61 protein-coding genes and 1 pseudogene (2 of these 62 cut by a window edge) are annotated in these 57,671 nt (G+C 38.0%); 46 read left to right on the top strand and 16 right to left on the bottom strand.

What is annotated here, in order from left to right; genetic code table 11:
- The 10 genes from LOS73_RS04880 to LOS73_RS04925 form a co-directional block, all read left to right on the top strand.
- On the top strand, positions 1-367 hold the end of the coding sequence (locus LOS73_RS04880) for a hypothetical protein (protein ID WP_096794297.1). 662 nt of this gene lie to the left of the window's left edge; only the last 367 of its 1,029 coding nucleotides appear in the window; the start codon falls outside the window, past its left edge; the stop codon is at positions 365-367.
- Positions 364-1,215 carry a hypothetical protein gene (locus tag LOS73_RS04885; RefSeq protein ID WP_457934578.1) on the top strand — a complete coding sequence of 284 codons (852 nt, stop codon included), beginning with the start codon at positions 364-366 and terminating at the stop codon, positions 1,213-1,215. Before LOS73_RS04880 ends, LOS73_RS04885 begins: the two co-directional genes overlap by 4 nt.
- Entirely contained in the window at positions 1,215-6,062 is a 4,848-nt protein-coding gene (locus tag LOS73_RS04890; protein WP_457934579.1) for an RHS repeat-associated core domain-containing protein, read from the top strand. The genes LOS73_RS04885 and LOS73_RS04890 overlap by 1 nt, the downstream gene beginning before the upstream one ends.
- A gap of 3 nt (positions 6,063-6,065) precedes the next feature.
- Positions 6,066-6,542, top strand: a complete 477-nt coding sequence (locus tag LOS73_RS04895) for a hypothetical protein (protein WP_457934580.1) — start codon at positions 6,066-6,068, stop codon at positions 6,540-6,542.
- Positions 6,543-6,573: 31 nt separating this feature from the next.
- Positions 6,574-6,930, top strand: coding sequence for a hypothetical protein (locus LOS73_RS04900; RefSeq protein WP_457934581.1), 357 nt, complete (start codon positions 6,574-6,576; stop codon positions 6,928-6,930).
- Positions 6,931-7,068: 138 nt separating this feature from the next.
- On the top strand, positions 7,069-7,842 hold the full coding sequence (locus tag LOS73_RS04905) for a ChaN family lipoprotein (RefSeq protein WP_033028465.1): 774 nt from the start codon (positions 7,069-7,071) through the stop codon (positions 7,840-7,842).
- Positions 7,836-8,432, top strand: a complete 597-nt coding sequence (locus LOS73_RS04910; RefSeq protein WP_033028466.1) for a tetratricopeptide repeat protein — start codon at positions 7,836-7,838, stop codon at positions 8,430-8,432. The genes LOS73_RS04905 and LOS73_RS04910 overlap by 7 nt, the downstream gene beginning before the upstream one ends.
- A gap of 49 nt (positions 8,433-8,481) precedes the next feature.
- Positions 8,482-8,748, top strand: coding sequence for a hypothetical protein (locus tag LOS73_RS04915; RefSeq protein WP_008134121.1), 267 nt, complete (start codon positions 8,482-8,484; stop codon positions 8,746-8,748).
- A gap of 321 nt (positions 8,749-9,069) precedes the next feature.
- Positions 9,070-9,588 (top strand): DUF6795 domain-containing protein, encoded by a 519-nt coding sequence (locus tag LOS73_RS04920; RefSeq protein WP_008134122.1) that lies wholly within the window; start codon positions 9,070-9,072, stop codon positions 9,586-9,588.
- Positions 9,589-9,615: 27 nt separating this feature from the next.
- Positions 9,616-10,782: a lipase family protein gene (locus LOS73_RS04925; protein WP_008134123.1), complete on the top strand. Its 1,167-nt coding sequence runs from the start codon at positions 9,616-9,618 to the stop codon at positions 10,780-10,782.
- 544 nt (positions 10,783-11,326) lie between these two features.
- Here LOS73_RS04925 and soxR read toward each other — a convergent pair.
- The gene (gene soxR / locus LOS73_RS04930; RefSeq protein WP_007377070.1) at positions 11,327-11,809 is read right to left on the bottom strand and encodes a redox-sensitive transcriptional activator SoxR; all 483 of its coding nucleotides are present in this window, start codon (positions 11,807-11,809) and stop codon (positions 11,327-11,329) included.
- A gap of 74 nt (positions 11,810-11,883) precedes the next feature.
- On the opposite strand from soxR, the gene LOS73_RS04935 reads away from it, so the two are divergent.
- The 5 genes from LOS73_RS04935 (at position 11,884) to LOS73_RS04955 (ending at position 15,983) form a co-directional block, all read left to right on the top strand.
- Positions 11,884-12,357 (top strand): flavodoxin family protein, encoded by a 474-nt coding sequence (locus LOS73_RS04935; RefSeq protein ID WP_149605988.1) that lies wholly within the window; start codon positions 11,884-11,886, stop codon positions 12,355-12,357.
- Positions 12,358-12,629: 272 nt separating this feature from the next.
- Positions 12,630-13,139, top strand: coding sequence for a DsrE family protein (locus tag LOS73_RS04940; RefSeq protein ID WP_149605987.1), 510 nt, complete (start codon positions 12,630-12,632; stop codon positions 13,137-13,139).
- Entirely contained in the window at positions 13,139-13,762 is a 624-nt protein-coding gene (locus LOS73_RS04945) for a GDSL-type esterase/lipase family protein (protein WP_033028468.1), read from the top strand. The genes LOS73_RS04940 and LOS73_RS04945 overlap by 1 nt, the downstream gene beginning before the upstream one ends.
- A gap of 88 nt (positions 13,763-13,850) precedes the next feature.
- Positions 13,851-15,389 (top strand): EAL domain-containing protein, encoded by a 1,539-nt coding sequence (locus LOS73_RS04950; protein ID WP_457934582.1) that lies wholly within the window; start codon positions 13,851-13,853, stop codon positions 15,387-15,389.
- 75 nt (positions 15,390-15,464) lie between these two features.
- Entirely contained in the window at positions 15,465-15,983 is a 519-nt protein-coding gene (locus LOS73_RS04955) for a hypothetical protein (protein WP_033028470.1), read from the top strand.
- An 80-nt stretch (positions 15,984-16,063) separates the two neighbouring features.
- On the opposite strand, the gene LOS73_RS04960 is transcribed toward LOS73_RS04955, so the two are convergent.
- Positions 16,064-18,316: a TonB-dependent receptor gene (locus tag LOS73_RS04960; protein WP_149605984.1), complete on the bottom strand. Its 2,253-nt coding sequence runs from the start codon at positions 18,314-18,316 to the stop codon at positions 16,064-16,066.
- A 285-nt stretch (positions 18,317-18,601) separates the two neighbouring features.
- Between LOS73_RS04960 and LOS73_RS04965 the strand changes: the two genes are divergently transcribed.
- The 4 genes from LOS73_RS04965 to LOS73_RS04980 all read left to right on the top strand — a co-directional run bounded on the left by LOS73_RS04965 (position 18,602) and on the right by LOS73_RS04980 (position 23,335).
- Complete coding sequence (locus tag LOS73_RS04965) at positions 18,602-19,609, top strand: LacI family DNA-binding transcriptional regulator (RefSeq protein WP_457934583.1); 1,008 nt, start codon at positions 18,602-18,604, stop codon at positions 19,607-19,609.
- Positions 19,610-19,784: 175 nt separating this feature from the next.
- On the top strand, positions 19,785-21,023 hold the full coding sequence (locus LOS73_RS04970) for an MFS transporter (RefSeq protein ID WP_457934584.1): 1,239 nt from the start codon (positions 19,785-19,787) through the stop codon (positions 21,021-21,023).
- A gap of 14 nt (positions 21,024-21,037) precedes the next feature.
- On the top strand, positions 21,038-22,549 hold the full coding sequence (locus LOS73_RS04975; RefSeq protein WP_007378430.1) for a trehalase family glycosidase: 1,512 nt from the start codon (positions 21,038-21,040) through the stop codon (positions 22,547-22,549).
- Between the two features lie 96 nt (positions 22,550-22,645).
- The gene (locus tag LOS73_RS04980) at positions 22,646-23,335 is read left to right on the top strand and encodes a helix-turn-helix transcriptional regulator (protein ID WP_008134135.1); all 690 of its coding nucleotides are present in this window, start codon (positions 22,646-22,648) and stop codon (positions 23,333-23,335) included.
- A 65-nt stretch (positions 23,336-23,400) separates the two neighbouring features.
- Here LOS73_RS04980 and LOS73_RS04985 read toward each other — a convergent pair whose 3' ends face one another.
- The 4 genes from LOS73_RS04985 to LOS73_RS05000 are packed head-to-tail and all read right to left on the bottom strand — an operon-like array spanning position 23,401 to position 26,528.
- Positions 23,401-24,174: a CsgG/HfaB family protein gene (locus LOS73_RS04985; protein WP_007378428.1), complete on the bottom strand. Its 774-nt coding sequence runs from the start codon at positions 24,172-24,174 to the stop codon at positions 23,401-23,403.
- Complete coding sequence (locus LOS73_RS04990; RefSeq protein WP_033015061.1) at positions 24,174-24,596, bottom strand: curli assembly protein CsgF; 423 nt, start codon at positions 24,594-24,596, stop codon at positions 24,174-24,176. The genes LOS73_RS04985 and LOS73_RS04990 overlap by 1 nt, the downstream gene beginning before the upstream one ends.
- Positions 24,586-24,987, bottom strand: coding sequence for a curli production assembly/transport protein CsgE (locus LOS73_RS04995; RefSeq protein ID WP_149605981.1), 402 nt, complete (start codon positions 24,985-24,987; stop codon positions 24,586-24,588). Before LOS73_RS04995 ends, LOS73_RS04990 begins: the two co-directional genes overlap by 11 nt.
- 38 nt (positions 24,988-25,025) lie before the next feature.
- Entirely contained in the window at positions 25,026-26,528 is a 1,503-nt protein-coding gene (locus LOS73_RS05000; RefSeq protein ID WP_149605980.1) for a curlin, read from the bottom strand.
- A gap of 582 nt (positions 26,529-27,110) precedes the next feature.
- Between LOS73_RS05000 and LOS73_RS05005 the strand changes: the two genes are divergently transcribed.
- The gene (locus LOS73_RS05005) at positions 27,111-29,615 is read left to right on the top strand and encodes a S8 family serine peptidase (RefSeq protein ID WP_007378423.1); all 2,505 of its coding nucleotides are present in this window, start codon (positions 27,111-27,113) and stop codon (positions 29,613-29,615) included.
- A 102-nt stretch (positions 29,616-29,717) separates the two neighbouring features.
- On the opposite strand, the gene puuE is transcribed toward LOS73_RS05005, so the two are convergent.
- The 8 genes from puuE to xdhA are packed head-to-tail and all read right to left on the bottom strand — an operon-like array spanning position 29,718 to position 38,776.
- Positions 29,718-30,650, bottom strand: a complete 933-nt coding sequence (puuE, locus tag LOS73_RS05010; RefSeq protein ID WP_457934585.1) for an allantoinase PuuE — start codon at positions 30,648-30,650, stop codon at positions 29,718-29,720.
- 1 nt (position 30,651) lies between these two features.
- Positions 30,652-31,863 (bottom strand): urate hydroxylase PuuD, encoded by a 1,212-nt coding sequence (locus tag LOS73_RS05015; RefSeq protein WP_457934586.1) that lies wholly within the window; start codon positions 31,861-31,863, stop codon positions 30,652-30,654.
- Positions 31,864-31,868: 5 nt separating this feature from the next.
- Positions 31,869-33,233 carry a guanine deaminase gene (gene guaD / locus LOS73_RS05020; protein ID WP_457934587.1) on the bottom strand — a complete coding sequence of 455 codons (1,365 nt, stop codon included), beginning with the start codon at positions 33,231-33,233 and terminating at the stop codon, positions 31,869-31,871.
- Between the two features lie 2 nt (positions 33,234-33,235).
- Positions 33,236-33,574: a hydroxyisourate hydrolase gene (gene uraH / locus LOS73_RS05025; RefSeq protein WP_024595278.1), complete on the bottom strand. Its 339-nt coding sequence runs from the start codon at positions 33,572-33,574 to the stop codon at positions 33,236-33,238.
- Positions 33,571-34,071 (bottom strand): 2-oxo-4-hydroxy-4-carboxy-5-ureidoimidazoline decarboxylase, encoded by a 501-nt coding sequence (gene uraD / locus LOS73_RS05030; RefSeq protein ID WP_457934588.1) that lies wholly within the window; start codon positions 34,069-34,071, stop codon positions 33,571-33,573. Before uraD ends, uraH begins: the two co-directional genes overlap by 4 nt.
- A complete protein-coding gene (gene xdhC / locus LOS73_RS05035) occupies positions 34,068-34,958 on the bottom strand; it encodes a xanthine dehydrogenase accessory protein XdhC (protein ID WP_457934589.1) in 891 nt (296 codons plus the stop codon). The genes uraD and xdhC overlap by 4 nt, the downstream gene beginning before the upstream one ends.
- Positions 34,951-37,290, bottom strand: coding sequence for a xanthine dehydrogenase molybdopterin binding subunit (xdhB, locus tag LOS73_RS05040; RefSeq protein WP_457934590.1), 2,340 nt, complete (start codon positions 37,288-37,290; stop codon positions 34,951-34,953). The genes xdhC and xdhB overlap by 8 nt, the downstream gene beginning before the upstream one ends.
- Complete coding sequence (gene xdhA, locus LOS73_RS05045) at positions 37,277-38,776, bottom strand: xanthine dehydrogenase small subunit (protein ID WP_457934591.1); 1,500 nt, start codon at positions 38,774-38,776, stop codon at positions 37,277-37,279. The genes xdhB and xdhA overlap by 14 nt, the downstream gene beginning before the upstream one ends.
- Before the next feature lie 225 nt (positions 38,777-39,001).
- On the opposite strand from xdhA, the gene LOS73_RS05050 reads away from it, so the two are divergent.
- From LOS73_RS05050 to LOS73_RS05080, 7 genes are all read left to right on the top strand, one after another.
- The gene (locus LOS73_RS05050; protein WP_007378414.1) at positions 39,002-39,172 is read left to right on the top strand and encodes an ATP-binding cassette domain-containing protein; all 171 of its coding nucleotides are present in this window, start codon (positions 39,002-39,004) and stop codon (positions 39,170-39,172) included.
- Between the two features lie 105 nt (positions 39,173-39,277).
- On the top strand, positions 39,278-39,874 hold the full coding sequence (locus tag LOS73_RS05055) for an RDD family protein (RefSeq protein WP_457934592.1): 597 nt from the start codon (positions 39,278-39,280) through the stop codon (positions 39,872-39,874).
- Between the two features lie 14 nt (positions 39,875-39,888).
- Positions 39,889-40,353 (top strand): hypothetical protein, encoded by a 465-nt coding sequence (locus tag LOS73_RS05060; RefSeq protein WP_007584380.1) that lies wholly within the window; start codon positions 39,889-39,891, stop codon positions 40,351-40,353.
- 21 nt (positions 40,354-40,374) lie between these two features.
- The gene (locus LOS73_RS05065; RefSeq protein ID WP_033020880.1) at positions 40,375-40,860 is read left to right on the top strand and encodes a hypothetical protein; all 486 of its coding nucleotides are present in this window, start codon (positions 40,375-40,377) and stop codon (positions 40,858-40,860) included.
- 75 nt (positions 40,861-40,935) lie between these two features.
- A complete protein-coding gene (locus tag LOS73_RS05070) occupies positions 40,936-41,250 on the top strand; it encodes a hypothetical protein (protein ID WP_457934593.1) in 315 nt (104 codons plus the stop codon).
- A 310-nt stretch (positions 41,251-41,560) separates the two neighbouring features.
- Positions 41,561-41,962, top strand: a complete 402-nt coding sequence (locus tag LOS73_RS05075) for a hypothetical protein (protein ID WP_024595034.1) — start codon at positions 41,561-41,563, stop codon at positions 41,960-41,962.
- A 578-nt stretch (positions 41,963-42,540) separates the two neighbouring features.
- Complete coding sequence (locus LOS73_RS05080) at positions 42,541-43,176, top strand: trimeric intracellular cation channel family protein (RefSeq protein WP_004334621.1); 636 nt, start codon at positions 42,541-42,543, stop codon at positions 43,174-43,176.
- 2 nt (positions 43,177-43,178) lie between these two features.
- On the opposite strand, the gene LOS73_RS05085 is transcribed toward LOS73_RS05080, so the two are convergent.
- Both LOS73_RS05085 and LOS73_RS05090 read right to left on the bottom strand, forming a co-directional pair.
- On the bottom strand, positions 43,179-43,523 hold the full coding sequence (locus LOS73_RS05085) for a GNAT family N-acetyltransferase (RefSeq protein ID WP_033038249.1): 345 nt from the start codon (positions 43,521-43,523) through the stop codon (positions 43,179-43,181).
- Positions 43,524-43,890: 367 nt separating this feature from the next.
- Positions 43,891-45,356 (bottom strand): annotated as a pseudogene (locus LOS73_RS05090) (DASS family sodium-coupled anion symporter).
- Positions 45,357-45,642: 286 nt separating this feature from the next.
- Between LOS73_RS05090 and LOS73_RS05095 the strand changes: the two are divergent.
- The 19 genes from LOS73_RS05095 to LOS73_RS05185 form a co-directional block, all read left to right on the top strand.
- On the top strand, positions 45,643-46,482 hold the full coding sequence (locus tag LOS73_RS05095; RefSeq protein ID WP_457934594.1) for a DUF417 family protein: 840 nt from the start codon (positions 45,643-45,645) through the stop codon (positions 46,480-46,482).
- Between the two features lie 10 nt (positions 46,483-46,492).
- The gene (locus tag LOS73_RS05100) at positions 46,493-46,744 is read left to right on the top strand and encodes a Rho-binding antiterminator (protein WP_457934595.1); all 252 of its coding nucleotides are present in this window, start codon (positions 46,493-46,495) and stop codon (positions 46,742-46,744) included.
- 535 nt (positions 46,745-47,279) lie between these two features.
- Positions 47,280-48,257 carry a hypothetical protein gene (locus tag LOS73_RS05105; protein ID WP_457934596.1) on the top strand — a complete coding sequence of 326 codons (978 nt, stop codon included), beginning with the start codon at positions 47,280-47,282 and terminating at the stop codon, positions 48,255-48,257.
- Positions 48,258-48,369: 112 nt separating this feature from the next.
- Complete coding sequence (locus tag LOS73_RS05110; protein WP_457934597.1) at positions 48,370-48,999, top strand: hypothetical protein; 630 nt, start codon at positions 48,370-48,372, stop codon at positions 48,997-48,999.
- Between the two features lie 164 nt (positions 49,000-49,163).
- Positions 49,164-49,337 (top strand): hypothetical protein, encoded by a 174-nt coding sequence (locus LOS73_RS05115; protein WP_457934598.1) that lies wholly within the window; start codon positions 49,164-49,166, stop codon positions 49,335-49,337.
- Positions 49,338-49,408: 71 nt separating this feature from the next.
- Positions 49,409-49,810, top strand: coding sequence for a hypothetical protein (locus LOS73_RS05120; protein ID WP_457934599.1), 402 nt, complete (start codon positions 49,409-49,411; stop codon positions 49,808-49,810).
- A gap of 78 nt (positions 49,811-49,888) precedes the next feature.
- Entirely contained in the window at positions 49,889-50,080 is a 192-nt protein-coding gene (locus tag LOS73_RS05125) for a hypothetical protein (RefSeq protein WP_457934600.1), read from the top strand.
- A gap of 642 nt (positions 50,081-50,722) precedes the next feature.
- The gene (locus tag LOS73_RS05130; RefSeq protein WP_033038259.1) at positions 50,723-51,070 is read left to right on the top strand and encodes a hypothetical protein; all 348 of its coding nucleotides are present in this window, start codon (positions 50,723-50,725) and stop codon (positions 51,068-51,070) included.
- 105 nt (positions 51,071-51,175) lie between these two features.
- The gene (locus tag LOS73_RS05135) at positions 51,176-51,688 is read left to right on the top strand and encodes a hypothetical protein (RefSeq protein ID WP_033038241.1); all 513 of its coding nucleotides are present in this window, start codon (positions 51,176-51,178) and stop codon (positions 51,686-51,688) included.
- Between the two features lie 163 nt (positions 51,689-51,851).
- Complete coding sequence (locus LOS73_RS05140) at positions 51,852-52,217, top strand: hypothetical protein (protein WP_033038240.1); 366 nt, start codon at positions 51,852-51,854, stop codon at positions 52,215-52,217.
- Between the two features lie 272 nt (positions 52,218-52,489).
- Entirely contained in the window at positions 52,490-52,891 is a 402-nt protein-coding gene (locus tag LOS73_RS05145; RefSeq protein ID WP_457934601.1) for a hypothetical protein, read from the top strand.
- Between the two features lie 79 nt (positions 52,892-52,970).
- Positions 52,971-53,393 (top strand): hypothetical protein, encoded by a 423-nt coding sequence (locus tag LOS73_RS05150; RefSeq protein WP_024593235.1) that lies wholly within the window; start codon positions 52,971-52,973, stop codon positions 53,391-53,393.
- A 327-nt stretch (positions 53,394-53,720) separates the two neighbouring features.
- Positions 53,721-54,125, top strand: coding sequence for a GNAT family N-acetyltransferase (locus LOS73_RS05155; protein WP_024599991.1), 405 nt, complete (start codon positions 53,721-53,723; stop codon positions 54,123-54,125).
- A gap of 552 nt (positions 54,126-54,677) precedes the next feature.
- On the top strand, positions 54,678-55,025 hold the full coding sequence (locus tag LOS73_RS05160) for a hypothetical protein (protein ID WP_024593237.1): 348 nt from the start codon (positions 54,678-54,680) through the stop codon (positions 55,023-55,025).
- A gap of 129 nt (positions 55,026-55,154) precedes the next feature.
- On the top strand, positions 55,155-55,457 hold the full coding sequence (locus tag LOS73_RS05165) for a hypothetical protein (protein ID WP_457934602.1): 303 nt from the start codon (positions 55,155-55,157) through the stop codon (positions 55,455-55,457).
- A gap of 115 nt (positions 55,458-55,572) precedes the next feature.
- On the top strand, positions 55,573-55,890 hold the full coding sequence (locus tag LOS73_RS05170) for a hypothetical protein (protein WP_010553581.1): 318 nt from the start codon (positions 55,573-55,575) through the stop codon (positions 55,888-55,890).
- On the top strand, positions 55,891-56,160 hold the full coding sequence (locus tag LOS73_RS05175; protein ID WP_165725082.1) for a hypothetical protein: 270 nt from the start codon (positions 55,891-55,893) through the stop codon (positions 56,158-56,160).
- A gap of 162 nt (positions 56,161-56,322) precedes the next feature.
- Positions 56,323-56,841: a hypothetical protein gene (locus LOS73_RS05180; protein WP_165725081.1), complete on the top strand. Its 519-nt coding sequence runs from the start codon at positions 56,323-56,325 to the stop codon at positions 56,839-56,841.
- A 528-nt stretch (positions 56,842-57,369) separates the two neighbouring features.
- Positions 57,370-57,671, top strand: partial view of a glucan biosynthesis protein gene (locus LOS73_RS05185; protein WP_457934603.1) — the 5' end (the start) only. 1,237 nt of this gene lie beyond the right edge of the window; the window shows 302 of its 1,539 coding nt (coding positions 1-302); the start codon lies at positions 57,370-57,372; the stop codon falls past the right edge of the window.

Consider the following 57,671-nt stretch of genomic DNA (forward strand, 5'->3'; position numbering starts at 1 on the left):
TGTAAAGCTTATCCCGCTTGCTAATACTGTGCTGCATCAAGTAAAAAAGCCAGAGCAAATAGTTGCCTTGATTAAACGTATTCTTGGTGAAAAATTAGATGTACTCGTAAACTTTGAAACACAAATGCAAGCGAGAAATGGTAATGAACAAGCCTGTTTAGATTTTCAGCGGCAGTTACAGGCTAACTGGCCAAGCTATGAAAGCCAGATGTCTTCGCTGAGGTTACTTGCAGGCAGAACATTAAATGAGCCATTAAATGCGATAGAGATGTCAGCAATGGATTGTCAAAGCCAAGCGGTATTTAATCTATATACTTATTATCAGTCTGTTGCCGCTAGAAAAGAAAACTCAGGAACATTGTTATGAGTGCTTTTAGCGTATCAATAGATTATTTATCAATGCCTGCGACGACAAGTGTAGATGAATTACTATATGGTGATGTGACTGCCGCCCTAGAAGGGAAAAAATGGCAGTCGTGGGATGTATGTATTTACGATTGCATCGTAAAATCGAAAGAGCTAATTAATAAAGTAGAAGACTTTAATACGCCGCTTGTTTGGCTTTTGCCTGCATTATCTTATCAAAGTGAGCTTAAGCAATTACTTGAAAGCAGTTTAAAGCAGTTATACCCAGATCATGTTGAACACTTATTATTTTATGGTGTAACGAGTGCACATATCGCAGTTGCTTTAACTAAAAAAAATCATTGGAAAAAAGTAAATATAATTGCGCTTGATGCAACTTTTAAAGCTGATGCATCAGGGCAATACAGCTACCAAGGTGTTGGCGGAGTATTTGCAACACTTGAGGCAAAAAAAATTGGGTGGTCGCAAGTAAACTACGAAATAACACCCTCAATTGATTTTGTTAAACATAATCAATTAAACGGTATGTTTACTCGAGTGGCTGAGCAAGCTCAGCAGTCTATTGATATTATTTTTGCGCCAGGAAATGGCATTTACCACGACAGTGAAGTGTGGTTAAACGATTTACAGCTGCTCAGTGCGTTAATTAATGAGCAGACACATTATGAGCTGCCTAATTATAAGTTAGGCCAAATTGGTGCGCTGGAAGGCGTTGTTAATTTATATCAATTAGCAACGAGTCCCGTTATTGAAAATCATTGCAAACACGCTCTTATGATTTCGCAAGAACAAGCAAAGCACCAAGCAGTAGCATCATACTTATGGATAAGTGAGGAAGCACACAACTAATGCAAAGTAATACAGTTGTTTTACAAGGAAAAAGTTACCCTATTTGCCTCGTTGCTGGTAAAGGTCAAACGCCATCTGGTTATGCTCCTGTAGTAGCTAACACGCCTGAAAGTGCTAAAAAGCAAATTGCTCAAGTTGGCAGTACATTAACAAGCGATGCAACTAAACGTCTCGACGTAATTAACTTGCTCAACACTGCCGGTGTGAAATGTCCTCGTAGTGCCACAGCACGTGAAACTGCCAGTGTACTTTCGCAAGCGTTAGTTGCAGGTACTGTGAGTTGCTATCACCAAAAGGCAAAGTCGGCTATTCAAGTCAGCGATAATACAAATGCTGGCTCAGCAGGTAAAAAATCAGCTAAAAAGGGCGAGTCACCCGCGTCAGGAAAAAGTGCCGCGCAAGCACCGGTAACAAATACGGGGGGGGCAAGCGATTCGACGCCAAGTGAAACACCCATTACTGAGCAAGAATGCCGTTCAGATCCGGTTTCAATGCTATCGGGTGAAGAAATACTGCCGCTAATTGATTTTACTTTAGCAGGCAGTCGCCAATTAATATGGCGACGTTTGTACCGCTCATCCCATGCCGATGTGTGCAGTGTTATGGGAAATGGTTGGCGCCACGATTTTATGGCAAGCCTTACTGAGCATTACCTGCCGCCACCAAAAGTAGGCCCTAAGCAAAAAGGGACTTACTGGTTAGAGTACCAAGATGAGCACGGCGCTAAACACCGCTTTGAAAAAGTAAAGCCTGGGCAATCGAGCTATCAGTTAAGCAGTAACCTTGCACTGCATTATCAAACTAATGGTAAGCAAGTCCTCGTTACGCCAGACGATCAACACTTGACCTTTAAAGCCGGTGAAAATTCATGGTTACTTGAAAAAATAATCAATGAAAAAGGCCAAAGTATTGGTTTTTATTACGATGCTAAAGAGCGCATAAATCGTATAGAAGTAAACAAAGCACGTGGCTGTATTATTAGTTACAACCAACTGGGTTTACTAAGTAAAATTGCGGCTTACCACACAGATAAAAATAATAAACAGCAGCTTATATACCCTGTACTTGCAAACTATGAATATGACGAAAACAACAACCTTATTCAAGCAACTAATCAGCAAAACGAAACTGAGCGTTACGCCTACAACGCCGCTAATTTATTAACAAAGCGTACCCGAGCCAGTGGCTTTAGCCACCATTTTGAGTGGGATAGCTACTCACCCAGCGCTAAATGTATAAAGCAGTGGGGCGATAATAATACCTATACTTACCAGTTTGAATATAACTTAGAGGCTGGTGAAACAACCTGTATAGATTCTCGCGGCCACAAAGAGCACTTTGTACATAACGCACAAGGTAAACTGGTAAAACATACCGATCCTAACGGCAATGTTTGGCAATATACATACAATGCACAAGGCCAAAAGCTCAGTGAAATAAAGCCCGATAGCAGCACAACGCGCTATAACTACACACCTTTCGGCCAATTAGAAACAATAACACAGCCAGATGGTAACCAAACGCATTTTGCCTACAACCAGCTTGGGCAACGTGTATTAACTACCTTACCTGATGGCCAAACCATTACGCGCAAGTACAGTGTGGCTGGCTTATTACAAAGCGAAACCTTTGGCGATGGCCGTACCACGTTATACAGCTACGATAAGCTCGGCCAGTTAACTCAGCATATAAATAAAAATGGCCAAATCACCAAGTTTATTTGGAACGAACAAGGTGAGCTTTTAGCAAAGCATCTTAACGATGAGTTAATACGTTACAGCTACGACAATTTAGGCCGCGTAAATGCCACACTTAATAACGCAGGCTTACTCACTCAATATAAATACAATGAGCACGGCCAGCTTATACAAACAATTGCCTTTGATGAAAACGAGCCTGAAAATAAGCAGCATCAATATTTTAGCTACGACGAAGCAGGGCGATTAATTAGCTCGCAAAACAGCAAAGGCGATACCACAGAGCAACACTTTGAAGGACTAAGCCAGCCGCATTGTGTCATTCAGCCCGATGGTAGCGCACTGCATTTAACGTACGACAAAGAGCGAAACTTAACAGCCATCGAGCGAAGCGACGGCCACGTATACCGCATAAGTTACGACGCGAACGAAAACCCAACGCAAGTAACTGGGTTTGATGGCACGCTACAGCAGTATAAATATGATGCCTGTAACCGCCTAGCCTCAGTAACGCAAAGCAACAAACGCCACGTGAAAATAGAGCGCGACAGCCTAGGCCGTGTAACTGCGCAGCATGCAAGCCTTGCAAGCGACGCTCATATTGTTAATAACGCCAATTATTACAGCTACACAAAGCAAGGTAAAATAGCGCGTGCACATAATGCGCAATCAACACTTAAACAAACGTTTGATAAAGGCGGGCGATTACTGCGCGCCGAGCAAGTACATAATCAGCAACAAGCGCATACCTTAAAGTACAGCTACGACGAATACGGCAGAAGGCAAACCCTGACCCTGCCAGACTCAACCACGCTTAAATACAGCTACAACCAGTTTGGTCAGCTAAGTACTATTCACTTACAGCAAGCCAACAGTACTGCTGTTGAACTTGCACAGCTCAGCTACGACAGCCAAGGTAATATTAAAACCCAGCAGTTTGGTAACAGCATAACCCTTACTCAGCAGTTTGATGTATTCAACCGTTTAACGCAGCAGCAGCTTACACACCCAGCGCAAGCATTATTTGATACCTGTACGTACAATTACGACAGCGTAAACCAGCTGATTGCCCGTAAAAACGAAGGTGTAAGCAACCAAAACATTAATTTTGAATACAACAGCTTGGGGCAGTTAATACAACAAACACTGGCAAGAACAGGTGCTGATACAACCACACACTACCAGTGGGATAGCTTTGGTAACCCGCAAAGCCAGACTGTTCAATCAAACACAAAGGATGCGGGCATTAGCGGTACAGACACTAGTGATACAGGCGAGCAGGGTATAGAACATGATGCAGCCAGTAGCGAGTATACAGCCAGCTCTTCTATTGATTTAACGCGCGCCACCCATAACGAATACAGCGATTTAGCGCCAAATAGTAGTAAAAATAGTAGCAACGCTGACTCAGTAGTAAGCAATGAAAGCACTAACAACACTATGATAAACAGTGCCACCGACGCCGACCGTTTAACACACTTTGGCGACAGCGACTTTTACTACGACGAGTTCGGTAACCAAATACGCGAAACCGGCAAAGGCATTAAAACCCGCCGCGAATACAACGCGTTTAATCAGTTAAGCTGTTTTAACAACAACGGCACGCTCACCCAATACGACTACGACCCATTAGGGCGCCGTATTGCCAAGCACACTGAGCACGGTAAAATTGACTACATTTGGGATAACGACCAGTTAATTGGTGAATGCCAGCACGGTGAATATATTTGGTATATTAACCTGCCAAATCAATTTCACCCAGTAGCACTAATTAAACAAGGTGAGGTGTATTACTACCACCTAGACCAACTGAATACTCCACGTTTTGTGACAAACAACAAAGCAGAAGTCGTATGGGAAAACCAAGCCGATGTGTATGGTTATGAAGAACCAGAAAGCGAGCCTAAAGCCAATGCAGAAAATAGCTTCACTCAGCCAATTCGTTTTCAGGGGCAATATCTAGATGAAGAGAGCGGCCTGCATTACAACCGCTACCGCTATTACAGCCCAAAACAACAACGCTTTATAAATCAAGATCCAATAGGGTTAGTGGGTGGCTTAAACCATTATCAATATGCGCCAAATCCGGTTAATTGGGTAGATCCGTTTGGGTTGACATGTAAAGACGGTCAGAAGAAAAATGTATTTGCAGGACACGGTTCGATAGATGTTACAAAGCCTGCGACCGTTCCGATGGGAACTAGCTTAACAGTTTACTCATGGGACGGGGCTACAATTACCGATGACTTAGGTAGTAAAATTGAAGATGGTACTGTTTCAAGTGGTGTTTTCAAAAAAGTATACACTGAAGGCGATGTAATTCCAGGGTATATGCTGCATCCAAATTGTGGAAGTTTAAATATATCATCTAATTCAATCCAGGTTACTGAAAGTAAACATATATCTGAACTGCTCGCTGAGAATATGGGGGAATACCACTGGGCTGCTTGTACTTACATTGATGGGCATGAAAATTCGAATATTATTCATGATGAAGAAGGCATATTTAAAGAAGAGTCAGGACAGTATTCACAGTTGAAGAGCGGGAAATGGGAAGGCTTAGATGAAAACGCTAGTGATGATCCTAAAAGAAGTAAAAAAAATAAAAAAATAAAATTAAATACTTTGGAAAAAGATCAAGTTAAAGCTCTGTTAAAAGAAGGGGTACCTATACGAGCAGCCATTAAGCACATTAAAGGTCAAAAAATAACCCCTCGAGATTTTGGTACGAAATCTATTTCAGAAAACCCTCAGTTAAATCAAATGTGGAATGAGTGTATACTAGAATTGACTGAACGTTCCAAAGCAAAAGCGAAAAAGTTCTTTCAAAGCTATCAAAATTTAATTGATGGAACAGCTAGTAAAAAAGAAGCTAGGTATGTGTTCGATGAAGTGAATTCTTTATTTAAGGTGAAAGTGAATAATGCGAAAGAAAAAGGTGTTATTTTTGAAGGTTATATTTTTGAACAGGTGCACCATTGGAATTGGCCTATTGAAAAATATAGTAAACAAGCTATCAGTGCAGAAAACCTATTCCCAACCACAGCTAAGTTGCATGCCATTATTCATAATATGACAACATCTAGTTCAAAGAAATTTGTTCCTTTTTCTTATTTTCATCCAATTAGTAAGATACATGAGAGGGTTTAAGATATGGTTAAAGATAAAAAAGAGCTATTTAAGGCTATTAATGATGAGTCTATACTTATTAATCCCGAATTAATTTGGAGTGGGGAATTAATTCAGGATACTTGCCATACATGTGAAAATCCTGAGTTTCTTTTTAATATTTTTCTTACAACACCGGAAATGTTTCCGAAGCCGGAGCAGCTATTAATATTATGGTCTACAAATAGCAACTCTATAGTCGCATTTTTAAGAGAAGATAAGGTTTATATAAAATACTATCTAGAAGATGGTCCAAGTGAGTATGAAGTTTTAGGAAAAACATACCAGCAAATGATAAGCAATCTATTTGCTTCTTTAATATTTCGAGAAGTAAGAGAGAAAGATTTGAAAGTTTTAGCTAATACCTTTAATTTTAAATATTTAGACGAATTAGCAAGTTTTATTTCAAGAAACGATGACTGGGAAGACAATACATCAAAGTTTATTTCTGAAATAGAATGATTGAACAATTTACTGAATCATGGTGTTAGTAATGATAGATTTTAAAAAAAATGATGTTCACATTGATTTGACTAAAATGGAAAAAACATTTAGTGGACTGCAAAATAAGAAAATATTCTTAAACTGGTTTTTGTCGGCACTAACGAAGTCCACAATCATCAATAAGAGAAGGCATATAGCTATTTGCCCTATATGTAATGAAAAAAACTTTTTATTGCATGAGGGAAATAAAGTCATATCCAAGTATGAGTACAGAGTACCCGATGGAGAAATAAATTTTATTGTGGACTCATCCATCCTGCATCTAGTTTCGGTACATTCCTTAGTGCCGGATCGGTCGCTGATTGCAGCCCTAGAAAATTTGTATTGCAAGTCACCTGAAAATTAGCTGTTCATTATGGTATGTATAAATATCACAAATTTAACACTCCAAGACGTTGCTTCTTTTACGCTAAAAAACAACCCCAGCAAGCAATTTAAAGATAAATGGTGTTTTGGAAATTTAAATGAAAAACAAGGATAGGTAATGAATAAAATAAACACGGATGTAAATTATAAAACAATGGCCGGTAATGCGCGCTTAGTGATGCTTGGTGAATCAAGTCATAGCACTGCTGGATACAAATATGAGGCTATAAAGGCAATCAAACAGCTAAAAGCGGCTGGTTTCACGCATTTTGCAATCGAAATGTTACCAAGAGCTATGCAGGAAAAAATAGACTTTTATCAGCGCACAGGTAAAGGCTTTAATGTTATACAGCAGTATTTTAATAAGTATTGGACCCATGGCTATTTAACACCTCATGCTTATGGTGAACTTGTTAAGGCTGCGCGCGATATTGGAATGAAAATAGTCGCGCTCGACGTGTTAGTTGAAACAATGGATATAATGGATAGTGTATGCTCTTCAGAGAAGGGTATAGGAGGCGATTGCTTTGATACTCATACTTATAGAAACGCACTTTGGGCAGTTAATTTAGCTACTATATTAAACCGTTCAAGTCAGAATAGGGTTGTTGCTTTTATGCATCGCTTTCATGCTGTACTAAATGCAGCAGACCAGCCTGGTGTTGATGTATTTCTTAAAGATCACAATATTTTCAATGTACGCTTTATCGACTTTATCGGAGGGTTAAGTTGCATAAGTGATAGACGCTGCTCAGGTGACTCTAATCAGGATAAATTCTTAAAAGAACGCTATTTTTATCGAGAAGGCTACCCGTACGAATCATCTGTTAAATCTTTTCAAGTGCATATACCTGAAAAGCGTGTGAATAGTGATGGTTCACTACAATGGTAAAAATAATATCAATAATTATCTTTACTTGGTGTTTTGTATTTTCTTCGGTTTTGAGAGCATCACTTTTTCCTAGTATAGATATTAACTCCTCTAACCTAACTGTAGAGAAAGCCGCTAAGCAATGCGAAAAGAGCTTAATGCATGCACCTGATCAATTAGAAGCATGGTGTGAAAAAGCATATAGTCTTGGTGATTGGGAGGCTTTGTATTACATAGGCGTGCACACTGGAGATGGGTCTCGTTATTTAGAGGAAATTAATTCTCGTATTGCAAATAACGAGTATAGTGCTTTAAAAAAACTTGCTTGGATATACCGAAGTGGCCACTTTGTAAAAAAGGATTTAAAAGAATCTGCACGATTATATGAATTATATTTACTCCATGATAATGAAATGAATTTTCAAACTGTTTCGGCACATTTTGAACTATCAACTATTTACCAAAAGCTTGGTATGTGGAATAAAGTGATTTCTCATACAGATTATGTAATAAATTATGCAAATAGGACCGATTGGGAGCATCGCGCTCAATATATACAAAAGCAAGCCAAAGCATCATTAGCTGAAAATGAATCATTAAATGAAAACTGAAATATAAAGGAGCTATTAACGCTTTAATTTAAAGCGCTATAGAAATTACATGGAACAAAAAAAACAGAACACACTAACCAACCTCGTTTACGATATATACGAGACCCCCACTTTAATAGAAGGGCATCGACCGCTTATTCAGCCTTTACTTCTTGATTTAGTGGCTACAGCGCCAGATGGCTTTGAAGGTATGGCGACGATGATTAATACTCATATTTCAAACGGCTTTAAGTTTAAAAATCCTAAAATACAAAAGTTTGAACTTGAGTCTGGGTTATTAAAACTTAAAACTTACTTTCAAAAAATAAACCGTTAACGACTTATTTTTTAACGTTGAGTACTTAAATCAATGGTTGTTATAGGTCGGTATATTCATTCATTAAACAGTATAAGAACATACTTTTAAATCAGAGTTAAATCTACGATTTTGCCCTGATGTATAGCGCAGTACGGATAAAAAACAAACTGGTTGTTTTTTGTTCCAAATGCATGCAGTATAATTGTATTTTATTAGAGTTTTTAGTTTTAATAAGTTTGATTATCGCTTTTTATTTAAAATAAAAAGCACTTAAAGAGTGTAATTAAATAGAAATATATATTACGTAATGTATAGCTAAAACTTGGGAGATAGTTTGCTTTGTTATTATCACGTTTAAAGATTTCTTTACTGGTAGTAGTGTCTATTACCGTTATTTTTTTTACTACAACACAGGCTTTTGCAGATATGTTTGGCTTTTCAAAAAAGCAGGATTTTACTTTATCAGTTCCGATTAGTGGTCAACTGCTAAATGATGGTAAACCACTTGCGAATATTACCATATTTAAGTCATTCACTTTTGGTGATGAGTATTTAGATGAAACGACGTCAGACGATAATGGTAATTTTTCTTTTCCTGAGCGAGTTATTAAAACCTCTAAGCCAGCGAATATGTTCGATAATGGGTCTCTAATTCAGCACATCTACATAAAAAAAGATAACTCGAAAGATATTGTTTTATGGTTTGCCAGAATTGGTTTACATAAGCAAAGTAAAACTTTGAATGAGTATTTAAATAATCTAGTGTGCGACATTGCAAAAGAGCCTCAAACTTACGATATACCGGTTGTTGAAGATAAAGAACACGTTTTTACAGTTTATACAGCCTGTAAAATTTAGTTTATAAACAATTTAAAAGGATTTAGCATGAATACATTAACACCTGCACAAGCGGTACAACTCGCGTTACTTGCTTATGATGCCAAAGATATCAAAAGTACGGATCTAATTAATAACTCTTTATCTCCGGCTTTACGTGGAAAGTTTGACTTTTCTGTAAGTCCTAGTTCAGTACAAGGTGTATCAGGCGGCTTTATTTCGCACCTATTTGGATTAAGTTCTGGTTTTGGCCTAGTTGGTCACGGAACGGGGGCTTTTAAAGGGGAGTCTGTAATTGCTATTAGAGGGACCGATACAATACGTGATGGCTTAACTGATGCTCATTTTGGTTTAAGTGGTGGTTCAAACGGTAGTATGGTGCATGCGGGGTTTAATAAAACATTTTATACTATGAAGCCTAAGCTACAAGAGTTTGTCACTGCTAATATTAAGAATAAAATGACGGGTGGTGTTCATGTTGTTGGTCATAGTTTAGGTGGTGCTTTAGCTACGTTATCCGCTGATTGGATCAAAGCGGAATATTCATTACCAGTAAAGCTGTATACATTTGGCTCACCGCGAGTAGGGCTTGAAGGTTTTTCAAGGGCAGCGACATCGAGAATTGATAAAATTTACCGTTGTACCCATGGCGCTGATCCAGTTGCTAAAGTCCCTTTATGGCCATTTTCACATGCACCGTATAATGGGCAAGAAATCCGTTTAGATAATGGGCAAGGCCTTAAAGGTGCTGCTCATAAGTTGGACGGAACGCCTGGTTATATTAATACGGCAAACAGCAGTGATTGGAATAACTTAACCGTAAAAGCTAATCATTTTCTAAGCACACCAGTGCGTTTAAAGTTTGAAGATAGAAACCAAGCTTCATTTAATGCGCATTGGTCTGATAAATTAAGTGCGGCATTAATCACCTTGTTAAAAGATGCGGGCTATTACAGCGCTGTCGCTGCACAAGCAGCTATTGGAACCGGATTAACGTTTTACGATATGCTTGCTCGTACTATCGATAAAATAGCAAAGGCGTCTGCATCATTTGCAGTACAAACGCTAGGCTTATTAGGGCATATGTTAGTGTTTGCCGGTAAAGTTATTAATAAAGCTGTAGAGCTTACTTACAGCTTTATTAAATGGGTGTTTGATTCTACGTTAGGTGCTTTATACCGAGCTGCTAGAGATGGCTTAAATGGTTTAGGTTAAAAGAGATAATTTAGTTAACGCTGAAAATAGCTGCTCGAGATTGATTTATTATCCAGAGTTCAGGTTAGTTACTACTTTCAGGGCTTGTTTATCTTTTGGAGTTCAATTTACACCAGTATGTTTTATTTTTAGACAAGGCAGAGCCTATGCAATGTGGTTATTTCCCACAAATAGGTGATAAAGTAATATAAATGCCAAGCATGCGTTTCTCCTTGGGTTCGTCCTAGGGGGTATTTGCTTACATAAATGCAGGTAAGGGCGTGAACAGGACGCGGAAACTTTGCTCTATTTTTACTTATTCTTTCATCGATGTAAGAATAAGTACGCATGAGCAGTTACCGAGCTCACTCGGTTACAAGCCTCGCGGTGCGATTAAATAGCCCTAGTGGTTTAAAGCACTGACAAATAATTTCAAACGTTCTTACTTTTGCTATACCAACCCGCAAAAATACTTAATCAATTTGAGGGATTAAATCTGACGCTAACTGCGTTAAAAATTTCTGTCTTGTTATCGACACGATTTTTTTACCTCAAAATAGATCACTTAATTAGGAGAATTGGTATTATCAACTTTATCTAACAATACAGCACCACTTTGTTGCTCTCCTAAATGATCATCCTTATTGTAAATAGGGCAGTTTTTAAGTGATAAACAGCCACAACCAATACAGCCATCTACTTTGTCACGTAAACGCTGCATATAAGCAATGCGATCGTCGAGCTGTGCTTGCCAATGCTTAGAAAGCGCTGACCAGTCTTGCTTGGTCGGGGTTCTGTTGTCTGGTAGTGTGGCTAGCGTGTTTTTAATTTCCTCTAGCGTAATTCCCATTGTTTGCGCTGCTTTTATAACCGCTACACGGCGAAGTACATCGGGTTTATATCGACGCTGATTACCACTATTTCGCCAGCTTCTTATTAAATACTTAGTTTCGTAAAAATGTAGGGTTGATACTTTTACACCACTTCTTTTTGCCACATAGCCGACGGTTAGGTTAGCTTCTGTTAATTTTTTTTGTTCTGTGCTCATTTTAAATCCATATATTGACCTCAATAATGGTTGAGGTTTTAAGCTGCTCCCAACATAAAAAAGGAGCGAGTTAAATGCAATATAAAATTAAAAAAAATTCAGTAATAATTTATTCAAGTGCACGTAGAGAAGGAAATACATCAGCGCATGCTAATAGTTATGCAGAGCAAAATGATATTCGCGTTATTTGTCTTGATGACTATAAAATACCGCCATACTGCTATAGTAAGAACTATAAAAATGATGATTTTTATACTGTTTTTGAGTCGTTACTCGATTATGAACATTGGATTTTTGCATCCCCCGTGTATTGGTATAACACCACGGTACAAATGAAATCGTTTATCGATCGGATCACAGATTACATGGACGACGAAAACTTAAAGCCTAAGTTACGCGCGTTACGTACAAAAGAGTTTTCGTTGCTATCAAATGCCTCTTCTTTTGAAGCCCCTGATGCCTTTGTACAGATGTTTAAGCAAACCTTTGGTTATTTAGGTATGCGCTTTGTAAATCATAGCCATAAAAATACGCAATCGGTAGCATAATAAACAACCTATTCCTCGACGGGGTGTTTATTTTTAGATGTTAACACGCAGGCAATATAGCGGCTGCGTGTTATTACTCCTTTATAGAAATAACATCCCATAAACGCTGTTCGAGCAGAGCGAAGGTGTTGCACTTCTTTCATTTATTGATTACAAGTTTTGCATCGTAATTAAACAGTCTTTAATTTGAACGAACTTCATCCAAAAAGATCAACACGCCCTGCTTTTGGTAGTATATTAAATAGGCTTGATTACTTAAAAACACAGGATTTATGAAATATTTACTATTACTTTTACTTATTAGTCCGCTTTCACAAGCTAATGAACTCCCGATCAAAGGGTTTGGCAGCTTCTATAATGTACCAAAACACGAGCCAATTAGTGCTTCTACCTCGTTTAGAATAGCTTTTGATGTTAGCGAGGGAGCCAAAGAAGGCGCGCAAAATAATTCAATAAATTCGTTAGCGCGTTTTATTAACATGCATGTAGCGCATGGTGTAAAGCCTGAAAATATACAACTCGCTTTAGTTGTGCACGGTAGCGCAAGTGTTGACGTGTTAGCTAATAGCGAATATAAAAAGCGGTTTAATATTGATAATAAAAACCGGTACTTAATTGAACAATTACTCGTAAATAATACACAGGTTTTTGTGTGTGGTCAGTCAGCTACACATTTTAAAGTTACTCCTGAACAGCTTATTCCAGGCGTTAAAATGTCACTTTCTGCGATGACTGCTCATGCCCAACTACAACAGCAAGGCTATACGTTGAATCCATTTTAATGATAAAAAACATTTTATGCTTTGGCGACTCTAATACTTGGGGTTTAAACCCCGTTACAGGAGGGCGTTTTGACGAAAGTATTCGTTGGACATCACAATTAGCCACAAAATTAGGGTCAGGCTTTAATATTATTGAAGCAGGGCAACCCAATCGTACCTTAGTAAACCATCCGCCGTATAACGGTTCACTTTCGGGTGTTAGTTATTTAAAACCTTATTTGGAAGAGTATGCGCTCGATGTAATTATTATTGCACTTGGGACAAACGATCTGAAAAAGCGTTTTAATTTAGCTCCAGAATGCATTGCTCTGGGGCTAAATAATTTAATTAATGATATTTGTGATTTTTATAGTTTAAATAATCAACATGATGAAAAGCCAAAAATAATTATTTTGAGCCCGGCCTTTGTACGTTGTAGAGGCCCTTACAAGCATGTTTATGAAGGTGCGGAGTGCAAAAACGTTGCGCTAAAAGAGCAATTCAAAAATATTGCACAAAATAAAAAAATTATATTTATTGATCTTCAATCTTTAGTGCACGTATCACTAGAAGATGGAATTCATATTTGTGAGAGTCAGCATCAAGTAATAGCCAAAACGCTTTACGACGTTGTGAAAAAGTAAACTTGGTTAAGCCATTTATTTATTTTTTAAGTCATTATGTATTTATAAAATGTGTATTTAAAGCACACACTATATTAGTAAGGATACGATGAAAAAAGGCCATAAGAAATCAATAATAGCACTGCTAACTGGCATCTTGGTTTTTGTGACAGGGAGCTTGATACTACTTTATTTTGCAGGCCAAAAGCTAGCAGCTACAATAAGTGAAGACGCTACACACCTAGTTAAGCATATCGATACCGCAGTACAAGAACGGCGCAGAATTCTTACTCCATTAAATAACCTCGGTTTTAAACAATGTGACCAAGCAACGTTGCTTGAGATGCGTCGTGCTTTATTTGATGCAAAATATGTAATAGATATAGGTTTTTTCAAGAACGATCAGCTTGTATGTACTACAGGAGCTGGGTTGTTAGATAAAGTTATTAATGATAAAAGCCCAGATTATATTATTGTAGATGAAAATATTCGAGTACGCTTTGAACCTCAATTGTATTTATTGTTGTTTAGTGACCGCCCAATGGAAGTTATTATAGTGCGTCAAGGTGACTACAATCTAATAATAGATACTAAAGTATTCAATGATGACGTAATTAGCTCACCCATGTGGGAAGTTGTTTATAAACATAAGCGTTCTATTAATCATTTGGCAGGGCAAAGTGGTGTTTACGATACGTTAGTCAATAATGTTTATCTTCCTTATGAAAGGCAGCTGATATGCAGTGAACAAAATAGCAATTACTGCGTTGCACTTCATATGCCTTGGAATAATTTTTTTGCTAAAAATCACTTTTTACTAATTATATCCCTCATTTTAACCTGCTTGGCTGGAGTATCGAGTGCATTACTTGTTGATAATCTGATTGCCGATCGTCGTTCTACATTTAATCGTATTCGTTTAGGCTTAAATAAAAACTCTTTTTATTGGACCTACCAACCTATTATTTGTTTGCAAACAGGCACAGTAATAGGTTGTGAAGTACTTGCTCGTTTTAAAGATAAATATGGAACACTCTACCCAGATCAGTTTATTCCGTTACTCAGAAAAAATAATTTAACTTGGAAATTCACTGAAGCAATGATTGCAAAGGTGCTCAAGGAACTTACAGCTATTGATATTTTACCTGAGGGTTTTAAAGTATCGCTTAATATATTTCCATGTGATGTAGAGCAAGGAAATGTATCATCTTTAACGCAAGTTTCTGAACTTACTAATTCTCGATTTATTATTTGTCTTGAAATTACCGAAGATGAATACCTTGATACCAGTATTGCTCATGCACATTTTAGAACGTTGGTTAAATCGGGTTTTAACTTGTCATTAGACGATTTTGGTACGGGTTATTCTAATTTAAAAAATTTACAAAATTTGAGCTTTCATCAGTTAAAAATAGACCGTACATTTGTGCAAGATATAGCAACTGAGGGTTTAAAGGCTTCTATGATCCCGAACATTATGGAGCTTGTGAAAAAGTTTAATTATACCTGTGTTGCAGAGGGCATCGAAACTAGTGAGCAAGAAGCTATTTTAAAAACTGCGGGAGTGCATTACGGGCAAGGTTGGAAGTACGGCCGACCAATGAAGGTTGATAAGTTTCATGAATATATGGCAAAACAGAGTGTTTGAATTTAGATATTTGTAATTTTTAAAACATATAAACAAACGTTATTATAAAACCAAAATGTTAGGAACTTAATCATAATGAAATCAATACTAAGTGTTTTTATTTTTATATTACTGAGCGCATGTACATCGCAGTACCCAAATCAGCACGTTACAGGTAAGCAGTTTCCCAATATTAGCGGTGAAAGCTTAGAGCAAAACATAGTGACTATACCCCGCGACTTTAACGCAGATAAAACACTGCTGCTTATTGGTTACAAGCAAGACAGCCAGTTTGATATAGACCGTTGGTTAATTGGTTTAGATATGGCGGGTGTAACGCTTCCAACTTACGAACTACCAACCATTGCAGGTATGGCACCACGTATGTTTAGCACATTTATAGACAGCGGTATGCGCAAAGGCATACCTAAAGAATTATGGGGCGGGGTAATTACTATTTATAAAGATGGTGAAGCGGTACAAAAGTTTACAGGTAATCAAAGCCCAAATAACTCACGTGTGGTACTTATAAATAACAGCGGCGAAATTTTATATTTTTATGACCGAGGTTTTTCGGTTGATGCGTTAAATAAATTAAAAGCGAGTATTGAGTAATTCACTTTATCCTTTAAATTTATTTTCTTAGGTTAATTAAAGTGAAAGGGAGCGAATGCTCCCTTTATATTGTATTTTATTTAAAACGCGTAACTTACACTAAAGCGCGTTGTACGAGGCATAATGTAACGACCATTTGGTGCATCAGCATTACGTGGATCACCTTCTGTAATGCCTTGCTCATCCGTTAAGTTATCTATTGCTACTTGAAGCTTAATGCCTTCCATTGGTTCTAGTATTAAACCTAAATCAACTTTTTCGTAGCCATCGAGTGTTACAGTGTTTTCGTTATTGCCAAAGCGATCATCAACCGCTGAAAGTGTACCGTATAAAGTTGCATACATACCTTGTAGCTCAAAGTCGTAACTTGGCGTTACACGTACTTGCCATTTTGGTTGGCGCTGGGATTGGTTGCCATCGTTTGTTGGACTTTGAGTAATTTCAGCATCTTGTAATGTGGTGTTTAAATTAACAGAAAAACCAGACTCATGGTTAAAGTTATAATCGAGCTCTATACCGTACGCTTCATTTGTTAAAATTTCTGCTGGTACACCTGGGCGACGTACAAAGGTGTCGCCTTTTACTTCGTTTACAAATACGGTTGCATAAAAGTCGGTTGATTCAGTAATTAATTTATAACCTAGTTCACCTTGAGTAATTTCTTTAATAAGCTTTTCGCCACCTTGGTAAGCATCAAAATTATCTCTAAAATCATCAAAATACGGCATTTTATAACCACGGTTAACACGGGCAAACACACCCATATCATTGTTAATTGAGTAGTTTAAACCTGTAGTCCAAGAGGTTTTACTTTCATCGTAGCTAACGGCTTTAGTAATAATGCCGTCAAGGCCTTCATCTACACTGTAATGTACTTCGTGGTTTTCTTGACGTACGCCAACATCCAGTGTGAACGCATCAGCAAATTTGTATTCACCAGTAACATAAAACGCGTGAGTTCGGGCATCACCTGTTGAGCTAATATCGTAGTTAAAATCACAGCCATCGGTGCTTTGGTTACATTCAATACCGGTTAATGCTTCGCCACCTGATTCAAGTACATGGTATGCAGTGTTACCTAAGCTCCACCAATCTTTTGCCGAAGTGCTTGCGGTGTAGTAACCAAATGTTGTTGATAAATCACCAAACTTTTTTGAAAAAGCTAAATCATTAGTAAATGAGCTAATTTCTTTAAGCACCACCCATCGTCCAAGCTGTTGAATAGGTGTAGCGCTTGCATATTCAGTATTTGTTACTGACCCAAACGCCGTTTGACCGTTATCAGCGACTGCGCCAATGGTTGTTGCTGAGCCACTTGGTACTAAACCGTAGGTGTTTGCATCGCCTTTAGTAATGTTAAAACGGTCTGAAAAGTGCCAACCATTTTTAAGTTCGAGCTTAATACTACCGCCTGAAACATGACCGTCCCAGCCTCGGCCATCACCTAAGTCAATATCGTGTGCTTGCGAATCTGGCCCTGTAAATATTGTTGCTTGGCGATTTAGCGTGCCTAGTTGTGTGTATTGTGCGTCAATACCATCAACATTGAGTGGCGTTGGTAAGTACCACGCGCCGTGGTCGTCAGTTTGGCGGGTATAAAAGTTAAGCTCGCCTTTATCTAAGTTTTTAGTGATGTTAATTGTAAATTGGCTGCCTTTTTCTGACGTAAAGCCCGCATCACGAATACCTGGTGAACTTTTTACATACCCGCCAACCATAAAGTATAAATCGTCAGTAATTTCACCACTCATTACAGCATCAATGCGCTGTAAGTCGTAATCAGAAGTTGTGTATTTAAATAAGCCTTCTGTTTCTTCGCCACCACGTTTTAACCTAAAGTTGGTTGTTAGCCCTGGTTGTCCGTTAGATAAAACAGGGTTTGGGCCACCACGTAGTGCTTCTACAGTTTCAATGGTTTCATCAACACGAAACATTGATGAATTTTCTAAAAACGATAAGGTTGACGCTGGGTAAATTGGTGAACCTTCAATACTTAGCGTTAAAAATGGGGCATCTCCACCGCCAGGAAAACCACGAACAAATACATTCGCACCTGACTCACCACCTGAGCTTTCTACCCAAACTCCAGGTATTGCTTTAAATAAGTCAGCGGTGCTTTTTGGGGACAATTTAATAATTTGTTCACTATCGATATTAGTTACCGCATAGCTGGCATCTATTTTTCTTATTCCAACACCTGTGGGTGTTCCCGATACTACAATACGCTCAACTTTTTGTTTTTCTTGTGTTTGCTCTGCAGAAAATGCGCATTGAGTGCTAAGCGCTAAAGTAATGGCACACGCTAGTGTACTTTTTGCTTTACTGATTTTCATGTGTGTGATCCCGTTTTTAGTGTATTAAACAGTGTATTTCTGCAGTCTTTTTACTAAAAATCATTGTAAATAGACTGTGTATATTGAAACCTTAGAGATAAATGCAAACGTTTGCAATATTTATTTGTAAATTATTTATGAATTTATATAGTTTATTTATTGAGCTTATTTATATGTTAAACACTTTTTGGGTCGTTGTTCGCGCCAGCAAAAAATAATAATGCTATATTGTCAGCGAGTTAGATAATTGTATTGATCAGTGGTAAGCGACTATTTAGGAAGATCATGAATAACAAAAAAATTAAATTAACTGATTTAGCGAAACTAGCAGGCGTGTCTACCTCTACAGTTTCGCGTGCGCTTAATGATAACCCGCTAATTAAACAAGAAACGCGCGATAAACTTCAGCGCTTAGCTAAAGAGCATAATTTTAGTCTTAATACGGCTGCAAGTCGGTTGCGGACACAAAAAACCAATGTAGTTGCGGTTATAATTAACCTTGACGAACAAACAGAGCAGTCGATTAGCGATCCGTTTTTACTTAAAGTAGTGAGCGAAATTAATCTTGCACTTAATCAGCAAGGATTAGAGCTTTTACTATCTAATTCAATCATGGCGCAAGACGATTGGGCTAATTATTTTATTAATAGCCGCCGTGCAGACGGTATTATTGTTGTAGGTCAAGGTAAAAACCAAACCAATATAGAAAATGCAGCTAACGCAGGTATTCCACTGGTGGTATGGGGAGATCCTAAAACACCTAGCAACTACCCCATTGTAGGAAGTGACAATTACTTGGGAGGCTTGCAAGCAACCACGCATTTAATAGAGCACGGAGCTAAAAACATTGTATTTTTAGGCGATCCAGAACATGGTGAAATTAGTGAGCGTCACAGAGGGTACTCTGTCGCATTAGCATCCCATAAATTAGAGCAACATGTTGTATCTATTGATATTACAAGTAGCTCAGCGTATCAGTCAATTAACCAATTACTGCGTGAAAAAGGCCTTTATTTTGATGCTATAGTTGCATGTAGTGATATGGTTGCCTTAGGTGCCATGAAAGCCTTAAAAGAGCGTTATGTAAGCATTCCTAATGATGTCGCTCTAGTAGGTTTTGATGATATTGCTATGGCCGACATTAGCCACCCTTCATTATCAACTATCCGACAAAACACACAGTACGCAGCCACGCTATTAGTTCAAAAGTTGATGCAGCAACTAGCTGGTGAAAAAGTTGAATCACAAGTAATTGATATTGAACTGATTACCCGCCAATCAAGTAAACGATAGTTTATAAATCATGTTGAGTTAATGTTAAATTTAAAATGCAAACGATTGCATTGGGGGCTGTTCTAAACTAAACTCAAACCTCACTGATATAAACACACACTGTGTATGCACTTGTTATGGGCATACAATAAAGGTCGTTATAGCGTTTAAATAACGCTTTAAAGCGAGGGTAATTATGAGTAAAACAAAAGTCACACTGGCAATTGCAGCAAGTTACTTTATTTTCGCTATTTTGTTAAATAGCGTGGGCACCGTTATTTTGCAGGCAATAAATACCCTTGGGGTAAGTAAAACAGAAGCTTCAGTGCTTGAGGGGTTTAAAGATTTATCCATTGCGATAATGTCATTTGTAGTGGCTTCGTTTATTCCTCGCCTAGGCTATAAACTGGCCATGCTTGGGGCACTTACTGTTGTTGCCCTTGCTTGTGTAAGTACGGCTTTAATTAGTGACTTTTATGCGTTTAAAATTTTATTTGCCGCCATTGGTTGTGGCTTTGCTGTGGTTAAAGTGTCGGTTTACTCTATTATCGGCCAAGTGACAGATGATGCAAATAGCCACTCTTCATTGTTAAACACCATTGAAGGCATTTTCATGGTTGGTGTGTTAAGTGGCTATTGGATTTTTACTGCTTTTATAGATCCAAACGATTCAACCGCGTGGCTCAACGTTTATTACTTACTGGCAGCGCTAACCCTAATTGTTATAGCGAGCGTAATTGCTGCGCCTATAAAGCCCGCCATTATAAGTAAAACTAAACGCTCCGGTTGGTTCGATTTTATCGCCATGCTTAAGCTAACATATCAACCGTTGGTACTCATATTTATAATTAGCGCTTTTTTATACGTATTAATTGAGCAGGGCGTAGGTACTTGGCTACCCACATTCAATAATGAAGTTTTAAAACTCCCTGTGGCTATTAGTATCCAGCTGGCCAGTATTTTTGCTGCGGCACTTGCATTTGGGCGCTTAGTGGCAGGGCAAGTACTTAAACACATTCACTGGTTTGTTGTATTGAGCAGTTGTTTAATTGCGATGGCTGGCCTCATACTTATTACCCTACCGCTTACTGAGAATGTTACTGAAAATACAGTAATTAGTTTATTTGATGCACCACTTGCTGCATTTATTTTACCGTTAATTGGTTTTTTCATGGCGCCTATTTATCCGGTACTTAACTCAGTTATGCTCAGCGCTCTTGAAAAACATCGCCATGCAGCTATGACTGGTTTAATTGTGGTTTTTTCAGCACTTGGAGGAACAACCGGTTCAATAATAACTGGTTATGTGTTTGAGAATTTTAGTGGGCAGCATGCATTTTACCTTTCTTTGGTACCCATTAGTTTGATTTTTATCAGCGTGATTTTTTTCAAAAAGCGAACCGACGCTATTTCGCAACATGCAACGACAGCTTAACAGTAAGGAAAGTTATGAGTTTTTTTGACAGCCAATTATTTAAAGATGTTCAAACGCAGCATGTATTTAGCGACTGTAAAACATTCGCAGATGCAATTGCGCGTGTTAATTGGCAAAGTGCATGTAAAAGTTATGAGCAATTAGCGCCTTTAACTAATACGCAGCTTAGTGAGTTTGTAAACGCACACTTTATTACTTCCCCAGTGCTAGCAATGAGCACTGAGGCTGATACGACATCGGTTAAACATTATATAAACTCGTTGTGGAGTGGCCTTAGAAGAGAGGCGGATACCCCAAAGCAAGATTCATTACTAGCACTAAAGCACAGCTATATTGTGCCTGGCGGGCGCTTTCAAGAGATTTACTATTGGGATAGTTATTTTACAGCATTGGGTTTAATCGATGCAGATAAAGGTGATGTAGTTGAAGATATGCTACTTAACTTTGTCGATTTAATTAACGATTATGGTTGTATTCCAAATGGTAACCGTCGCTATTATTTATCACGCTCGCAGCCACCTATTTTAGCACTCATGGTCGAATTATTATGGGAACATACGCATAGTAAATCACTCAATACGCAATGGCTTGCTATGTGTGTTGCAGCACTTGAAAAAGAATATATATTTTGGATGCAAGGCGCTCAGTTGCTTTCGACTAATGTATTGAGCTCAAAGCGGGTAGTAAGAATGCCTTGTGGTGGTATTTTAAATCGTTATTGGGACGATGTAAGTGAGCCAAGGGCAGAGTCATTGCGTGAAGATTTAGCGCTAGCGGAAGGGTTGGCGAAGGAGAAAAAATCTGATTTTTATCGTAATATTCGCGCCGCATGTGAGTCGGGTTGGGACTTTAGTTCTCGTTGGCTTGGTGAATCTAATTTACTAAGCTCTATTCAAACAACTGATATTGTTCCTATAGATTTAAACTGCCTTATGTATAACTTAGAGAATCAGTTAAGCAAATTCTTTCAATTGCTCGGCAATAGTGAACAAGCAGAGCATTACCAATTACTTGCTAGCAATCGCAAGGCGCTTATTAATGCTTACCTTTGGAATGAACCAACCGGTTTTTTTGTTGATTATAACTGCCGTACAACGACTCAATCTCCAATACTTAGTGCAGCGGCAACTACTGCTTTATTTGTTAATTTAGCCAGTAATGAGCAAGCAACTAAGGTAGCTACAAGATTAGCCAATGAATTTTTAAAAGAGGGTGGCATTGTTACAACTATTACTCAAACGGCTCAGCAGTGGGATAGTCCAAATGGTTGGGCTCCACTACAATGGTTTGCGGTAAAAGGGCTTAATAACTACGGTATAACACAATTGAGTACACATATAATGCAAAATTGGGTAAATATGGTTGAGCAAAACTTTGCAGCAAATAAGTGTTTACTCGAAAAATACAATGTGTGCACACCAGCGGTTTTAGCCAGTGGTGGTGAATATCAAGTACAGCAGGGTTTTGGTTGGACTAATGGTGTAACGGCAAGATTTTATACGTTATTAAATAATCCAGAGTTTTAAATAATTGGGTTACTTATAATTTTTTAATACCATTATCGGATTGTATGTTACCTATAACTTAGGTAATGTTGCATAAACGTTTCATGGATGAAATTTATGTCACATAAAAATCACGTGTTTGTAAGAACAACTTTTCAGTCATCTTTCCACTCTCATAGTTACACCGCTATATTAAGAACACTACAAGCGCTGTTTACCGATATAAAAATGGATGACACAGTACCTCAGCTAGAAGAACGATCGCATTATGATTTGTTTTTGATTGATGGCACTAAAAATAATTGGCAAGACCTTATTCCCACCGATTTAATTTGCTTAGCGAAGCACTGTAACGTTGTTGTCTTTAATGTTGAGCGAGAAACGGTATGTGAAAAGAACTTACTTCTCAATCATTTCAATGGCGTATTTTATAAATCGGATCCTCCAGAAGTTATTTTTAAAGGATTAGTTAAAATAAATGCTGGTGAACTCTGGTTTGCACGAAAAATTATTTCAATCGCATTCAATGATATTTTGGCTGTAGCATCATCATTTAACAGTTTGTACGATGGTATAGAAATAAAAAAAGATGATTATGATCATTTAACTAAACGAGAAAAATCGGTTATTTATCTCATAGCGCAAGGTGCCAGTAATAATGCTATTGCCGATAAACTTAATATAAGTGACCACACAGTAAAAACCCATTTATACAGTGCGTTTAAAAAAACTAGTTCGCGTAATCGAGTAGAACTAGCTAATTGGGCACAACGTTATATTTCTGTTTTACTGCCAATGGCTAAATAACCTTTTCAGGATCAAATTTTTGTATAAATAAGGCGACTTAAAAGTAGCCTTATTTATCTTAATTATTAACTTACTTTTTTGGCCCATAACCCTTTATCAATGCCCTTTGTTATTAGGTCTGTAAGTGCTTTTTCTATTGCTTGGGTAACACAAATACTCATAGGTTCGTTATCACTAAAGCCAGCTTCTGCTTCAGCTAATCGTTTGTAACTTACGTACCTAAAAAATCCGGCACGCATTTCTTGGCTCAGTACTTTTTTGCTGGTTGCTACCGATAGTAATACTTGCCCTGTTCGTACATCAACAGCACGTAAGTATATTGAAATAGCATCTTCACGGTAAAGCTCTGATGCGCCTATTCCAAAGTATTCCATACCTAAACCACCTGTTTTTACATTGGTGTCGTAGCTAATAATACCGCCTTCTAAAATTATTTTGGCGGTTGTTAATGGGGGTAAATCTGGTTGATTTGGATTATCTGATTGAGCCGCTCGAATGATTTTTCGCTCTGTTAGTATATTTTGCAGACCCTCACGTTCAACCGGTGTAAACCAATCCGACTCATGTAAGGCTTGTATTAGTATTGAATTAGCCCCCTGAGTTACAGCGGTAGAAAATGAGCTCACATTTGTTTGCGGTTTATATTGACCTGTTTGATCTCTAAATGAATAAACTGAAACAGGAATACTACCCATGGGTTTGGGTAGGTTTTTTAAATCAGAAAAAATTTCTGTTGGTTCTAAGCTCATTGCTTGCTGCTGCTGTGGTGGTATTAAATTTCCCAAACTTGCGCAGCCCGTTAAGCTAAGAACTACAATTGTTATAAGTAGTTTATACATTATCCAAACCTCGGTACTTCAATGATCACCACGGTGTCATCAATTATATTTGTTATTCTTACGGTAATGCTATCTGTGGTACTGGTTATAACTTCTATTTGGTAATCGCCACTCATAAATATGGAATCTTGATTGAAAATACTGTCGTCTATGTTTTCACCAAACGCCATATCTGTTATTTCTCTTACCATTCGATTTAAGTAAGTGCGTTCTAAAGAATCTTGAAATTGCTCGGTGTAACTTTTTTCTATTACTGGCGCTTTATGTTTATTTTGAGCTTGTGCTTTGCTAAGTAGCATATTCGCATTGAGAGGATTACCGCCAAAGCTTGGGTTAATTGGGGTATAAATTATTTCAGTCGCGGCGGCTGAAAAGCTTAATGTTGTTATTATAAATATTATTATTCTCATTTTACCATCCATTTATGGCCATATCGGGAGACGACACTGCCATATTTTCACGAGCCATTGCATCAATTACGGTATACACGGCTTGTTCAACACGTTCATCTAATGGCTCTAACCTTCGGCCTAAGTATGTTGCATACACCAGTCTATTGTTCATTATTAAAGAAAGTTTAGTGCCTGCTTTTGGGATTACTGTTTCTTTAATTTCAATATTAAACCCTGCAGTTGAGGGTAAGTCTCGCCAGTAATTTGAGAACTCGTAATAAAATTGATGACCAAAGCGACTAATGCTTCTATCGAGTAATAAACCGTCTATTTCCAACTCATCAGCTGCATAACCTGCAGTGCTAAAAGATAATGAAATTACGAATAAGAAACCAGCGAAGCTATTTTTTTTATTGTTCATAATTAAAAGGGGAGAGTTACTCTCCCCAACCTTTGCAATTACATTTGTGTAATTGTTGCCGTATTACCATCACCCATTTGAGTAACAGATACTGTACTGTTAAAGCCAATGACAGAGCCTTCAACAATATTATCGTTACCCAGCTGAGTTACGCTAAATGATACGTTTTCACCGCCAACTAAAAAGGCTGATTGCTCTGTTCCGCCAACCCAGTTATTTTCACCTTGTTGTGAAATATCAATGCTGTGGTCATTGCCTTCAACCATTAAATCAATAACATTCATTTCGCCAGTTTGAGCAATATCAATTTGACTACCGTTACTGTCTAAAATGCCAGCAAGTGTTAGCATTGTTTCATTTAGAGAACCATCTTGAACAATATCAATATCGTTATCGTTTGAAGTAAGTGAAGTGTCTGGGTAAGACGACTCCACAACAGCGGTATTATCTTGGCCTGTTTGTGTTAGATTTATGTCGTTATCAGAGCCATTGAAGTTAACTAAATGTGCTGAGTTAAATTCACCTACCTGATCAATCGTAAATTCATTATCAGAACCTAACACGCCCATGTAAGCGTCATTGAACAAACCATTTTGATTACTTGTTAGCTCATTATTATCACCAATAAGTTCAGCGGTAGCAGTGTTGTATGTATCTACTTGAGTAATGGTTACTTCATTGTTTTGACCTTCAAATAACGCTGAGTCTGCGGTGTTGTTACTGCCTTCTTGGTCAATGTCTATTTCGTTATCATTACCCACAACCGCTGCAAATGTTACAGCATTTGTATTGCCATCTTGTTCAATGGAAAACTCGTTAGCGTCGCCAGAAATAGCACTGAGTGTTACCGCATTACGATCGCCATCTTGCTCAATATCAAGCTCGTTGTCGTTACCTTGTAAAGAACTGACTTTAAAGGTGTTCCAGTAACCTGCTTGCTCTAAATCGAGTGTATTTTGATCGCCAGTGAGCATTGTTATTTCAGCTTCATGCCATTCACCCGTTTGCAGCGAAGTTATTTCGTTGCCATTACCTTGCATATCCATGTTGTAGAACCAATGACCGCCAGTGCCTTGTTCTACTTCAATCAAGTTGTCATCACCAGTTACTGTATTTATAGCTTCGTTATTGACCAAAACACCTTGGCCAACCTGTGTTACAAGTAAGAGGTTATTATTACCAGTAACTTCGGTTATTAATCCATTCGCAGTACCATCTTGAGCGTATGCTTGTGAGTTGCTATCACCAATTGTAGTTACTTCAGCATAGTTACCAAACTGTGCTTGGGTTACTTCTGTATCGTTATTATTGCCTGTTGTTGTGACAAGCATGGTATTGCTATCGCCATTTTGTATTAACAATGCCGTATTGTTGTTTAATGTTTGAGCAAGTGTCATTGAATTAGCTGTACTTGCAATAGATACCTTGGTGTTAAGTTCAGAGCTAGATACTGATTTATTACCTGTTTCAGCATATGAGGCAAAGCTAGTACTCATTGCAATTGCAACCGCGCAGCTTAGAATTGATTTGTTCAACTTCATTATTTTTCTCCTTGAAATGATAAAATCAAACACCTTAAATGTTATAGGTTTTAATAAGGTATTTGCTGTCTCAGCATGCCGTGCCGATATAATGTTTTGTGATCCGCTTTAGTTACTTATGTAAGTGAGTGAAGCGAAATATATGATTATTGAGTAAAAACGAGTCTTGTCATAAAGCTAACACTGACAAAGTTTAAGCTTAAATTCATAATCAAGTACTAACTGTATTCCTCAATATGAATTTCTTAAATCATCATTTTTTACCAATTTTTTTTATTTTATATTTCAAATGGTTAAGCTTATAACCTTGCTTTTTTAGATTTTATTCGAAAAAAGCAGTAAAAAAACATGACCCTATATTGGGTAGAGGTAAGTGTAATAAATTCATTATAATGACTGTATTAGGTGTTTTTTTTTGCCAATTCTAGTTAAAAATAATGGTTTTTTGTTATTTTTAATCTTTATTACTTGTTTAATTTGGTGTTTGGTTGTTTGCTTATATCTTGCCATGTGATCCCTTGTACTTGAAGTAGTGAAAAACTTGCTTAGTGTTTCTAAGCCTTCCCTACTATGGATAGAACAATGAAAACAAAATTATCTATTATTACGCTCGCGCTACTACCTTGTTTAGCTTCTGCAAAGTTACCTGATGCAGGTGCACTGCAACAAGTTACTGCAAGTAGTGACTCTATAATTGTTAAATATAAAAAAAATACAACGCCACAAATGCGTAAACAAGTACGCGCTATGGTTAAAGCTAAAATATCGGATTTAAATAATGATGAGGTTGATGATAACTTTACGTCATTATTTTCGGGCCGTTTAGCTAAGTTTAAAGTCTCTGGTATGAGTACCAAAGAAGCTATTGAGCGTTTGAAGTCAAATCAAGCTATTGAATATGTAGAGCCAGATTACCGAGTGAGTATTGCTACAAGCTCTCCTAATGATCCTCGTTTTGATGAACTATGGGGTTTAAATAATGAGGGCCAAACAGGTGGTGTTACAGATGCCGATATTGATGCACCTGAAGCGTGGGACATTTCTATCGGTAGCCGCGATATTGTAGTGGGTGTTATTGATACAGGTGTTGATTATAGTCATCCCGATTTAGTTGATAACGCATGGGTTAATGCGGGCGAAATTGCTGGTGATGGTATTGATAATGACGGCAATGGTTATATTGATGATATTCATGGTATTAACGCGATTACAGATGCTGGCGACCCAATGGATGACCAAGGACATGGTTCTCATGTGTCAGGCACAATCGGTGCAAGCGGTAACAATTCAACGGGTATTGTAGGTGTAAACCAAGAAGTATCTATTGTTGGTTGTAAGTTTTTAGATGCGGCTGGTAATGGCTCAACATCAGATGCAATTAAGTGTATTGACTATATGGTTAACCTTAAAAATTCAGGTGTTAATTTACGTGTTCTAAACAATAGTTGGGGTGGTGGTGGTTTTAGCCAAGCTTTAGCTGATGCAATTACAGTAAGTGAGCAAGCTGACATTTTATTTGTTGCCGCTGCCGGTAATGATGCAGTTGATAATGATGCAAACCCGCATTACCCATCAAGCTATGAACACGAGAGTGTTTTTTCTATTGCGAGCACTGATAGCAGCGATAATTTATCTGACTTCTCACAATGGGGTTTAACCAGTGTTGATATGGGGGCACCCGGTAGTGCTATTTTATCAACAGTCCCGGGTAACGGTTATGCTACTTACTCAGGCACTTCAATGGCAACACCTCATGTTGCAGGTGTTGCTGCACTTGTGTTGTCAATCAACCCAGATTTAACAACCACAGAACTTAAACAGTTATTGATGAGCAGTGGTGATGTAAATACTGCATTACAAGGTAAAACGGTTGCTGGCACTCGACTCAATGCAAACCAAGCATTACTTGATGCAGACCCAACCCCGAGTTTTATAATGTCTGTGACACCTGTATCACAGCAAAAAACAGTAGGCGAAACTGCATCGTATACATTTGAAATAGGTTCTATTGCACAGTGGGATGGTGAAGTAACACTTGATCTAACATCTAGTCTTGGTGGTGCATATTTATCTGCATTAACAGCACGTCCAGGCGAAACAGTACAGCTTAGTGTTGAGACCGATGAAAATACGCCATGGGGTGATTATGAGTTTACTGTTACAGCAACATCAGATGATATTGTTAAAGAAAAAACAGTAAGTTTAATGTTACAACCTGCTGGTTTAAATGACTTTACGTATAGTAATGAAGAAAATCTACCGATCCCTGATAACGATCCATTAGGCGTTAATTCGGTTATCACAGTTGCTGATGATTTAACTATTTTTGGTACTTCAGCAGATGTAAATATCACACATACGTGGTCTGGCGATTTAGTACTTACACTTACTTCACCGCAAGGCTCTGAAGTCACTCTACAAAGTAATCAAGGTGGTAGCGAAGACGATATTGTTAAAACGTTTACATCAAGTGTATTTAATGGCGAAGTAGGAACCGGTGATTGGACATTAAATGTTGTCGATACGGCAGGTATAGATACAGGCAATATTAATAGTTGGTCACTTACGTTCAGTGCTATTGGTGAAGTAGGTTCACAACCACCTCTTGCTAGTTTCACTGTTGATACACAAGGGTTAACCGCTGCATTTGTAGACACAAGCAGTGATGCTAATAATGATATAACACAGTGGAGCTGGAACTTTGGTGATGGTGCAACATCAACTGACTCAAGACCAGTACATGCCTATGCCCAATCAGGTAGTTACGATGTAGAGTTAACGGTTACAGATAGTGAAGGTAATACTGATTCATTTACTCAAACGGTTGTTGTAAGTGACGTGACCCTTGAGCTGAACTTAAAACGCGCTAACAAAACACGTTTAGGTACAATGCGTGTAGAACTTAGCTGGGAAGAAGTGGGTGCAGAGTCATTAAGCGTTTACCGTAATGGCGAGTTAGTTGATACCGTTTCAGATAACGGTCGTTACCGTGATTACGTGCGTGGAGCTACGTTACCATCGTACGATTACCAATTATGTGTAACAGAAAATGTGTGTTCAAATATCATCACCGTTTCTTTTGAATAAACTTTATTACATCTAAAGTAATTTAAGCCCAGCAAAGCTGGGCTTTTTTATGTTTACGATGAGGGTAATAAGTAATTAGAATTTATTTTTAATGGATTACAGCTATGCTTTTTTATACGGGTGGGTTTTAAGCCAGTGCTCGGCTATTTGTTCACGCGTGGCAAACCAAACTTGCTCATGCGATCGGGCATATTCTAAAAACCGTGCTAATGCTTTTATTCTTCCTGGTCTGCCAATTAAGCGACAATGCAAACCTATCGACATCATTTTTGGGGCGTTTTCACCTTCTGGAGCGCCTTCCTCGTATAGTGTATCGAATGCATCTTTTAAGTAATTATAAAACTGATCGCCTGCGTTAAAACCTTGAACAGCGGCAAAGCGCATGTCGTTTACATCAAGCGTGTAGGGCACTATTAACTGTGGTTTACCTTCTTTAATACTGTAAAAAGGTAGGTCGTCGCTGTAATCGTCGGCATCATATAAAAAATTACCATTTTCAACTACAAGGGCTGCTGTGTTAGGGCTTGTGCGCCCTGTGTACCAACCTTTGGGCTTTTTACCTGTGAGCTTTTTAATGACATCAATGGCTTGTTGCATATGCTCGCGTTCGGTTTGCTTATCTATATTTTGATAATTAATCCAGCGCAGGCCATGGCTTGCAATTTCGTGGCCCGCTTCAACAAAGGCTTTAGCTACATCGGGGTGGCGCTCAAGGGCCATCGCCACTGCAAAAATGGTGACCGGTATATCGTATTTTTTAAATAAACGCAGTAGCCTCCACACGCCAGCGCGTGAGCCATATTCGTAAATAGACTCCATGCTTATATGGCGGTCTTCAACATGCGGGGCAGTGACTATTTCTGATAAAAACGTTTCAGCCGCAGCATCACCATGCAGCACGCAGTTTTCGCCACCTTCTTCGTAATTTAATACCACTTGCACGGCAATACGTGCTTTATTGGGCCAATTTGCATGGGGTACATCAGGGCCATAACCAATTAAATCGCGCGGGTAGTTTTTAAATTGCTCACTCATTTTATTGCTCCTTTTTAAGTGCTGTGAGCCAAGACCCGAGCGTTTCGCGCTCTGTGTCAGTCATTTGGGTCATATTAGCCAGTGGCATGTCTTTGGTTATAACCGCGCGGGTATGAATAAGCGTGCTGGATTTTTTTACATCACTAATAGAGTCGAGCTTAAAGCCTAGCGGCGCTGTTTGAAAAAGCTCAGAGGTGGGTGTTTCGCTGTGACACCCAGTACAGTGTTTGCTGATTATATCCCACGCTTGTGCGTCGGTAATACTTGCTTGTGAAGGCGCGCTTTTGCCTGCATTTGTTGGTGTACTGGGCCAAGGGGCTATGGCGAGCATAAGAGCAAAAAAGGCTGCAATACCGCTTACAAGTACCGAGGGTTTATTAATGCCTTGGTGCTTTAAGTTAAAGTAATGGCGTATCCACATACCAATACCAAACAGCGCAATTAAAATAAGCCAGCTAAAGTTGTGGCTATACGTGTAAGGAAAGTGATTGCTAAGCATAATAAATACCACAGGTAACGTGGCGTAGTTATTATGAATAGAACACAACTTTGCCTTTAAACCTGGCGCTGAATCAGGGATTCTACCCGCTTCTACTTCACTCACCATATAGCGTTGGCCTGGGATAATAATATGATACACATTACCCACCATACACGTGCCAATAAGTGCACCTACATGAATATAAACAGCGCGGTCGCTAAATAATTGATCAACCCCAAAAGTCCACAGAGCTAATAAACCAATAACTACAGCAATAAACACTTTGCCGTTTTCAACCAGTGGGCTTTTACACAATAAACGATAAACACCATAGCCTAAGCCAATAAAACCAAGGGATGCGCCAATAGCGGCAAATTTACTTAGCTCACTTTTACTGTTATCAATTAAGTAAACATCGGCGCCAACATAATAAAGTAAGCTAAATAACAATATACCGGTGATCCACGTTGTGTAGGCTTCCCACTTAAACCAATGCAGGGTGTGAGGCATTTGTTCAGGGCCATTTTGATACTTAGCCACTTCGTAAAAGCCACCACCATGCACGGCCCATAAATCGCCTTTTATGCCTTTATCTATTTTCCACTGCGGTGGTGTTTGTAGGTTGTTATCAAGCCATGCAAAATAAAATGAAGCGCCAATCCATGCTATACCAGCAATAACATGAAAGTAACGCAGTACTAAATGAGCAAGCTCAAATAAATAGTTTTCCATAACGGTTAAGCCTCTTCTAATACCGGTGAGCGGGTGTCTGAAAATTGATTGTTATCATCGCGCTTATAGACACTTTTACCCATAATGTAGGTTTGCTCAACGCAGCGGTCGTCGCCTAACATCATCATTGCAAACAGTTTTTCATGCAGGGTTTTGGCATGCTGTATTCTAAATTTTAAAAATGGGGTTGCTGAACAATCCATTACAATAAAATCGGCTTCACAACCGGCTTCAAAATTACCAATTGTCCCTTCTAAATCAAGTGCTCTAGCACCGCCGAGTGTTGCTAAATACAACCCTTTAAATGCTGAAAACTTTTGACCTTGTAATTGCTGAATTTTGTACGCTTCGTTACCTGTTTGTAGCATAGAAAAGCTTGTTCCTGCGCCTACATCGGTACCCATGCCTACGTTTATGCCGTGCTCTTCACAGGCTTTTAAATTTAAAAGTCCTGATCCTAAAAATAGGTTTGAGGTAGGGCAGTGCGATATTGCCGCATTGTTATCTGCAAGGCAGCAAAGCTCGCGCTCAGATAAATGAATACTATGGGCAAATACTGAGCGTTTACGTACCATTTTTGCTTGCTCGTACACGCCTAAGTAATCATCAAACTCTGGAAATAACCCTTTTACCCATTCGCACTCGTCTTTGTTTTCAGATAAGTGTGTATGCAGGTAGGTGTCTGGGTATTCTTCAAGCAACTGAGTACATTTTTGAAGTTGCTCAGGGGTTGATGTAGGAGCAAAGCGTGGTGTAACTGCGTAGCTTAACCTATCAACATTGTGCCATTTTTCGATGAGGGCTTTAGATTCGTCATAACTTGTTTGCGCGCAATCAGATAAGTCGTCAGGGCAGTTACGATCCATCATTACTTTACCGGCAATCATGCGTAAATTGCGTTTTTGTGATTCTTTAAAAAACGCATCAACCGATTGCGGATGCACAGTGCCAAATACAAGGGCAGTGGTTGTGCCGTTGCGCAGTAGCTCGTCTAAAAAGCGATTAGAGATCTCTTTTGAATAATGCTTACATGTAAACTTTTTCTCTGTCGGAAACGCATACTCGGTTAACCAACTTAGCAGTTGCTCGCCGTACGCACCCACCATTTCGGTTTGTGGTAAGTGTATGTGGGTGTCAATCATACCAGGCATAACGAGTTTGCCATCGTGGCGGATAACACGCGCTGATTTATCAATTGTAGGCAGTATGTCGTGCTCGTAGCCAAGCTTAACTACTTTGCCGTGCTTGATAACTAATGCGCCTTTTTCAAAAAAACGATGGGCGTTTTCGCCAGCAATGGCCGGGTCGTCAACAAAGTCGAGTATATCGGCACAAACTACTGTTAAGTCATTATTGTTTTGTGTGCTCATAGTTAGCTACCTCTGTATGTAGAGTAGCCAAACGGGCTAAGCAACAATGGGATATGATGATGTTTAGTATCTTGTAATCTAAACGTTATTTGCGCCTCTGGGTAAAACGCAGGGGTAGGTTGGTTTTGGTAATAACTATCTAAATCAAATACTAGCTTATAAGTTGCAAATTCTACTTCTGTATTTAGCCAGTCGGTAATTCGCCCATCGGAATCGGTTTTGCCTTGGGTTAGTTGTACCCATTCGTTATTTGTAAGTTTAAATAGCTTAACAGCAACGTTTGCTGCTGGTTTTCCGGTGCTGGTATCAAGTATATGGGTGGTTATAGGGCTTTTGCTCATAGCAGTGACTCCAATCTTATTTTTATTATTTTGGCTTGTTCGCCCGCGGCTATATTTAGCTCTGTACTGCGGGTGTTGTGTATGCGCTGCTCTATGAGTTCGAGCATTTGTTCGGCCGTTTTACCGGTGGCGCACACAATAAAAATAAAGCCAAACTTGTTCAGGTACTCTTTATTGAGGGCAATCATTTTGGTAAGTACGGCTTCGTTTGCTTTGCTCATACCCGATTGCTCATGCCCCGCTTTTTGTGCGGTAGCAGCGTATTTTTTGCTAAGGGTTGATAAGTCGCCTATTTGCGGGTGGCCTTCAAAGGCAGCTAAATAGTCGCTTTCGCCAAGGTTATCCCATGTGCTTTGTGCGCATTCAAACAGCTGCTGAGCACTTTTAAATGGCATTGCTTTTACCATGCCCGCTACCCAGTTAGGGGCCGCGCAGCAATGCTCAAGTGCTTGTTTTGCTTGTGCATCATTTAGCGTATTTATTTGTAAACTACTCATGCGCCTACTTCCTCCTGCGTGGTGCTAATTAAGGCATTTTTTAGTGTGCGCCATTGCAAGCCTTGGCGTTTTGGTGCTTGGGTTTGCATAGCCTGGTAAAGGCCAATTAGCTGTCCACTAATCGAAATAGCCACTTCCATTGGCAATTTGCCCGTAATGTTTTTAAGCCCAACAGGGCAGGTCATTTGCTGTATTTGATCGGCTGTAAAATCGCGATGTGCTAGGCGCTGCTTAAAGCGTTTGGCTTTAGTGTCAGAGCCAATTACACCAAGCCAATTGGCATCGGCGCGTTTAATAATGGCTTGGGTGAGTGCAAAGTCGAGCTGGTGGTTATGGGTCAATATTAAGTAGTTGTTAGCTTTAGGCGCACGTTTTACTTGCTCTGTTGGTTCTTCATCAACCACTTTTACTACGTTATTTGGAATAGCCTGTGGGAATACATCGGCGCGGCTATCTATCCAGCGTATGCGCATAGGTAGTTGTGCCAATATACCAATAAGCGCCTGTGCTACATGGCCTGCGCCATAAATGTCGAGGGTAAAGCGCTCGCATTGCATGCATTCAAGCATAACGGTGGCAGCCCCGCCGCAGCACTGGCCTAAATTTGCACCTAGGTTAAATTGCTCAATTACTTGGGCGGCTTCGCCTTTGGCAAGTAGTTCGCGGGCTTTTTCTATTACTACGTATTCAAGGTGGCCACCGCCAAGAGTGTCGTAAATATGCTCGCCGCTTATTACCATTTTAGAGCCTGTGCCGCGAGGGGTTGAGCCATTTGTGCCAAGTACCGTGGCAATTACATAATTAGTGCCGCTTTGTTCGTGCTCGTTTATAGCCTGCGCCCAGTTTTGCGTATGAAAACCCTGAAACGACTCATTTAAATTAGTCATGTTGATGCTCCTTAAACCAGCTAGCGGTTTGCTCAATTGCACTCAATACTCGCTCTGGGGTTGCGGGTGTATCCAGTGGGGCTGTGTATTTGTAATCAGCCACACTGCTTATTGCATTACGAATAGCGCTCCATACACTAAAGGCCAACATAAATGGCGGCTCGCCTACGGCTTTTGATCTAAATACGGTGGTTTCTGGATTTGCTGAGTTATAAAGATTGACGTTAAATTCGGCGGGTGTATCGCCAATGGCTGGTATTTTGTAGTTAGCAGGACCAAAGCTTGCAAGCTGGCCTTTATCATTCCATTGTAAGTCTTCAGTTGTTAGCCAGCCCATACCTTGCACAAAGGCGCCTTCAATTTGCCCTATATCAAGTGCTGGATTAATTGAACTGCCTACATCGTGCAGTATATCAACGCGGGTTACCGTGTTTTCGCCAGTTAGGGTATCTACTTCTACTTCGCTGAGTGCTACACCGTGAGCGTAGTAAAAAAATGGGCGGCCTTCACCTTTGGCTCTATCGTAATGAATTTTTGGAGTGGCGTAATAACCGGTAGATGAAAGAGATATACGATTCATGTAAGCAAGATTTGCAAGTTCGCTAAAGCTAATTTCCCCTTTACTAAAAGTAATGAGGTTATCTTTAAATACAACAGTGTTGCTGTCTACTTCAAAGTGCTCGGTAATAAAGTTTATTAAGCGCTCTTTTATTGTGTTTACTGCATTTAGCGCCGCCATACCGTTTAAGTCGGTACCGCTTGAGGCCGCTGTTGGTGAAGTGTTTGGCACTTTGTCGGTACGCGTAGCACTAATACTTACCGCGTTAAAATCGACCCCAAAGCCATGGGCCACAATTTGCGCAATTTTGGTGTTTAGCCCTTGGCCCATTTCGGTGCCGCCGTGGTTTAAATGTATCGAACCATCGCTATATACATGTACTAATGCACCAGCTTGGTTTAAATGTTGTACCGTAAACGAAATACCGTATTTAACCGGCGTCATCGCAAGGCCTTTTTTGATAATAGGTGACGATACGTTAAATGCTTTAATAGCCTCTTTACGTGCCCAGTAGTCACCCGACTCCTCAAGCTGAGCAATCATATCTATTAAAATATGTTGCTCTACGGTTTGATGGTACGGCGTGGTATCGCGGCCTTTTTTATATAAATTGAGTTTTCTAATTTCAAGCGGATCTTTACCTAATTTAGCTGCTATATCGTCCATTATTAGCTCGCCCATAATCATTCCTTGCGGGCCACCAAATCCTCTAAATGCGGTATGGCTTACGGTATTCACTTTACAGCGATTACCCTTAATTGTGGCGGCTGGGTAGTAGTAGGCGTTATCGGCATGAAACATGGCACGGTCTACAATTGCATCTGATAAATCGGGGGAGTAGCCACAAAATCCGTTTACGGTAATGTCGGCACCTTCTATTAAACCATTTTCGTCAAAACCAACATGATAGTGATTATAAAACGGGTGGCGTTTACCGGTTAATTTAAAATCGTCGCTACGGGCTAGGCGCATTTTTACTGCGCAGCCAAGGTGGTAAACCGCAAGGGCTGCAAGGCATGCCCATGGTGCGCCTTGGGTTTCTTTTCCGCCAAAAGCACCGCCCATACGGCGGGTTTCTACGTTTACAAAGCTAAATGGCTTTTTTAAAATTTTAGCAACTAAGTGCTGCACCTCAGTAGGGTGTTGCGTAGAACACTGAACATGTATGCCCCCGTCGTTATCAGGTTGCGCCAGCGCTATTTGGCCTTCTAAATAAAAGTGCTCTTGCCCGCCTATGCTTATTTCGCCTTTAAGCTGGTGGGCTGCGTTATTAATGGCGTTTTCGCTGTTACCACGGTTAAGTGAATGCGGCGGCCTTACCCAATGCTCTTTGCTAATGGCTTCTTTAATATCAAGTATTGGAGTAGTTTGCTCGCACTCTATAACCACCAAGCGTGCCGCGCGGCGCGCTATTTCATATGTGTCGGCAACGACAATTAATACAGGTTGCCCGTGGTATTGAATTTCATGGCTGGTCAGCAGTACATCACCAGGAAATACCGGGCCAATATCTAATTTACCCGGAACATCTTCGGCCGATAAAATACGTTTAACGCCTTCAACTGCCAGTGCGAGACTGGTATCTATTGATTTAATAAAGCCGCTTGTAACAGGGGCGAGCACTGGGTAAGCATGGAGGCAGCCGTATGGCTCAGGGTTATCGTCGGCAAAATTAGCACTGCCACAAACTTGTTTAATAGCGCTTTCGTGATATTTAGATTCTCCAACGCTACCACCTTGCGCTTTTAGTTTATCCATTTCAAAGTGACGCATGTGAGATCCTCGTAATGGCAATGTTGTTATTGTTGCGTGCTTGCGGCTCACAAAACTCAATACCAATGCGTTGTAATAAGTTTTTGCTTACCGTGGTGCGGTAATGCGCACTGCTTCTTACATCGCTCATGGGCGTAAAGTCATCGTTAATAGCCGTTGCTGCGTCTATAAAAGTGCTCACTTGTAATGATTGAGATATCAGCTTTTGCTCAATATGCTGCGCGCGCTTAGGAATAGCTGCCATACCGCCCATAGCGCAGCGGGCTTGAGTAATCATGTTTTGTGAATGTTCTATAGCAAGCACCAAACACACGGTAGATATATCGTCTTCAAAGCGTTTTGATATTTTATGACACGCCAGTTTTAGTGACTCTGGGCGCTTTGGAATGGTGAACTTACTAATTACTTCATCGCTTTTAAGAACCGTTTTTTTGTAATCAATAAAGTAGTCGGCAACTTTAATAGTGCGCGTACCAGCGCTGCTTAATAAATCCATTGATGCATTAAGAGCGATTAAAAGGGGAGCTGGATCGCCAATAGGAGAGGCATTCCCTATGCTGCCACCGAGTGTGCCGCTGTTACGCACTTGGCTTGAGCCTAAGCGTTCAAATAGCTCTTTTGACTCTGGGTAATGGTTATAAAACACCTTAACAAATTGGCTATAAGGTAGTGCTGCACCAATGTGTAACTCACCGTTGTTATCTGCCAAGGTGCAAAGATCCTTTACTTGGCTAAGGGAGATAATTACATCCGGTAAGAGCATGTTTTGGCTAAGCTCAATGGCAAAGTCGGTGCCACCAGCAACTAAATGTGCATAAGGATAAAGCGCTTTTAGCTCAACAAGTTGTTGGGCAGTTTGTGGTAAGTAAAATTTGCGAGGACCATTTTTTAAAAATGGAATATCGCCATCATATTGCGTATTAAGTGATGCTTTAAATTGGGCGGCCATTGCTGAGTAAGGTTCAGCTTTACGCTCATAGCTATAGGCTTTTTCGGCTGCAAGTAATATTGGGCTATAACCTGTACAACGGCACAAGTTACCGCCAAGTGCATGAATAACCGCTTTTTTACCGGGGTACGTAGGCTCATTAATATAAAGAGCCAACAAACTCATTATTATACCGGGCGTGCAAAAACCACATTGCGAACCATGGCACTCTACCAGTGCACGTTGTACGGGGTGTAAATCGGTTAAGTTTGGGTATAAGCCAGTAGTCACAGCTTCTACCGTTACTATATGTTTTGCATGCGCATTACCTAATAACAATAAACAGCTGTTCATTGTTTTGTATTGCCAACTAGTTTGCCCGTTTGCATTTATACGCTCTTCACCCACTAAAATTGTGCACGCGCCACAGTCGCCAGTTGCACACCCTTCTTTGGTGCCCACTTTCCCTTTTTTGGTGCGTAGCCAGTCCAAAATGGTGAGACTTGGCGAACATTCTTGTACTTCAATTGGCGTGTTATTTAATAAAAACTGAATCACACAGACCCCCTTAACTTTTATAAAGCCCTGATACATAAAGGCTTGGCGTATGTTTTTTCTTGTTGTTTGCGCACGGGTAACAAAAATACTTTTTCATCTTTAGTTAGCTTATTGCAGTTACTATGCCATTGTTGACCGCTTGGTCAGTTAGTGGTTCAAAGCGGCAAAATTGTCGAGGTGTAGGTAATAACGGCGTAGCCTTAAAAATAAAGCTCGGTAAAGTGAATGCTTTTAATATGTGGATCCAAAGGTGAAAATGGTGCTGGTAAAAACACATTAATGAAAATGCTTTATGGTGTGATTAAACCTGACCAAGGGGACATGTTTTTTATAATGAATATAAAAGAACTTGCTGATACGCGCGATTTAGGAGCACGCTTGCGGTTCGAGTTATAACAACGTCAACACGTTATGGTATGTTATTAAAATCACATAAACATTTGAATAACCTAAATTAATTGTGTTAAATTACGATTAAATGAAAATGCGGACTTGATTTAAATGGACTCTCAAATTGATTTTTCTACCTACACTTTAGATGAGCTTTACTCATCAGCGAAAGCTATAGATCGCGAAGCCTACCCAGAGCGAGCAAAAGAAATAGACAACTTAATTAAAACGCGAGAAGCGCAGAGCCCATCTGTAAATGTTGTATCAAAAGTAGCAGGAGAAAAAGCAACGCGCTCAGATAGGTTAGTGGCTGCTATTGTTGATGGCGTTTTAGGTGTTGTTTGTTTTATACCTGTATTCATGCTCGTAGGGTTTGATAATTTAAGCCAACCAACACTTACTTTATCTGCAGGTTTGCTAGGTTATGGCATATTAAGCACGTTAGTGCTTCATGGTTACCTTATGTACCAACGCGGACAAACAATTGGTAAATCTTTAATGTCTATCCGCATTGAAAATTTAGACGGTACACAAGCAAGCTTTACTACAATTTACTTTAAACGCATGCTTTGTATGCAACTATTATCACTTGTCCCTTCGGTAGGTCAGTTTATAGCTGGTTTTGTTAATCCATTATTTATATTTGGAAAAGATAAACGATGTTTACATGATCATTTAGCGGGAACAAAAGTGAGTTATGTAGATTAATCAGGATATTAATTATGGCAGCTTTGCCTAGGCAAAAAAAACTACCCGGATTTAAAATAGTCTATAGTTTGGCTTTATCAGCATTATTTATTGTCATTTTGCTATTTTACATGGAAGTAATTAACGAAAAACCTTTATTGCATCAGTTTTTATATTTGTTTGGATTATCTTCTTTAGGAGTGGTTATTGAATGGCTATCTACAAATAATAAGCAATCACAAGCTATTGATATTGCCAATGGTGAATTTAAATTACTTGGTATAAATATAAAGGTGTCTGAGCTAGAAGAAGTACTTTACTGTCAAACGAAGCGGTTTGAGCATACCTTAAGGTTTAAATTTAGAGACGCGACTTACCGAGACATAGAAATATCAGCCCCTGACTTGATTGATGATTTGCGTTTTTATCACTTTATGGTTGGTAACGGTTTACCAGTAAAAATGACAGACGATACAGGGCGGTTTTTTGAGCGAACTTAACGTTACAGCAAGGAGCGAGTGATGATTAAAACAGCTTTTATGCTAGCAAGTGCGGTCTTTAGTGGATATTCACATGCAGACTCATTTGAAGGATGCTATTCAAGAACTGACAAAATAACTAGCGCGATCCCTATGCTCAACGATGATGGTAGCGAAAGTGATGAGCGTTTTAAATTAAAAACGAGCTATATAAATATATTTAAAAAAGACGATAAATATTTTACAGAAGGTCTTATCTGGGGCTTTAACTTTCATATTTGCACGATAATAGCACCGTTAGAAGGGACGACAGAACCATTACCTTTAGTACTAAAGGGTAAAAAACTGGTGTTTGAAGAGCAAGAGCCCGAATACGATATTAACTGTAAGTTTGAGCTAGAATTTGATGAGAATGGTTTGAATATTATGGATGAAAACTATCATTGCTCTAACTACATGTTTTACTGTGGAGTACACGCAAGTGTTAATAATATTCAATTAGTTAAAACGTCTAAAGGGTGCAATTAACAAAGCCATTTTTAATATTTTTTGGATTAGCTAGTTTGTATTTTAACTTGTTGGTACAGCTAAGAAGGACTTACCATGCGCAGTTTTTTATTATTTATAGGCTACTCATCTTATATTGGTAGTATGGGTGATGGTCTGCTTGGTTTATATGCCTTATGGGTTCTAATAAGTAATGAATTAGCGCTACTAAGCTTATCGCTTAATTACTTTTTAGCGCAGTATGTTGAGTTTATATTTTGGGTGAAGCGGGTCGCATTTTATGTAATGCCACAAGGCTTTGCCAAGTGGTTATTTGGCATACCAGCTGTTATTTACTTTCCTGTACGTATATTAATGAGCTTAGTAATTGGTTGGTGGGCGCTTAAAAAGGCAGCTCAGTTAAAAAGCTGAAGGGTAATTAATAATTAAAGGCTACTTTTTAGTAGCTTTTTTATTTGATAATCTTAAATAATTGAATAGCTTAAATTAATTGTGTTAGATTGCTTTTTAATAACACTATATGGATTTTTTTCATTGACTCTGAAATAGATTTTTCTACCTACACTTTAGATGAGCTTTACTCATTAATATTTTATTGCGGATTTAATAATGTATCAAACGCTGTTTGATTAGCAAAAGTTACAAAATGGCGTATTTCGCTAAATTGGTAATATAATTAAAAAACCTTACCGATTTTTTTGACTAGTAACCAAGGATGATTATGAAAAACAACACACAGCTAATTTTAGCACTAGCGGCCTCTTTAATTTGTTACTCAACATATATTGTATTGATAGATAAACCTTTTAGTTTGCAAGCGCTTAACCTGTTTTTATTTCCCGTTATTTTATATTTTGTGTTTATTCGTTCGCGCAATGTTGAGCAAAGCCCGTTAAAGGCTGTACGCGTTGAGGGGCAAATTTTATACGTTTATAAGCAAGTGTTTAATATTAACGATATTAACAAAGTTGTCATCGACAAAACTAAAAGGCACGGTGTATTTGCACTACCGTATAATCAAGTTGATGGTAAAACAACTGAGTTTATTTTCAATAAAGATGCGTTTGAATCTTTAAAATCCTACCTTTTACAAAACATTCCAAATGTAAAAATTATTGAATAAAGTAAAGAAGTAACAATGAATTTAAAGAGCATATATTATTCATTGGGTTTCTTACTGCGGCGAAAATCAATGAGGTGATAAATGAGAATATTTAGGAACACAAACGAGTTTGATAAACTGTCGAGGTGTTACGCATGTATTAAATGTGGTACTTGGGTGAGCATAAAAGCCCAAAACTGTATGCAGTGCCAGCATAGTTTTACCAATAATGATAAAAGCTCAATGCAAACACTCTATAATCAAAATAAAGAACAAAACTGGCAACATGCAATATTGCCTATTATTTTTGTAATATTGGTAATAGCTTTATTGTTCATTTAATTTTTGCTTAAAATTTAAAAGTGCTCGACTGCAACTCTGTAACAAAATCCCTCTGTACTTTAACGTGTAAAAACTACCCATAATTAAAATAATTACTCTTGTTAATCCTTCACTAAATATCACATAGCTAACGTTTTTTAATAAATTAAATAAGCTTATAAATTTCAGTCACTTAAATTGTTGGTTTATTTATATTTACTCAGTTTTTTGGCACGTAAGTTGATACAACTCCTAATAAACTTTAAAAAGGAATTACCATGACTGCTGAATACTTTATGGTACTAGGGTTACTCGGTGTTGCATTTTTTGCTGTTGCAGGGGCATTGCTTGGGTATGAAAAAAACATTAGTGGCTTTGGCGTCGTAGTGGTTGCAACCGTTACTGCACTAGGGGGCGGTACCCTCAGAGATATACTTTTAAACAAACCGGTATTTTGGATTGCAACCCCAGAGTATTTATATTCAACCTATGGGGCCGTTATAGCAACAATTGCCTTTATTCGATATTTACCGCGCGTTAATAACTACTACTTTTTATTGGTAGACGCTGTTGGTATGGCGTTATTTAATATTATGGGGATAGAAAAAGCACTCATTAATGGCTCTGGCATGGTGGTCGCAATTACCATGGGCATTACTACAGGTATATTTGGTGGTTTAATACGCGACGTAATTTGCCGTGAGGTGCCAACTGTTATGCGCAGCGAACCTTACGCCTCTGCGTGTTTAGCGGGTGGTGCAGTTTATGCCGCTTTATTTAGCCTTAATGTAGATTACATTTGGTGTATTTTAGGCTCATTTTTCACGACTATTTTTTTAAGATTAGGCTCTTTGCATTGGGGTTGGCATTTAACTATTTTCAGAAAAAAAGACTTCAGAGATCAAAGCGACTAATTTTAGCTACGAGTAGCCCGCGTTTGCATGTAGTACTCGTAATTATTCTCATCAGTTATAGTAAAACCCAGCCGCTTATAATGTCCTAATGCTGGGTTGTTTTTAAGCACTGTGAGTTTAATCGGTTTTGACTGCGCACTTGTAATAACTTGTTCAATAACAGCTTTCCCATACCCTTTATTTTGATGCAGTGGATGTATTTGTAATTGCATTATTTCAACGTATTGAGCGTGCGTTTGGTATTTTAAAGTACCAATTGGTACCTCATTTATAACTATAAGATGGGAGCAGTCATATTGATCATTAAGCCTTAAAACATGCTGTTGATCTGTTATACCAATCCGCAATAATACTTAATCATTTTGCGGGGCTAAACGTGTCGCTACCTGCGTTAAAAAATGCTCATTTAGAACAACTAAATAGCGAATTTTTTGCCTAGCTATCAACACGTTTTTCCAGCCTCAAAATAGATCACTTAATTAAGCGAATTGGTATTAAAAATAACCCGGCACTTTCTAAGTGTTCAATCATAGTCAGTTTTCTGATGTTTAATAAGTAGTCTCGGTCTGAATATGCTGCCTTTATGAATTTAAAAACCATAGTGCTCCCTTGCAACAGCCCCAATGTTTATATTTTTAGGGCTGAAGCATTTGAATTTGTACTAAACTCAAGTGCGCAGTATTAAATGTGCAAGCCAAACTAACAAAGGCAATACTACCAATACCCAAGTGCTTTCCACCAAAGCCCGCCAATAATTCCCCATACACTTAAATTAATAACGCTCATTATAAGGCCCATTACCCACCAGTCTTTTAAAGATACATAGCCTGAGCCAAACACTATGGGAGATGTGCCTGTTGCGTAATGCGTTAACGACATCATGAGTGATGAAGCGCCTGCTAACAGTAAACCTAAAAATAAAGGCGGAGCGCCAAGCGCCAAACCTGCGGCGTAAAATGCGGCAAACATAGCAGTAATATGTGCTGTGGTACTGGCAAAAAAGTAATGAGCATAAAAATACACAGCTACCAATATAATGGCTGATACAATCCAGTCAAAACCTAGTTGCGCAATATTGCTCTCAACAAGTGTTGAAAACCACGTTACCAAACCTAGTTTATTTAAAAAAGTGGCCATCATTACTAATGCTGAAAACCAAACAACGGTATCCCACGCAGACTTTTCTTTAAGTACATCGTCCCAGCTTAATACACCAGTCACTAATAAAACCGATAAACCTAAAAAGCCACTGCGGTTGTGTTAACTGCGTAGTCAGCCCCTAAAATCATTGCAGGCACGCCGGCCCATAAAATAAGCAGCATGGCAAAAACACCCACCATTATTTTTTCGCCGTAACTCATTGGGCCCATTTCAGTTAATTTAGATTCTGCGTAGGTTTTAGCGTCGGGCGTACTTTTAACTTCAGGTGGGTAAATGGCATAAACAACCAAAGGCACAAGGGCAATACATAGCAAACCAGGAACAAGCGCTGCGAGCGCCCACGTACCCCAAGTAATACTAATATTTGCACCGGTAGCATCAGCAATCAGCTTTACAATTAGAGGGTTTGGCGCAGTTGCCGTAATAAACATAGCTGATGTAATAGGGTTTATATGGTAGCTCACTAAAGCAAGGTAGTGCCCAATTTTACGAGAGGTGCCTTCCTCAGGGGATGAGCCAAAGCTTGTTGCTATAGACTTCATTATAGGGTGAATAATAGCGCCGCCTCGCGCGGTATTACTTGGCGTTACAGGTGCTATAACAAGTTCAGAAAGTGCGAGTGCATAGCCAATACCAACTGTTTTTTTACCAAAAAGAGAAATAAAATTATAGCCAATACGATTTCCCAAACCAGTTTTAGCTAAACCTCGAGAAATAATAATAGCAATACCAATCAACCAAATTAATGAATTAGAAAAGCCACTTAATGCATCTTTAATAGCGCCAGATGGGCTGTCATTAGTTACGCCGGTTAACGCAACAGAGGTAATAGCTAAAATAGCAATGGCGCCGATTGGCATTGCTTTACCAATAATGGCAACAACAGTACCAATAAATAAAGCTAACAAATGCCATGCGTTTTCGGTAACACCTTGCGGGGGCGGTACAGCAAACCAAAGTAGTAAAACAATGGCTATAGAAATCAGTCCAGAGGTAACTCGAATATCAGTACCCTTCATTAAAAATGTCCCTAAGTTTTAGAAATGCATGCATTCTGTGTATTGAAAAGGCGACGTTATTTTACTTCATTTTATAATAAAAAAAATGACGCACATCATATGAATATTAGACTTATTTAATTTTATTAATAAAGAGGTAATAAACCATAAACTAAAGTGATTGATTACATTACCCTATGAGAGCTTACGTTGTGCTTAATCAACTCTTATATTTTTAAGAGTTAGCTTGAATTGTTTTATCGACTAGCAAGGTCTTTGTAAGTCTTAACGAATACTTGGAAATACAATGAACTTAAAATTAACCAACAACGTGATTACTTTTTTATTAGCGAGTAGCTTTTTGTTACTTGGCTTATCGTTTGCGTTAGGAGCAAACCCTAATACGTTAACGGCTACGTTTAGTTTTTATGGCGTTGATTCGCTAATGTCTGTATCTGCATTAGGTTTGATTAGTGGCTCATTTATGGTTGCTTTAGCGTTTGCCACCGTGCTCGCTCGCCTTAAATTAATGAAACCTACACCAGCACTTTTACTTGCAGCAATTATAAGTTTAGTAGCATTACTTACCTTGTTTGCCAGTAACCGTTGGATGGCTCAACTTGGCGGCTTTCCAATCATTGGTAGTGGGCAGAGCATAATTAAATACTTTGCTGTAGTGCCTTTGTATTTATTTTTGTTTTATAAAGACAAACTTACCGACAAACAACACGTACTTTTAAACTTTATACCGGTTGCCATGGTTTTATTGTGGATCGGCGGCATGAAGTTTTATGAGTTTGAAGCAAAAGGCATTGTAAGTTTAGTAGAAACCTCACCGTTTATGTCGTGGTTATACACGGTATTTAGCGTACAAGGCGCGTCTAACGTGATTGGCGGGTTTGATGTATTATTTGCTGCGTTATTGGGCTTAGGGCTATTTTTAAATAATAAAAAGCTAATTATTGTAAGTGGCTTAGCGTGTTTAAGCGTATTTATGATGACCCAAACATTCTTAATTACCGCCACCGGTGCATTTAGCTCTTCCACTTTACTGGAACGCTTAGGGCAGTTTGTAATTAAAGATCTTTGGTATATAGCCAACCTTGTTGTTATTGCTTTTTTAATGATTTTTAAACCGGCTAAATAAAGAGAACGTCATGATCAGTTGCAACCAATACGACTATATCGAAATTGCCTGTATGCACCGTTTAAGTATTGAGCTTATATTAAAAAATGGTGATGGTGTATGTGGCGTAGCAACTGACACAAAGCGCAATGCTAATAGAGACGAATGCATAGTTGTTAGCGTAAATAGCGAGTTGCAACTCATTGTGCTCACTACAATTAGTATACTTAAAGCGCGTGAGAAAAACCCATACTTTGACCACGTGAACTTTGATGTAAAGTAAGCACCTCACTCATTCGTTTTTATCATAAGCACCTCAGCGAGTCTGTATCAATCAATATGTTTATGGCTCGCTTATCTCACCAATGCTTTAGCTAATTACGCGCTAAATACATAAAGCCAAAATTTACCTACTACTTTCTTTTGTTCTTTACTCGAGTTTTTCCACCTAACAAGGCTAAACGCCAACTATTAAAGCGTATAAAAATGCTAATTCTGTAATAAGTAAGCCTTTATATGTCCATATATGGCGCTTGGTCATCGTGTGTTTGTTAATTATGGTCGTAAAAGGTAGCTACATAAATAAAGCTAACTTACAGAGCCAGCTGTTTAAATAAACAGCTGTTTTAATTTTGTCCGATAACATCATTAAAAATCGTTTTGGTGAAAAATAACAAAGACCTTTTTATAACATGCCTAATCACTTGTTTACATTAAAGTTATTTAGTGGAATTATTAAACAATGTAATATACGCCATTTTGGGGTGTTATAACCCCCAAAGTGTTGTCAATAAGCTGTTATGCTTGTGGAGGTAAACTTGACTGAAGTGTTCAAATTAGCATTGATAATATTGGGGCCATCACTTCTTGTTGTATGCGGTATTATTTTTGTTTTAGGCATAGACTCTTTTAAGCTAAATGCCAATAAAGGCCTCCTTAACCAAGGTTTATTGTGGCTGGGTATACTACTACCTACATCATATTTCTTTGTGTTTGGTGTAATAGCATGGGATGGTTATATTATTGATATTAGTTCCCAAGGTCTTTCGACGTTTTTTGATATAAGTACAATACCACTTACGTTTCTGTCATTAGGGTTACCACTAACAATATTAGTAACTCGGTTTCACGCTACAGAACAAACAGCAAAACAAATTACTATCACAAGCCATAAAAATAATTTAGATTCATTTTATTCACATAGGAATGAATTATTTTCTTATTTCTCTCAGCTTGGTGAAACTGATTACTTTGGTGCTCTGAAAGTCAATTCGAGTGTTCATCCTCGCTTACACAAAAACTTTTTTATAGGCACCCCTAGCTTTGGAGTGCCTGAAATAAACAAAGAAATGTTTAAAAATATAGAGCAAACTTTGTCTTCCGCACGTTTTGAAATTGATAGTGTTCTTAGAAACAAAAATCCCGATATGTCTTTTAGCTTCTATATGCTTAATGCTTGTGTGACTATCCATTATTTAAGTCATTGTTTGGGTTTACCTGAAATCTACAATGATCTTGCGCTCAAAGGAGTATCGCTGGAAATAGATGTTAAAGGTAAAGGGAAGAGTGAGTATTTAACTGTTGGCACTACGACCGATGACTTAGTGGCAGCATACCGATATGCTCATGACTATTTTCTAAACTTATCCGATTTTGCTGGTTATACGCCAGAACCGACCCAGGAAGAGTATAAATACATCGAAACTGGCGGAAAATTTAGAACCATAACAACGCCAAAGGTTATTGAGCAATTACATAAAAACGAAATCGCAACCTTGTTGGAAAAACAAGCATAACAAAAAATTAAACAAGGACAAAAAACAGTTGGCTTTTTGTTCACTACGTTCACTTATTTTAGCCAACAATTTTTTGCCTGTTAATTAGGCGTTAGAATTTTAAGGGACTATTGTGCAAACTGATGATGTTATAAAATTAGCAGAAAAATTAATTCAAATATCCAATACTATTGGTGAAAAAGATTACGTTAAATTTAAAGGGATATATGCAAGAGTTTCTGATTTTCTAGTTAAATTTGCAGGAGCAAAAAGCCCTTTTTTAACTGCTATATCTTCTATGCCAACTGATAAAGCCAGAGCAGGTCAATACCTTTCTGAAATTTTACGCTCATTTATAGATCATCTTGACGATGGGCTTGTTGGAGGGCTTAGCCCAAGAAGACAAGCTGAAATTGATGTGACTTCAGACTTTCTTGATCAAGCACAAGGATTATTACGCTCTAATAAAGTTCACCCCGCTGCTCCAACTATATTGATAGGAGCATCTTTGGAGGAGTTTCTTAGAAACTGGGTAGAAGACAAAGAACTATCATTGGGGCCAAAAAAGCCAAGCCTTGATTCTTACGCTACCACCTTACGTGCTGAAGAATTAATAACTAAACAGGATATGAAAGATATAGCTTCTTGGGGAGGAATGAGAAATCATGCAGCTCATGGTGAATGGGAAGAGCTTGGTGGTACAGCAAGGGTTAAATTAATGCTGGAAGGTGTTAATTTATTCATGAGAAAGTATGGTGAATAAAAAATTCTAACAAGCGCCTAAACTCCGGTAATGATTAGTTGTCACAGTTTTGGCAAATAACGTAAATAACGTAAATAACGCAAAAAGCCATGCCAACACATTGCGAGTTAGACGGGAGTTATATGTTTTTCAAGTTTAGAGTTTAATTTGATAAGGAAGTGAGCATGTCGAACTCAGAACGTTCAAAAATGGCTATCAATTTAGATAAGGTTTTCTGTCCAAAGTGCGATGAGAAAATGCCAGCTTTACTTATACCCGAAAATATTCAGCAATTAATGTGGGGTGGTTGGACTTGCCAAAATGTGATTGCAAAATGGATAAGTTCGGTAAAGAAATAGTTGAGTAAATAAACATATAACAAGTCTAAACTCGCTTCTTAATGAAGCGTTATGTCACTACGTGAGGAGAGATGATGAACAAGGAAACTATAGGGAAATACGTCGCAGTTTTGGGATTATTGCTTTTCTGGGCACCTCTTTGGGGAATTGTTGATTCGTATTTAATTATGTCCTCTTCATTTCAAGAGATAACGCTGTTTGGAAGTAATGAACCTAAAATATCACAAGAAGAAATGTCATCAACAGCTTTGTCTACAGTAACAGGGTTCATCTTATTTTTAGTTGCACTTTGCTTTTTAACATTTTCCGTTGTGGGCTTAAACTATCGAACTAAGTGGCTTTTTTGGGCACTAATAATATATTCAACATTGTTACTCTTCATGTTCCCTGTTGGTACAGTGCTAGGAGTAACTGTGCTGGCAGCGCTAGTTTTAAACAAGAAAAAATTTGGACTTGACGGTGACGCTATATAACAAAACCATTAACCGGATTAGTACAAGAGCGCCACAAATCGGTTATGGCAGGCGTTAGCTTTCTAAGAAGGTTTCGAGTTGAGAACAATATTTAGCTTTATTTTAGCCTCTTTAGTTGTTGCATTTTTAGCGCCAATGGCAATTGAAATGAAATTTACTATTATTCCTTTTGGTATATTTATTTGGACGTTAATAGTTGTTCTAATTTTGGTTCCAGTAACAGCATTTCCAATTTATAAATTTATCACTAAAAGTTGTGGTTATCGCTAAATACAGTGCTCAAATCTTCAGTTATATCTACTTGCTTAGTTTCTTTCTTTTTTGTTTTCCCTTCAGGTTTAGATAGCTCAATTATTAATGGTAAGATATTGGTCGAAAATGGTTCAATTACGTTAATAGGTTATGGATATAGCTTTTTACAATTGTTTTTATTTTCTATAGTAGGTTTTGTTGTTGGTATTGTATTTTACGTTTCAAAAATAGAGTTAAAAAAAGTTAAAGAGTTAGGATGAGATTCATTCTAGCTTTTACATAAATAATAAATTAAAGCAGCGGGTTAAGTGAGTTTTATAAAAATGAATCACGCAAAAATCTGAGCAACAATGAAAGAAAGAGTAAAAAGCCAACCACACTAAACTTTCTCGTAATACCTTCCAAAACACCAATTAAAACAACAGCTAATAATTTTTATATTCCACGTGAAATACAGTAATAGATTGAACCAAAATAGGAACTCAGCTATGGTTTGTTTATCAAAAAAATAAAAAACGAGTTAATCTACAGGCTCGTTAAGATTAAAGAAACTAATTAATTGAATCTGGCTGTTAGAGCTATTCTACAGCCTCGTTGTATTGCTAAAGGATTATCGTGAAATACTCTAGGATTGTACTCTTTTCAGTAGGCTTGTATTTATTGCTAGTTGCTTTATCAACAATAGCAACAAAGATTGTTGGCTTTGATGAAATGACTCAAAGTACCTCATTAACTTTTACTTATTACGTCCTCGGATTTGTAACCTCTTTAATCGTTTATTGTTACCTAGGCTATAAGCAAACAGTGAGCCCCTATAAACAAGCCTTTTTAGTTGCGGCGGTTTATTGGTTTATTGATCTAAGTGTCGGTGCCTTACTATACATTTTATTAGAAATATCAATGGATCCCCTGATATATTTAATTCCAGCTTTTCTGCATGTTATTGCTGTTTTATTAGGGACATTACTTGGTATTCAATTACGTCGTAAAAGAGTTGAGGGTAAATAAATCGTAAAGCAGAACAAAAAAAGCTGGTTTTTGCTCTTTCATCCTAACCTTAGATAACAACCTTACGGCCTATTTATTCGGCATAAGTAAAAAAGGAATTTAAATTTGCTATTCGATTGGTTTAGCTCTGAAAAGCCAAATGTTTATTTGGGATCGTTAGCTGTAGCTAATAGCAGCCATTTTTCTAAGGTAGAGTCGTTTTTTTATATAACGGGCGATTCACTACAAGATCATATGCACAAGAAGCTTGAAGATATTTTTTGTCTTCACAGTATTTCGTCTATTAAAGAGCCTAAAAAGTCAGATATTGGTTTAGATGTTGTTATAGTTACTTTGCATGGTGGTGATGCATTCACTATAGATTTTGATACAGCTATTATTCCGCTATTTTGGCGACCAAAAGTTAAGTTAGTATCGCGCTTGTATAACATTAAACACAACAAAACGATTAAAACGTTCAGCGTTTCTAAATCTGTTACGTGGCGCGAATTCATAGCTAAAAAATTTAGCTTAAGAGGCTTTTTTCGTTGGGGTCCTTTGTATCATAACGAAGACATGGAAATACTGTTGTATAAAGCATGCTACGAGTTATTAAATAAAATGCGAAAGGCTATTTAACCAGTAGCCAATAAGAATAATTAAAATAAGATAAAAATACATTTTGCTCTTGGTGAACATTATTACAAACAAAATAGGAACTCAGCTATGGTTTGTTTATCAATAAAAACAAATAAAAAACGAGTTAATCTAAAGGCTCGTTATGTTTTCAGGGAGTCCGTAGTTGAATTCAAGTAACTGGGATAATGCTGTAATAAAAAGTATTGGCTATGTTGGTATAGGAATCCCTGTATGGTTTTTATTCAATGGGCTGGCACCTTCATCACTTGGTGATATTTCTGGACTTGCCGTTACTTTTTTACTTTATATTGGCGTTTACCTACTAATTTCTATCGTTGGTTGGTTAGTGGTTGGCTTTCCTGTTCACTGGTTTTCAAAAAAGTACACTAACGGCTCTTATGCTTTTTATATCGCAATACCACTAATAGTTGTGGTTGATGGCTTGTTTAATAACACCCCTCAAATATTAGGTTTGGCGGCATTATTCCAAGCCTTTTTGTTTAGGTATTATCTGTACAAAAAAACATAACAAAATAATTTGACATCATCCATCCTAAATTTTGCTACGCACTAAGAAGAGTAAGCCCTTTCAACCTAAATTAAAGCTGTTCAACCACCCGTAATACCTTACAAGATGCCAATTAAAACAACATCAAACCCTTTTATATTCTGCGTAAAAATACAGTAATCGATTGAACCAAAATAGGAACTCAGCTATGGTTTATTTATCAATAAAAACAAATAAAAACAAATAAAAAACGAGTTAATCTACAGGCTCGTTATGTAACTACGTGAGGAGAGATGATGAACAAGGAAACTATAGGGAAATACGTCGCAGTTTTGGGATTATTGCTTTTCTGGGCACCTCTTTGGGGAATTGTTGATTCGTATTTAATTATGTCCACTTCATTTCAAGAGATAACGCTGTTTGGAAGTAATGAACCTAAAATATCACAAGAAGAAATGTCATCAACAGCTTTGTCTACAGCAACAGGGTTCATCTTATTTTTAGTTGCACTTTGCTTTTTAACATTTTCCGTTGTGGGCTTAAACTATCGAACTAAGTGGCTTTTTTGGGCACTAATAATATATTCAACATTGTTACTCTTCATGTTCCCTGTTGGTACAGTGTTAGGAGTAACTGTGCTGGCAGCGCTAGTTTTGAACAGGGAAAAATTTGGACTTGACGGTGACCTTACATAACAAAACCATTAACCAGATTTGTGCAAGAGCGCCACAAATCTGGTTATGGCAGGCGTTAGCTTTCTAAGAGGGTTTCGAGTTGAGAACAATATTTAGCTTTATTTTAGCCTCTTTAGTTGTTGCATTTTTAGCGCCAATGGCAATTGAAATGAAATTTACTATTATTCCTTTTGGTATATTTATTTGGACGTTAATAGTTGTTCTAATTTTAGTTCCAGTAACAGCATTTCCAATTTATAAATTTATCACTAAAAGTTGTGATTATTCGCTAAATACAGTGCTCAAATCTTCAGTTATATCTACTTGCTTAGTTTCTTTCTTTTTTGTTTTCCCTTCAGGTTTAGATAGCTCAATTATTAATGGTAAGGTATTGGTCGAAAATGGTTCAATTACGTTAATAGGTTATGGATATAGCTTTTTACAATTGTTTTTATTTTCTATAGTAGGCCTTGTTGCTGGTATTGTATTTTACGTTTCAAAAATAGAGTTAAACAAAAGCTAAAGAATTAGGATGAAATTCATTCTAACTTTTACATAAATAATAAATTAAAGCAGCGGGTTAAGTGAGTTTTATAAAAATGAATCACGCAAAAAGCTGAGCTACAATGAAAGAAAGAGTAAAAAGCCAACCACACTAAACTTTCCCGTAATACCTTCCAAAACACCAATTAAAACAACAGCTAACAATTTTTTATATTCCACGTGAAATACAGTAAAAGATTGAACCAAAATAGGAACTCAGCTATGGTTTGTTTATCAATAAAAACAAATAAAAAAACGAGTTAATCTACAGGCTCGTTATAAGCCAATGGAGGCTCTGCAAAATCATATGGAAATTCGCAATATTTCCTGGGAGCAAACAATCCCGCTTCGACAAAGTGTTCTTTGGCCAAACAAGCCTCCTGAATATTGCCATGTTGATGGCGATCATGACGCAATGCATTTTGGTGCCTTTGTTAATGACGAGCTTGTTTGTGTTGCCTCCGTATACATAAAATCAGATAAAGCTCGCCTACGTAAGTTTGCTACTAAAACTGATTATCAAGGGCAAGGCATTGGCTCTCAAATGCTAAAGTTTATTCTTCACTCTCTTAATAATACGGTTGTAAATTTTTTTTGGTGTGATGCTAGAGAATCAGCTTTAAGTTTCTATCAGCGCTTCGGTATGCAGCCATACGGGGAACGTTTTTATAAGGCTGATGTTTCTTACTTTAAAATGGAAGTTGCTTTATAGTAAGTTTAAAGCGGCATATAACAACACGCGCTGAGGTGGGCAGCAAGCGCTAAAAGTTAGGATGACACCCATTCTGACTTTTACGTCAATTATCAATGATAGCAGTGAGTTAGGTTACATCCATGAAAGTGCATCACGCAAAAGTCTGAGCTGTATTGACAAGATGAAAGTAGTAATTGGTAGCCCGATAGACGACAACAATTTTTATTAAACAATGCTAAACAACTCGGCTTTATTGAGCCTATTTTCCTTTAAATAAAATACGGAATATTACCAACGTTATTATGATCCTCAACTGCTAGGTTTTTCTGCTGCATCGCTTATTTTAACAAATATATTTTGCCCATCAGAGTAAAAAAACACTCACACTAAATTATCCAGTAATACCCTCCAAAACGTCAATTAAAACAACACCAAACTCTTTTAATATTCCACGTAAAATACAGTAAAAGATTGAACCAAAATAGGAACTCAGCTATGGTTTGTTTATCAATAAAAACAAATAAAAAACGAGCCAATCTATAGGCCCGTTATAAACCATAAGGAAGTGTCATGAAAAAAATATTTGTCGGAGCAATAATTCTGGTTAGTTCTAGTGTATTCGCTAACCCATATAAAAGTGGGTTCGTTGATGTTTCAATTCAAACACAAGAAGGTAAAGAAACTTTTAAACTAGTTTGTCAGCCTAAAATCACTGTGGGGAAATTACCAAAAAACTGGGTTAGTTCTTGTAACGATATCGGCAAGAAACTTCTGGAGTTAGCTGTCGAAAACGGAGTGAAAGTCGATCCAGTTGACAAAGTATTTGGTATGGCTGGTGACTTTGCTCAAAAGGCTTCTAGTGATCTACCAGAAGATATTGTCCCCGCAGCAATTGTTAGCCGAGAATTTGGTAGTTAATGGTTTATAACAAGTAATAAACTAGGACAAATAACATTTTTCTGCGTCTCTATTTTAACTTACTATTATTTGGCTGTTAGAGCTATTCTACAGCCTCGTTATACGCTTCTAAAGCTCGGTGTAAATAAAATGTTTGATGATGCAATTATACTTGCTACCAAATTACTTGAAAGCGATGATGATTACTTAAATATAGTTATGAATCTTTGTCAAATTGGAAATAAAAAGTATGGTCAATGCTGGAATACTGAGTTTCATGTATTTGGTGTAATTTCATCTGATACAGATCATTTACCTTTAATTCATGTTAGAGAAAGATGTTCCGCTGAGTTCTTAGTTAAATCAGATAAAGAGTTAGTTGAAATTGTAGAGTATTACCGATCTGATGTGGTGATAGCTTGTAATCTAATAGTGAGTAGTAAAAACGTATAACAAGTCGTAAAGCAGAACAAAAAAAATCTGGTTTTTACTGCTATGTCGCTTACTTTAGCAAATATATTTTGCCTATTTAAGGCAGTACTAGATATAAAAATACAAGGATGCATAATTGAATTATTTAAATTGGTTACAAAAGACATACCCAGAGCTAAATGAGATATCAAATGAAACTATTAACTCTCATATCGACAAAGCAAAGTCTGATACAGAGCTTTTTAGGGAATTCATTAAAGTATTAGGTAGCTTATTTTTTATTATCCCGTTCAACTTATACCTTTATATTTCGGGTATTCAGGCATCTAACAGCTCTTTATATTGGTTGTTGGTTGTGGCTTCGATTGCTGTTGGTGGTTTTATCGGGCTTTATTGCGAGCAAAAGGTCATTAAAAAACGCCTTAAAAAAATAATACAGTTGAAGGCGTTTTAAATGACTAATGATGAAGTGGTTTCAAAGCTGCGTAGTGCAAAAGTTAAAGTTGTACTTTATGTTTCGGGTCTATTTTTACTTTTGACCTGTGTTGATTTTTATTTGGCCGACACTTCGGGAAAAACAACACAAAGCATGCTATCGAGTTCACCGTTCTCCATTATTATTTTTGTTTGCCTACAGTTAGCAATAATGCTTATTTTTACTTATTTGGAGAAAATCCTTATTGGTATAAATCAAACAAAAAATAATGCCGATATATCGAATTGAGATGACAGGCTTTTGAATTATTACCAGAGCCGCTTTTGAAAGTTTATGTATAACTGAGTAACTGATTGAACAAAATAGGAACTCAGCTATGGTTTATTTATCAATAAAAACAAATTAAAAACGAGTTAATCTACAGGCTCGTCATGTGTTTCTGGAGTTGTGGTGAATAATTTAATTGAAGATACCGAACTATCTTTCAAATTACTTGAGTACTCAATAAGAAACATGTGTTACGCAGAGTTAGGAGAAATTGATGCTGACTTATTTGGACAAGATCTTCAATTGAACCTCGATGAAGAAAATGTTTCTTATTCTTCTGGTGAATTTAAAAATCAAGATAGCATTGTTCGTGCATCTCAAATGGCAGTAAGTACAGCTTTTGGCGCAACGGCTATTTGTTTAGATTGTATTTTAGAGAAAGTGAAATCTGATGATAGTGAAATAAAAATTATAAAATCACTAATATCCGCTACTCGTAATGCATTTTCACACGGTATAGCATCGCCAGAATGGTTTGTTAAACCTCACAAATTTGAGGTGTTAGATTTAAGTTTTGTTGGTGGTATCATAGTTAATTTAGAAAATCTAAATGGGCAACCATTTGATTATTCGCAAATAGGTGGCTTAGCTGTTTGGTATAGAGTTAAATCACATATAATTTTATATGTATCAAACACGTAACAACACGCCCTGAGGTGGACGACTAGTCAAATTTAGCTATTAATTGCAAATTTTAAAAGTGGTGAGCCTCTTTGTTTTTCAACACTTAAATGTAATCCTTATCGATTTAAATACCAGAGTTCTATATAGGCTTACCCTTCACTTTTTACTGCTTATAATACGCTTTAGCCCAAATCAACTATGTAACTACAACGAATAGAAAAACCAGCCACTCTACAAATATTTGCCTTGGAATAGTGGGCAACTAAAACCTAAATATATCCATACCTCTTGACGGCTTCGTCCAATAAACAGCGCAATCTCCGTTTATTTTCACTTCAGCGATATCATTAAACGCGCGCAATTTCCCTTAAAACCAATTCCCGTAAAAACAAATTAATTATGGGAGGTCCTGTAGTCAAATAACAATACTTTAGTAAACGCTAGTTCATATTACGTCACGTAATATCCATACAGAACTTTAAGTTAAACATACGTTCGTGCAGCGTTCCCATTTTTATTTGACTCAATTTATTGGACATTCTTTTTATGAAATTAAAGTTATTTATCGCAATTATTTTTAGCACTTCGATGTCGTCTTACGCGACAGAAGCAGTAGATAAAACGGAGTTTTCATTCGAAGACTTAAAAGCGCTGGCAAAAGCCTCAGCCGAAAAGCCCTATACAGAAACCAAGGTGCCAGCGCCGGAGTTAATCGATAAAATTACGTATGACGAACATTGGAAAATACGCTTTAAAGAAGATGAAACCTTATACCCAAGTGGAAAAAAGGCACCTGTACAATTATTTTACCCTGGCCGATATTTTCCAGAGCCTGTAAGTATTTACAT

This window comes from Pseudoalteromonas sp. SCSIO 43210 (assembly GCF_054133285.1).

What these genes read in the sequence shown, in the direction of transcription:
- LOS73_RS04955 (WP_033028470.1), top strand. Translation starts at nt 15,465, where the DNA reads ATGAAATCAATACTAAGTGTTTTTATTTTTATATTACTGAGCGCATGT.
- LOS73_RS05015 (WP_457934586.1), bottom strand. Translation starts at nt 31,863, where the DNA reads ATGGAAAACTATTTATTTGAGCTTGCTCATTTAGTACTGCGTTACTTT.
- LOS73_RS04895 (WP_457934580.1), top strand. Translation starts at nt 6,066, where the DNA reads ATGGTTAAAGATAAAAAAGAGCTATTTAAGGCTATTAATGATGAGTCT.
- LOS73_RS05075 (WP_024595034.1), top strand. Translation starts at nt 41,561, where the DNA reads ATGAAAAACAACACACAGCTAATTTTAGCACTAGCGGCCTCTTTAATT.
- LOS73_RS05060 (WP_007584380.1), top strand. Translation starts at nt 39,889, where the DNA reads ATGGCAGCTTTGCCTAGGCAAAAAAAACTACCCGGATTTAAAATAGTC.
- LOS73_RS05120 (WP_457934599.1), top strand. Translation starts at nt 49,409, where the DNA reads ATGATGAACAAGGAAACTATAGGGAAATACGTCGCAGTTTTGGGATTA.
- LOS73_RS04970 (WP_457934584.1), top strand. Translation starts at nt 19,785, where the DNA reads ATGAGTAAAACAAAAGTCACACTGGCAATTGCAGCAAGTTACTTTATT.
- LOS73_RS04905 (WP_033028465.1), top strand. Translation starts at nt 7,069, where the DNA reads ATGAATAAAATAAACACGGATGTAAATTATAAAACAATGGCCGGTAAT.
- LOS73_RS05100 (WP_457934595.1), top strand. Translation starts at nt 46,493, where the DNA reads ATGATCAGTTGCAACCAATACGACTATATCGAAATTGCCTGTATGCAC.
- puuE (WP_457934585.1), bottom strand. Translation starts at nt 30,650, where the DNA reads ATGAGTGAGCAATTTAAAAACTACCCGCGCGATTTAATTGGTTATGGC.
- LOS73_RS05055 (WP_457934592.1), top strand. Translation starts at nt 39,278, where the DNA reads ATGGACTCTCAAATTGATTTTTCTACCTACACTTTAGATGAGCTTTAC.
- LOS73_RS04890 (WP_457934579.1), top strand. Translation starts at nt 1,215, where the DNA reads ATGCAAAGTAATACAGTTGTTTTACAAGGAAAAAGTTACCCTATTTGC.
- LOS73_RS04925 (WP_008134123.1), top strand. Translation starts at nt 9,616, where the DNA reads ATGAATACATTAACACCTGCACAAGCGGTACAACTCGCGTTACTTGCT.
- uraD (WP_457934588.1), bottom strand. Translation starts at nt 34,071, where the DNA reads ATGAGTAGTTTACAAATAAATACGCTAAATGATGCACAAGCAAAACAA.
- LOS73_RS04960 (WP_149605984.1), bottom strand. Translation starts at nt 18,316, where the DNA reads ATGAAAATCAGTAAAGCAAAAAGTACACTAGCGTGTGCCATTACTTTA.
- LOS73_RS04995 (WP_149605981.1), bottom strand. Translation starts at nt 24,987, where the DNA reads ATGAACAATAAAAAAAATAGCTTCGCTGGTTTCTTATTCGTAATTTCA.
- LOS73_RS05155 (WP_024599991.1), top strand. Translation starts at nt 53,721, where the DNA reads ATGGAAATTCGCAATATTTCCTGGGAGCAAACAATCCCGCTTCGACAA.
- soxR (WP_007377070.1), bottom strand. Translation starts at nt 11,809, where the DNA reads ATGAGCACAGAACAAAAAAAATTAACAGAAGCTAACCTAACCGTCGGC.
- LOS73_RS05080 (WP_004334621.1), top strand. Translation starts at nt 42,541, where the DNA reads ATGACTGCTGAATACTTTATGGTACTAGGGTTACTCGGTGTTGCATTT.
- LOS73_RS04910 (WP_033028466.1), top strand. Translation starts at nt 7,836, where the DNA reads ATGGTAAAAATAATATCAATAATTATCTTTACTTGGTGTTTTGTATTT.
- LOS73_RS04975 (WP_007378430.1), top strand. Translation starts at nt 21,038, where the DNA reads ATGAGTTTTTTTGACAGCCAATTATTTAAAGATGTTCAAACGCAGCAT.
- guaD (WP_457934587.1), bottom strand. Translation starts at nt 33,233, where the DNA reads ATGAGCACACAAAACAATAATGACTTAACAGTAGTTTGTGCCGATATA.
- LOS73_RS04940 (WP_149605987.1), top strand. Translation starts at nt 12,630, where the DNA reads ATGAAATATTTACTATTACTTTTACTTATTAGTCCGCTTTCACAAGCT.
- LOS73_RS05095 (WP_457934594.1), top strand. Translation starts at nt 45,643, where the DNA reads ATGAACTTAAAATTAACCAACAACGTGATTACTTTTTTATTAGCGAGT.
- xdhB (WP_457934590.1), bottom strand. Translation starts at nt 37,290, where the DNA reads ATGCGTCACTTTGAAATGGATAAACTAAAAGCGCAAGGTGGTAGCGTT.
- LOS73_RS04935 (WP_149605988.1), top strand. Translation starts at nt 11,884, where the DNA reads ATGCAATATAAAATTAAAAAAAATTCAGTAATAATTTATTCAAGTGCA.
- LOS73_RS05165 (WP_457934602.1), top strand. Translation starts at nt 55,155, where the DNA reads ATGTTTGATGATGCAATTATACTTGCTACCAAATTACTTGAAAGCGAT.
- LOS73_RS05000 (WP_149605980.1), bottom strand. Translation starts at nt 26,528, where the DNA reads ATGAAGTTGAACAAATCAATTCTAAGCTGCGCGGTTGCAATTGCAATG.
- LOS73_RS04985 (WP_007378428.1), bottom strand. Translation starts at nt 24,174, where the DNA reads ATGTATAAACTACTTATAACAATTGTAGTTCTTAGCTTAACGGGCTGC.
- LOS73_RS05175 (WP_165725082.1), top strand. Translation starts at nt 55,891, where the DNA reads ATGACTAATGATGAAGTGGTTTCAAAGCTGCGTAGTGCAAAAGTTAAA.
- LOS73_RS04900 (WP_457934581.1), top strand. Translation starts at nt 6,574, where the DNA reads ATGATAGATTTTAAAAAAAATGATGTTCACATTGATTTGACTAAAATG.
- LOS73_RS04980 (WP_008134135.1), top strand. Translation starts at nt 22,646, where the DNA reads ATGTCACATAAAAATCACGTGTTTGTAAGAACAACTTTTCAGTCATCT.
- LOS73_RS04990 (WP_033015061.1), bottom strand. Translation starts at nt 24,596, where the DNA reads ATGGATGGTAAAATGAGAATAATAATATTTATAATAACAACATTAAGC.
- LOS73_RS04915 (WP_008134121.1), top strand. Translation starts at nt 8,482, where the DNA reads ATGGAACAAAAAAAACAGAACACACTAACCAACCTCGTTTACGATATA.
- LOS73_RS05005 (WP_007378423.1), top strand. Translation starts at nt 27,111, where the DNA reads ATGAAAACAAAATTATCTATTATTACGCTCGCGCTACTACCTTGTTTA.
- xdhC (WP_457934589.1), bottom strand. Translation starts at nt 34,958, where the DNA reads ATGACTAATTTAAATGAGTCGTTTCAGGGTTTTCATACGCAAAACTGG.
- LOS73_RS04965 (WP_457934583.1), top strand. Translation starts at nt 18,602, where the DNA reads ATGAATAACAAAAAAATTAAATTAACTGATTTAGCGAAACTAGCAGGC.
- LOS73_RS04945 (WP_033028468.1), top strand. Translation starts at nt 13,139, where the DNA reads ATGATAAAAAACATTTTATGCTTTGGCGACTCTAATACTTGGGGTTTA.
- LOS73_RS05065 (WP_033020880.1), top strand. Translation starts at nt 40,375, where the DNA reads ATGATTAAAACAGCTTTTATGCTAGCAAGTGCGGTCTTTAGTGGATAT.
- LOS73_RS05145 (WP_457934601.1), top strand. Translation starts at nt 52,490, where the DNA reads ATGATGAACAAGGAAACTATAGGGAAATACGTCGCAGTTTTGGGATTA.
- LOS73_RS05070 (WP_457934593.1), top strand. Translation starts at nt 40,936, where the DNA reads ATGCGCAGTTTTTTATTATTTATAGGCTACTCATCTTATATTGGTAGT.
- uraH (WP_024595278.1), bottom strand. Translation starts at nt 33,574, where the DNA reads ATGAGCAAAAGCCCTATAACCACCCATATACTTGATACCAGCACCGGA.
- LOS73_RS04885 (WP_457934578.1), top strand. Translation starts at nt 364, where the DNA reads ATGAGTGCTTTTAGCGTATCAATAGATTATTTATCAATGCCTGCGACG.
- LOS73_RS04950 (WP_457934582.1), top strand. Translation starts at nt 13,851, where the DNA reads ATGAAAAAAGGCCATAAGAAATCAATAATAGCACTGCTAACTGGCATC.
- LOS73_RS05160 (WP_024593237.1), top strand. Translation starts at nt 54,678, where the DNA reads ATGAAAAAAATATTTGTCGGAGCAATAATTCTGGTTAGTTCTAGTGTA.
- LOS73_RS05115 (WP_457934598.1), top strand. Translation starts at nt 49,164, where the DNA reads ATGTCGAACTCAGAACGTTCAAAAATGGCTATCAATTTAGATAAGGTT.
- LOS73_RS05050 (WP_007378414.1), top strand. Translation starts at nt 39,002, where the DNA reads ATGCTTTTAATATGTGGATCCAAAGGTGAAAATGGTGCTGGTAAAAAC.